We start from the raw sequence: 57,671 nt of genomic DNA on the forward strand, positions 1-57,671 counted from the left end.
ATGATTAGTGGTGGTCCGGGCTATAATCCTGTTTATTATCTTTTGTTTTCATTTTCAATTGGTTGTGTGTCCACTATTTGGGGTTTTTCCATGCTGAATTTTCCGGATATTCCTGTAAATAAGGGAATTTCTTTAATTGTTATGGGATTGATATTGCAGACCTTTGTGCTTTTCCCGGATGTGATAAATTGGATATCTCCTGTGGATATTAGGACTAAAAAAGGAGTGCAATTAATGAGCGGCGCTACAGTTACTATAGTAATCCTTTTAATGTTTTTAAGAGCTATTTAGAGTATTATCTATTAGAGCCATCCAGAATTTTTATAAATTTTAAAATTCAATGTCCAATATTTCCTTAATATTATCTACAACTACGTCTGCAGCATCAAAAACCTTTTGTGGAGTATTTTCTTCCTGTTGCACAGTTAAAACACCAATATCTGCTTCTTTAAGTGCAAAAACGTCATTTACTCCGTTTCCTACCATCATTACTTTATAATTTTTCTTAAGTCCTTTTATAATCTCTTTTTTATTCCAGCTATTGGCAGTATCAAAAACATTTTCTACTGGAATCCCTGTATATTTAGCAAGCTTTTTAAGAGAAGCTTTCCTATCTCCAGATGCTATAAAAAGGTCTATATCTCTTTTTTGAAGTTCTGCAACCACTGAGGGTACTTCAGGGAATACTTTTCCCCCAGAAGTGATAGTAAATTCAATTTTACTTTTATCTATGGCCACAATAAATCCAGATCCGCTGCATATCTGCACGTTGTATTTTTTAGCTACAACTGCTTTAATTGTATCTTGAATATCACTTACTTTGGATTTATCATCTTTAATGGAATTTAATAACTCTTCTTTTTTGATTTCTGTTGAAGAATAGCTTATATCAATATTTATATTATTCCTTTTGATGAATTCGTATATTGTCTGGTGTGATTTAGCATTTATTATACATTTTGCAGGGTCAGTTTGTAGAACTACAAGTGCCCTTTCTGTATTATTATCTACAATGTCAAGAGAGCTGATATCATCACAAATAATTCCTTTTTCGATATCTTTTAAAGCCCTGTATCTTTCTATGAGGGTTCCTGAATTATCAAATACGATTGCTTTCATTTTATCATTTTTTCATTTATTCTTTTTAATTATTAAAGATGATATTGTCTTTAGCTCTACATAATATTGTAAGGAGGATACATATTTTTCTTTTTCAGTATTTTTTATGGAATTTTCATATAATTTTATTCTGTATTTCTCGTTATTTAAGTATTTACGGGATTTTAATTTCTATTTTCTTCTAAATTGGAATATAATGTTCTAATTTGGCTATTTAGGTTCTATTTATACATGTTTTTACATGTGAATTTAATCACTTATGTGTAATACTATTTATTTTATTTTTATGTTACGTATGTGATTTTAATCACATATTTTTCTATTATAGCTGTGATATTAGTCACATAGTTAATACGAATTTAATCATTTTTATAGCAAAATAGTGATAATTCTCACAAAAACATGATAATTAAATTGTTCTTATAATTGCAAAAAAGTGATATTTTTCACAAATTTACAAAAAAATCTTATTGCAACGTGACCACAACTAGTTATATGTAGAAAGAAAAGAAGGAGGTGTTTGAAAATGAAAATGAAAAAACTTGGAGCATTTTTTGCGGCTTTTCTATTAGTTAGTTCCTTTTTCATTCCAGTTTTCGCGCTAAGTTCACCAGCAGCTACACCTGTAGTAGCAGCAACTCCAAACACCCAAAATATAATAAAAATTAGTGGTTCAGACCCCCAGGTTCATGAATATTTCAACCAAATTGCGGCAACAAAATATGATGTGCAGACCAATAACTGCAAAACTAAATCAGAACAATTTGCTAATTATTTAGTTCAAAATGGAGCAACAGATGTTTACACAGTTGAAGTACAACAGGCCAGTGGTAATATAGGACACGAATATATCCAATGGCAAGGAAAAGTGTATGACCCTACATTCCCAGTTTATGGAATGAGCCAAACAGAATATGATAAAATATTAACAAGCCATGGTCTAACAGGTTTAAAATTTATTAAACAGGTTTAAAATTTATTTACTTTTTTTATTTATATATTAAAACATACTCTTTATAGGATATGTAGAAAATTAATTTGAGATATTACAAAATAAAACCCTAATATAACTAAAAAGATTCCACAAATCATTATTACAGTTTTATATGTTGTATTACTCATTATTTTTGATCCTCTGCTTGAAAAAAAGGATACGGTGCTAAACCATGAAAGAACAGCAGACCAATGGCCAATTAAAAATCCTAAAAGGCCTACAACTCCTGCAAGCATTCGAAATCTCCGATTTCGATGCTTCAAAATTCAAGAATTTTGACAGCTCAAAACATTTTAACATGAAAGCAAAACCAATAGTCGCCCACCAAATAAAAAAATAGGGATTAGAAACACTGGTTATAACTCTCCCAATGAAAGGCCCATATTTATCAAAGGAATCATCATGAAATGATATCTGACAGTTTTTCATTTGATCGTGAAATTTCATAACCCATAAAAAGTAAAACACTTCCACCAATTATGCCTATAATAAGCGCTGCGGGTTGAGAGCCTATGATCCAGCCTAAACCTGCTAAAATGACAATAATAAGTGCTAATTCTGTTGTTATATGGCCTAAAACTATTATGGGCCCTGCAATAAATCCTTTTTTTACAGAATCTGAAATTGTAACAGTTAACATAGGCCCGGGAACCACTGCACCAGATAAACCGACCCAAAATGATGATATAACAAATAAAATAGTTTCAATCAACTAAATCACTACATAATAAACTTAAAAATAAGAAAGTAATATGGCAATAGCCATATTCAATCATCTGCATTCGTTTAAAACTTTCATAATCTCTGAAATATGATAATCAATAGTTTCCATTTGATCTTTGTTTAATGTCTTTGTTCTCATTAAAAACCTAAAACGTTCGAAAACATGTCCCATTTTCCCAAGTACTTCGTTTCTATATATTCTTTCTTCGAACATTCCATCACCAGTATTTAATTTAGTTTCAATGCAAATAAATTTAACTATTCTAAGAAATTAATCCTTTGACCAATGCCATTTTCAAGAGCTTTTTCATATACCTTCCATGCTGTAACAATGTCTTGAACAGCAAGCCCTGTTGAATCAAACACAGTGATGTCATTATCAGATGTTCTACCAGGAATTGCACCAATTATAACATCCCCAATTTTACCAATGATGTCACTTCTTCTAACAAGCTTTTCATGAACAGGTATGTTAATTTCACCACTATGGCTGGCTTGATCCCAGCAATCAATAATAATTTTAGCCTTTTGAAGTATATGGCTGTCTAATTCTTGTTTACCTGGCGCATCAGCACCCATGGCGTTTATATGAGTTCCATCGGCCACCCATTTGGATTTAACAACTGCTTCACGTGCAGGAGTGGTAGTTAAAAGAACATCAGCACCTTGAACAGCTTCTTTTATAGTATCTACTGCCTTTACTTCAATTCCGTATTTTTCAGATGCATATTTAGCAAAATTTTCCCTTTTTTCGCAAGTCCTGCATGAAACTCTAACTTCTTTAATATCCATAACTTCATTTATGGCTTCAAGTCCTGTTGCTGCCTGAACTCCTGCTCCAACCATCCCTAATATTTCAGAATTGTCTCTGGCCAGGTATTTGGTGGCAACACCGGCTGCAGCACCGGTTCTCATGTTTGTAATCCATGTTCCATCCATTACAGAAATTGGAAATCCGGTTTCAGGATTAACAAGCTCAATCATGGCCATTACTGTGGGCAAACCAAATTTTCGAGGATTATCAGGATGTACATTAACGCATTTAACTCCAGATTCGTCCATACCTCGAATAAAACAAGGCATGATTCGGAGATCTCCTTTGAACTTTTTGTAAAAAAGGTATTTTTTAGCAGGCATTTGAACTTTACGTTCAGCATGAACTTTATATGCAGTTTCTACACTCTCAATAATCTCTTTCATGTTTGTAAGTTCTTTAATCTGGCTTTGATTTAGAAGAATTGTTTCATGCATTTTATTTACACCTCAATTAATAGTATTGCTTATTTACTTGTTATAATCTCTTAAGTTCCTTAATGATTACGCAATAAACATTTTTTTTTGAAATAATTTTAATATGAATACTAATTTAAATCCATGTTATCTTCAACAAAACCAATAATGCCCCAAACTCTATAATATTTAAACTTAATACTGGTCCTCCCATTCCAGGGCCATGAAATCCTTCTTTTGATAAAAGGAAGAATATAAAAAGAGCATTTTGCATAATAAGTAAAAATGCAAAAAGGATTAATCCAAGGCTAAAACGTGATTTCAGCTTCCTATAACTGGAAATATAGATAAATAGCAGTATAATAAGTAGCAGAATGTTAGCAACACCTACAAGGGCAGCTATTAAAGCTAATCCTGGATCGTCAATGGGTAAATCTCCTTCAAATTCGTTTTCTCTTCCTCTAAATCCATGTTCTTCTACCATTTAATCACCCCACTAATTTTCACTTATTTCCTGCCATATATGCTTGAAAAGCCCATAATTATCTTCCATCTGCGTTGAAAGAAAATACATGTTCCCATATTTCTCGCCAGAAGATACAATAATGTTATTATCCTTTAAAATAGTGATATGATGTCGCACTGTCTTATAATCCATTTCTAATGTTTTAGCAAGCTGGTTAGCATTATAAGGTCTTTTATGCAGTGTGCTTATAATTCTGGCCCTATTTTCTCCTCCTTTGGTACCAGCAATAAGCCACCAGAGCATTCTTTTCATGGACATCACCAAAATTACGGAAACTTTAATGAAAGTTAGCCAATTCTGGTTTTTGAAGTCCCTAAAAAATATACTTATGGGATGATTCTATAAAAATGAAAACAAAAAAGGAATAAATCCTCTATTTAGAGTTATTTGGAGAATTTAAATTATTTTCATTTTCTGAATCTGATTTAAAGCTGAAAAATACATTAAACATTTTTTTAAATGGCTGCTGGTAAATATGAATGTGAATTAAAGTTCCAACAACCATTAAAATGGCTAATTCTGCATGCCAGAATGTTATGCCCTGATTATAAATTGTGGAAATGCCCATATTAATGAAAACTATGAGTAAAATTCCAGTTACTCCAGTACCAAGATAACCACCCATTAATAGAAGATTCCAAAGTCTTTTGTGTTTTTGTGGTTTTAATATACCTTTACGGAAAAGATAATATGTAAAAAGATATGCTCCTATGATTAGCAGAGTTACAGGCAGTACATGGTAATTTGAACCGTCAATATTTGAAGAAGTACCATCTAAACTTCCCGAACTTGGATCTTGAACTGTTGTAGTTGTATTTGCATAATCAGAGCTTCCATTTTGAATATCAGATCCTCCACTACTTCCTGTGGCTGTATTTTGAGAACTATGTGTACTGCTTTGAGAACTGGAATGGGTGGTAGAATTGGTAGGTGTAGCGGCAACTGATTGGGAAAGATCACATATCCCATCACCATTTAAATCAATATAACGGCCGCATTGGCCTGGAAAAGGATCACTAACTAAACCATAGGGACATCCTCCTGCGCATGCTCCTGTCATTGTGGATGCTGCAATAATGGGTACAGTTATGGCAGTTCCTATAATTTTTTCTTTATTATTGGGGATGTAATGCTCCAGAGAAGATTTTAGCTTATTTACATTATCTATTATTTTCTTTTTCATGCATCCACCTTCTTTGAACTTCCAAAGAACATTCTTTTAGTTCCCTTCAAGTAGGTATGATGATGGAATACTGTGACTAAAACCAGGGTAATTCCAAGTTCAACATGCCAGTACATCAGCCCAAAACTGATGGGTAGAGTTATTCCCAGTTCTAATAAAATCAGGAGTAAAAATCCAGCTCCACCAGATACTAAAAACGCGAATCCGATTATAAAGTTCCAGATGTTTACATGAATTGATTTTTTAATTAAATTGCCCTTGTAAAGTGCATAAGTACCTAAATATCCTCCAATGAAAGGTACTGATGGTAATATTATTTCATAAACCATAAATTATCCTCGCTTATTATTATTTTTAAACCTTCAGGATGTTTTTTTATTAGATTAAAATAGCTTTAGTTAATAAAAATAGTTTTTCCAGAATTACTGCCAATTTTATACCTACCATCTACCAAATCTCTACCAATTTGAATAATGATGAATTTAATAAAAACAAAGATTATATTTAAATCCAAATAGTAAAGGAAATATTTATTTTGAGTTTAAAAACTTTAATACATTAAATATAAATCCGATATCCTAGAATATTAACAAATAATGTTTAATTATAATGAAAAGGTATTTCAATGACTTTAAATTTAAAAGAACGTTTTTGGGAAGTAGATTCTCTTCGTGGGCTTGCAATTATAATGATGGTAACATTCCATCTTATATTTGACCTTAATTACTTTGGAGTATACAGTTTTGATTTATATTCTGGATTTTTATTCTGGTTTCAGAAGATAACTGCATTTATCTTTATTTTCCTTGTAGGAGTATCACTAAGCCTTAGTTACTCAAGAACCACTATTTTAAATGATTATAAAGTTCCCAAAAATTTATTTTTAAAGTATTTAAAAAGAGGCCTTAAAATATTTTTTTATGGACTTCTAATCACTTTGATAACATGGATATTTGTAAAACAAGAGTTTATAATTTTTGGAATCCTTCATCTTATTGGAATTGCCATAATTTTAGAGTATCCCTTCTTGAAACATAAATATGTTAATTTATTTGCAGGATTAATATTTATTGCAGCCGGAATTTATCTAACAGGCTTTAGATTTGATTTTTATGGTCTTTTATGGCTGGGATTCATACCTAATAATTGGGGTACACTTGATTATTTTCCATTATTGCCGTGGTTGGGAGTGGTTTCTTTAGGGATATTTGCCGGAAAAATGATTTATAAAGATTACATTCGACAGTTTAAACTTCCTGATTTATCTAATTATCAAATTATAACTCTATTTGAATTTTTAGGGCGAAATTCGCTGGTAATTTATTTGATTCATCAACCAATACTGATTTTATTGCTCTATCTTTTGGGATATTTAAATATCAATTATTTCTTTTAAAACTTAAATGAATAAAGGGACACTCTCTTTATAGCCATTATACTCTGGAAATTCCTTTACCATTTCGTTTTCTTCTGTTTTGCAGACTCTAATGTAATAATAAATTAATATCGGCGCTAAAACTACAGTAATGATAGTTGGCCATCCAAAGAGCCACCCAAGTATAATTAAAATAAATCCAAGATACTGAGGATGCCGTGAATATGCATATATTCCATCTGTAACCAACCCCTCTTTTTTAACACTTTTATAAAGCTTAGTCCAGCCTACAATTATTATAAACATCCCTATTAACATTAAAATGGCCCCATAAGTCATGGCTATGTCCATACCAAATCCAACACCTAAAAAATGAAAACTAATAAGGTTAGGTGGAAGTTGTGTCCCTGGAGTAAAGAAGTATTTTGAAGCAAATAGAACTGTAAGGGGAATTCCATACATCTCTATAAAGAGTGAAATGAAAAATGCACTGACTAAACCATATTCAACCCAATTAGCTTTTCTTCTGTAGGATAAAGGAATTAAAAACGCGATAAAAATAAGGATACATATTATAACAATATGCCATTGTTGGGTTATAACGCCTGTAATAACGTTACTTGAAAGATAGACATAAAAATGATTGTAAAAACCATTAAAATAGATAATGGGAATTAAAAAAAGAGATAGTAGTAGAATTCGAGGTATTAGATTTTTATATGTTCTCATGAAGACACCTATATTGAATATATGATTTTTATTTTTAACTAAAAAATTAAATTTAAATACATATAATAAATAATGGTGGTTTGATTCCCTATCTAATTTGCGATAAATGTAATTCATATTATAAACTTCAAAAGGGAGAATCCATAAAGGATCCTCAAAATCTGCGATTTTGGGACACCGAAAACGAAGTTTTCGAGTGTTTCGACAAGTGTGAATGTGGAAATAAGCTTGAATACTACAAATATATTGGAGACTATACTAAAGGGCTTGAAAACAGGAAAATACGCACTAAAAATGAAGATTTAGCAGAGTTATGGGCTAAAAAAAGCACAGGCATTAAGTTAGTATCTATTTTAGTGTTTTGCTCTCTTGGAATTTTATTAATAGCTGGAATATCAGGGATATCTTCCAACCAAGATAATTCTAATTTAAACACCGTTTCTGGAGGAGATAACGGAAATAAATTAACTATAGTTCTTTTATCTGCATCATGGTGTCCTGCATGCAAGGACCTTGATCAAAAAACACTTTCAGACCCTAAAGTTCAAGAAAAAATAGCTAATAACTATAATTTTAATAAGATAGATGTGGATCAAAATAAGGATGCTGCAATGAAATATGCAACAAATGGAAAAGTCACCCTCCCTACGATTATAATATTAGATGCAAATGGCAATGAAATAAAGAGATATGAAGGTTACATGACAGCAGACGAATTTTTAGGAATTCTTTAGGGAAAAACAAACTTTTTTTAATAATGAATTTAAGTTTTTATACTTGGCAATTTAATATCTATTATATATTGAAAATTTGAAAATATCATGTTTAATATAATTGACTTTTATTAATAAAAAATTAAGGTGTGGCCATGAATCTTTTAAATAAATCGGAATCAATTAAAAATCACGAAATAACAGCATTAGAAAACTTAGAAAAATCATTAAAAACCATAAAAAAGAATAACGATAATATAAACGCGTTTTTAGAGATAAAAGAAGAAGAAGCAATTCAAAAAGCTGAAAAAATTGATTCTAAAATAAAAAAAGGGGAAAAAGTAGGTAAACTTGCAGGATTAACTATTGGAATAAAAAGTAACATTAATATTGAAGACTTTAAAATCACTGCAGCCTCAAAAACCCTTGAAAATTATATTGGAAGTTATGATGCAACAGTAACTCAAAGAATAAAGGATGAAGATGCTATAATTATTGGAACAACCAATATGGATGAATTTGCGGCAGGAAGCTCAACTGAAACATCCTATTTCGGATATACAGAAAATCCTGCAGCTCCTGGAAGAATTCCAGGAGGTTCAAGTGGAGGTAGTGCCGCTGTAATAGCTGCAGAAATGTGTGATTTATCTTTAGGTTCTGATACTGGAGGATCTATAAGAAACCCTGCATCTCACTGTGGAGTGATAGGGTTTAAACCAACTTATGGGGTTGTTTCAAGACAAGGATTGCTTGATCTTGCAATGAGTCTGGAGCAAATTGGTCCTTTTGCTCATGATGCTGGTGGAATTGCTTTAATGCTTGATACAATTTCTGGATATGACCTAAAGGAGTGTACAACACTAAAAGAAACTCCAAATTTTGGGGAAATCACTGAAAAATCATCAGAACTTATGAAAGGAATGAAAGTGGGTGTAGTAAAAGAATTCTTTGATGTATCTGATGAACGGATAGTGGATATAGTTGAAGGAAGGATCGATGAAATGAGGGAGTCGGGTGTTGAAGTAGTAGAATTAAGCTTCGATTATATTGATTTATGCCTTCCAACATATTACCTCATAAACTATGTTGAATTCTTCTCTGCAACCAGAAAATATGATGGCCGAAAATATGGTTACAGAATTGAGGATGTATGTGGAGAGGAAGTTTTAAGAAGAATACACACTGGTTCTTACATAAGTCAGAAAGAATACAGTGGTAAATACTATAAAAAAGCTTTACAGGCAAGATCACTAATTAGAAAGGAAATCACAAAACTTCTTCAAGGAGTAGATGCAATAGTAGGTCCAACCGTCCCAAAACTTCCACATAAACTCGGTGAATCATTGGATCCACTGGAAATGTATGCATATGATGTTTTAACAGTAATAGCAAATCTTGCAGGAATTCCAGCAGGAAGTATGAAGGCAGGAGAAGTGAATGGAATACCGGTAGGGCTTCAAATTCAAGGAAAACCATTAGACGATGATAAAATTATTCAAATGATGGCTGGACTTGAAGATGCTAAATAGATCTTCCTCATTTTTTAATTTTCATATTAATTAGAAATTCAAAGTGAAAATAATGAAAAAAATAGGACTTTTATACGTAAAAGGTGCATTGCCAGTTTTTGAAAATTTTGGGAATTTACCAACCCATATTGTAAAAGAAAACGGATTATTAAATGGCAAAAAAGCACATGAAGCACTTGATGGCTTAATAATTCCTGGTGGAAGTATCATTGAATCACAAAGTGTAAGTGATACTCTAAAATCTGAAATTCGGAAAATGGAAAAGGCAGGAAAGTTTATTTTGGGGATGTGCTCTGGATTTCAGCTTCTTGCAAACAAAATAGACATAGGAAGACGTTCCCCATGCCCAATTGAAAGGGAGGGAATGGGAATTTTAGATGTTTCATTCCAGCCAATGATTGGAACAGACAGAGTTGAAGCAGAAATCCTTGATAACTCCTTTTTAACCGAAGGAATGACTGGAGAGAAAGTTAAAGGGTTCCACTGCCATACCTATGGGTTAATTGAAGGAGATGCACAGCCACTATTTTTATCCAATGTTAAACGAACAGATTATCAAAATAATCCTCGAAAAATATTATCAGGGGTTAAAAATGATGAAGGAAATGTTATAGGCACAATGGTTCACGGTTGCCTGGATGAAAACAAAGCCCTTGTGGATAATATACTTAAATTTATTGATGCAACAGAAGAAGATATTTTAGAAATTAAAGACAAAAATAAAGAACTTTTAGCGAAAATTAAAGGCGAAATGGGTATTGATACAAATATACATGCTGAATATTCTAAAACAGCTTCAGAAACTGAAAATATCCCAAAAACCCTAATGATAGCAAGTACTGGTTCAGATTCTGGAAAAACATTTATTACAACAGGTATCGTAGGAGTTTTAAGAAAAAGGGGCTATAAAGTAGGTGTACTAAAAGTTGGGCCTGATATAAGGGATATTGTGCCTTCACTTTACCTTAATAAGGAAAATATGGAGAAATTTTCATCCATTCAAATTGGAGGGTTGGGTTGGATGGATTTAAAAGAGATCCTTGAAGAATTAAAACATCAAAACTATGGCATTGTTTTTATCGAGGGAGTTATGAGTGCATTTACAGGAATGCTCAATGAAAAAACACCATTTTCATCGGCAGAGATTGCAAAAGCAGCTGATATTCCAGTTATTATGGTTTCATCCTGCAGTAAAGGAGGAATTGAAACAGCAGCTATAGATATTGTAGGTCATATTGAAACAATGAATAAAATTGGAGTTAAAACAAGTGGAGTAATCCTAAACAGAGTATATGACAAGTCCATTTCCAAGGTAGCATCTTCATTTATAACTGAAAAGACTAATGTGAATGTAATTGGAGAGATTCCAAAGATAAAGATGACTGAAAGAGGTAATACTCCTGAAGTAGAAATAAAATTAGAAGAATTCTGTTTAAATGCTATGGAGGCAGTTGAGGAGCACTTAAATGTTACTGAAATCCTTGAAATGGCAAAGATACCTGAGTTTAAAGGTTATTTATCACATGAGGATATTCTTAGATCTTTTAAATAAAAAAAGGATTTAATTTAAACTAATAATATTTTTATTTTAATTAAATTAAAAAAATAGCTCTAAAAAAGAATATTTAAAAGTTATTTTTGCTTATTAAATTCTTTATAAGCTTTTGTAACTTATTCATTTACGAGTAATTTTTGATCAACCTTTTTTTAAAAGGTTGAATTCTTTATAAGCTTTTGTAACTTATTCATTTACGAGTAATTTTTGATCAACCTTTTAAAAGGTTGAATTCTTTATAAGCTTTTATAACTTCTTCACCACTTAAAAATAGTAATCCTTCTTCTTCAGCGTATTTTTCAACTTCTGAAGTGGGAAGAGAGTTACCAGTCTTATCATCCATCATTTCACAGCATACAGCCACAGGAGTTAACCCTGCCATCTCTGTAAGAGCAATACACATTTCTGTATGGCCTTGTCTTTTAAGTACGTGTCCTTCAGCTGCTCGAAGTAGTGTAACGTGTCCTGGTGCCCTGAAATATTTTCCAAAATTATTGTAGGCACCGTTTTTGCATAGAAGAGCAAGTTCTTTTATAGTACATGCCCTGTCGTTATCAGTTATTCCTGTAAATGTTTTCCTGTGATTTACTGTTATTGAAAATGCGGATTTTTCATCGTAAGGTATGTCTGTGGGCGATAGTTCGCCAAGTACGGGATATTTAGGAGCTGCAACGTCCATTATATCAGTCATAAATGGAATTCCAAGTTTATCTGAAACTTCTGATGAAAGTGGAACGCAGACAAGCCCACCAGCATCATTTCTTATTATTCTCATATGTTCAGGGGTCATATGTTCAGCTGCAACTATCATATCTGTTTCTTTTTCCCTGTTATCGCTATCAAATACTAAAATGATTTCTCCATCTTTCAGCGCTTTCAATGCATCGTTTATCATTTGATTGTGACTCCTTTAGGTTATTTAGTAAAAATGTAAATTTTATGAATTCAACAATTAGGTATAATACATTTAAATGTACTTAACTATTTGCATAAAAAATTAAGGATCAAAAATTAATAATTAAGAGCTATTTTAACAAAATCTCCATTTTTAATACCTAATTCTTCTTTAAGATTTTTAGAGGCTATAAATTCAAGAATACTTTCTCCATGAGTTGTTTTTTTTGGAAAAATAATAGCACCATTTATTGTATCATTTACAACTGCTTTTATAAGCAGTACATCCCCAAATTTACCTTCTCCTTTGATGATTTCCATTTTATCTTCCCGAATGGAATGAATGGCATTGATCTCACCCTCACCAATTTTAAGGTTTAAAGTACCTGGAAAAGGAGTGAAATTAAGTTTATCCTTAAACTGAGTTTTATATATGGGTAAAGACATGAAATAAGCTCCTTCCCCTTGTCCTGACGTTACAATTCCTTTAATTTCCATTTAAATCACATTAACTTAATCTTTTTTTTTAATAGTTTTATTTAGACAAATTGTTCAACAATCCTTTTTTTAAACTTATTCCTTAACTACACAGGTTATAGTGCAGAAAACTGGCCCTCTTACATCTATTGCCTTATTTTTACTTGTTATATAATTTAATGCAACATCATCAAGCCTTAAATTTATATCAGAAACAGATCTGGATATGGGAACCCTTACAGTGACTTTATCTTTACCGCTTACAACCATCTCTTCAATTTTATAGGCTGCATATGCTGAAATACCGTCCATATAACTAATTCCGGTTGATATGCCTTTCTCCATAGCTTGAATGGCTTTTTCATCTTCAATATCTTTTAGGGGAACGCCAATTATATCGCCTTTGTTTATATAGATTTTATTCCATGCAGCAGGCCCTAACAGTTTTGTACCCTTTTCAGGTTCTATGGCTTTAACCAGTATATTTTTACCTAAAAAGTTGCCTTCAAAGGCTGTAAATTCACATGGTGATGTTACATCACCATTTTCTTTAAATACATTTGTTATATCGTCCATTAACTGCTTACCTTCACCTGTTGCAGGATAATAATTTATTCTTAGCATCGAAGCAATTTCACGGTCTGAAAGCTTCCATTTACCGTAAGTTTCAGGATAAACCATTTCTCTTATATCTAACTGATTATAGAGGAGCATTGCAATCCTTTCAACACCTACACCAATGTTTAAAACATCTTTTTCAATTCCATACTTTGCAAGGGCAATTGGTGAATACAACCCAAAAGTAGCCACTTCTACCCATTCATTGAGCTTAGGGTGATATCCATAAACTTCTGTTTGAGTGTCAGCGACATAATATTTTGATTTCTTTTCATCTGGGGCAAATTTAAACTGTTCAAAACCAAAATGCTCAAGTAAATTTTCAGATATGACTTTACCCAGATCTAAAGAGACTTCATCACCAACAACAACACAGGAGGCTGAATGGTAAGTCATAAGATGGCTTGCATCCTCACGTTGTTCTCTTCTAAAACATCGGTCAATAGAAAACAGTTTAATGGGTAACGGCCTTTTGTTATGGATATTTTGGAGGGTTATAAACCATCCGGAGGTCATATGTGATCTTAAAGTTGTTTTAGAAGCTATAGGTTTTAATTCACGGATTTCTGGGAAGAATTTTTCAATAACACGAAGCCCTACATCATCTGAAACTTCAAGAGCTTTTGAAACCTCTAAAACTAAATCATCCCCACTTATATCTCCTTTTTTATAGCCTCTAAATACATTCTTTAGATTATTGAGTTTTTCTCCCTTTAGATTAACTCCAATTTTTTCAATTTTCTCAATTTTATCCATTCCAATCCCAATATCTGGTCTTGGAAGTCCTGCAAGATAAAAACATCTGTCTAAGACTGCTGGAGCCTCAGGGCCGAATTGTTTGTAAATATGGTCTTCTTCAATGAAAACAGGGTTTACTGCTTCGCTAAACCCTAAATTTAGATATGCTTGTCTTAACTGGGCCACTGTATCGTATAGCATATGGGTTTTACCAGTTTTAAGAGTTAAACGAGGATATTCCTCATCATGATGGGGTTTTTTTAAAGTTTGTGGAGTCATTGCCCATGCTCCCTCAAAATCCTTTTTTGCAAGCTTAATAATTTTCTTTTTATCCAAATAATACCCCCTATATCATATTTAATGTGTTATAAAATCTTTGTTAACTTGAAATTTGATTTTTTTATATTTTAGGTTAATAATAAGAATTTTGCATTGATCCTTTTTATATTTAGTCCTACCTGTTATCATGTGATCAAAATTTAAATAATATAGCATATAATTTCATACTATGGAAAGTGAAATTTACAAGCACGATGTTTTAGTAATAGGCTCTGGCGGAGCAGGATGTAGAGCAGCAATAGAAGCTTCTAAACAAAATTTAAGCGTTTTAATAATATCAAAAGGGTTATCATTTAAATCAGGATGCACAACCTTGGCGGAAGGAGGATATAACGCATCATTTGCAGCAGTTGACAGTGAAGATGATGCTGATGCTCATTTTGAAGATACAATGAAAGGAGGAGCGTATCTAAACGATCCCCAACTTGCAAGAATTCTTGTAGAAGAATCACCACAAAGACTCATTGAACTTGAAAGTTACGGAGCTCTTTTTGATAGGCAGGAATCTGGAGAAATAAACCAGCGCCCATTTGGGGGGCAACAATTCAGGCGAACATGCTTCCAGGGAGATAGAACAGGCCATGAAATGATGATGGCCCTAAAAGAAGAAGTTCTTAAACGAGATATTGAAACCCTTGATGAAATCATGGTAACATCTCTGATTTTAGATGAATCAGGAAATTCAGTAATAGGAGCTTGTGGGTTGTCACTTAAAGACTCTAAATTCATGGTCTTTAAGGCTAAATCAGTTGTTATGGGTAGTGGAGGGGCAGGATGGCTTTATCCTGTAACTTCAAACACATTGCAGAAAACTGGTGATGGTTATTCTTTAGCATATGATGCTGGAGCAGACCTTTTAGACATGGAACAGGTTCAATTCCACCCAACAGGCATGATATATCCAGAATCAAGAAAAGGAGTCCTGGTCACAGAAGCTGTGCGTGGAGAAGGCGGTAAACTCATCAATGCTGAAGATGAAAGGTTCATGAAAAATTATGACCCTCGAGGAGAACTTGCAACAAGGGATATAGTGGCAAGAGCCATATATAATGAAATAAGAGAAGAAAGAGGCACAAAAATAGGAGGGGTTTATCTGGATGTAACTCACCTTCCAGATGAAATAATTGAAGAGAAACTTGAAACCATGCTTTTACAGTTTCAGGATGTTGGTGTGGACATAAGAAACGAAGCAATGGAAGTTGCACCAACTGCACACCATTTTATGGGCGGCATTAGGATAAATGAACATGGTGAAACCACAATAAAGAATTTATACGCTGCAGGTGAAGCAGCTGGTGGAGTTCATGGTGCAAACAGGCTTGGTGGAAACGCACTTGCAGATACTCAGGTATTTGGTAAGCGTGCAGGTGAAGCTGCAGCTAAAAATGCCATAAATGATGAAATTGAATCTAATGATAAATTTGTTAATGCTGAAAAAGAACGTATCTTAAAACTCTTGAAAAATGGTGATATATATCCATTTGAGATTAAAAAAGAGCTTGAAGAACTCATGTGGAAAAATGTGGCTATAATACGTAATGAAGATGGTTTAAAAGATGCATTAATGAGGATTAATGAACTTAAATCCATGTTAAAAGATATGAAAGTGTCAGACATCACAAGTTACAATAAAGACCTTCTTGATGCACTGGAAATAATTAAAATGCTTGATGTGGCTGAACTTGTCACCAAATCAGCAATTTTACGCAGGGAAAGTAGAGGCGCCCACTACAGGGAAGATTTTCCTGAAACAAAGGATTCGTGGAAGAAGAGCATTGTTTTTAATAAAGCTGGAAGATTAAGTTTTATTGAAAGATAAGCATAGATAAACTTCATTTTCATTTTATCACGTTAGTTTAAGACTAAATGGACGATAATATTTGAATTCTTTCAAATTGACATTAAAAGAGGATTGATTAATGAGATATATTGCTTTGCTTAGAGGAATTAATGTTGGCCGTAAAAATAGAATAAAAATGGCTGATTTAATAAATATTTTTGAATCCATGGGTTTTAAAGATGTAAAAACGTATCTTCAAAGTGGTAATGTAATTTTTAATCATGATTCTATTGACACTGTAAAAACTGCGCGAGATATTGAAAAAAACATAACTCAAACATTTGGATTTGAGGTTAATCTGATTATTAGGAATGAAGATGAACTGGAAAACATCATCAATGGTAACCCATTTATTAAAGAATCAAACATTGAAATTGATAAGTTACATGTGACCTTTTTGCAAGAGCGGCCTGAAACAGAAATTATACAGAATTTAGACATAAATAAAGACATAAATGAGAAATTTGAAGTCATTGATAAAGAAGTGTACCTTTATTGTCCAAATGGATATGCAAGAACAAAATTAACAAATAATGTATTTGAAAAAAAGTTAAAAACCAAAGCTACGACAAGAAATTGGAAAACAACAAATAAGCTGCTTCAAATATCTAAGAATAAATAATTAAAGCTTCAGATGATTAGGTGAGTTTAGTATTTATTTCATACTGTTTACCTTTTCTTGATCTTTTTAATCTCTTTGGCCATTTTTTTTATATCTTTCCATTTCTTTTTTTCTGCAAGTTTAGGGTTTTTTTTCCTTTCAACTGCCTGTATTTCCCTCTGTAATTTTCGGTAACTTTCCAGTCTTTTCTCAGACAGGGATCCATCACTTATGGCATTTTTAACTGCACATCCGGGTTCAGTCTCATGCGAACAATCGGAAAATTTACACTGCATCTCAAGTTCTATAATATCACTGAAAAGATCCAGCATTCCCTCTCCAGCATCCCATAGCTGCAATTCCCTCATTCCAGGATTGTCTATAATTAAACCGCCATTCTCTAACATGATCAATTCTCTTTCAGTTGTAACATGTCTTCCCCTACTATCTTTTTCCCGTATTTTGCCGATATTCTGTCTTTTATAACCTTCAAGAGAGTTGATGAGTGTAGATTTGCCAACACCAGATGAACCCAGCAATGCGACGGTTTTACCATCCTTAAGATAAGGTGATAATTGTTCTATGCCATCATTCTCAGTTGCACTGATAGCAACTACATTTATCCCGGGTGCTATCTCCACAACTTCATTTATTTTATTATTTACATCTTTACAAAGATCTGATTTACTTAGAATCACTACAGGCTCTGCACCTTTTTCATTAGCAATAGCGAGGTATCTTTCTATCCTTCTTAAGTTAAAATCTCTGTTTAGTGAAGTGACTATAAAAATAGTATCAATGTTAGCGACAATTACCTGTTCTTCGGTAACTTTACCTGCTTCTTTCCTTGAAAACTTGCTTTTTCGAGGGAGAATGACATGTATAGTGGCAGAACCTATTTCATCTTTTGATATGGCTACCCAATCACCTACGGCAGGAAGATGTTCCTTTTGGCGCAGATTACCTGAAATTCTTGCACGAATCTCTCCATCTTTGGTGTACACGTTATAACCATTTTTGTACACAGTTGAGACTCTTGCTGGTTCATATAATCCAACATAATCCCTAAAATGTTTCCCGAAAAAGGCATTCCATCCTAATTTCTTTAATAAATTATCCAATTTAAATTCCTCAGTTTAATTAGTACAATATAGTTTAGAATATGAGTATATAAGGTTTATTATTAAAATATAATGGTAAAAATAGAAGTTTAATTGAAACCATGTCCGGATAGGGACTTGAACCCAGTTAATAGATCCAAATCATATGGTATATTGCTTTAATAGAGTATATACCATTATATGTATTTAAAAAATGAATTTTAATAGTTCACTGGAACCATGTCTCTGTTTTTAAACTGTTTAAGTAGGAATGTTCCTATTCTGCCGCAATAGATTGCAAAAACCCCTAAAACCAGTATGAATATAAATATAGTAATATCTCCAATTGAAGATATGTTGTTTAATTTTATTCCAGATATTATGATTCCAAATATGAAAATTGCTATTACAAGGAGCGAACCAGAGATATTTCCAGTTAAGAAACCGTATTTGAAGTCATGAGTGTGGTTTTTAGCCATAAAAACAGTTATAAATCCGCTGAATAAAGTTAATAACGCGATATTATGGAATATAAATGCAATGCTTAGTGATGTTATTACTCCCGCAATTAGGCCTTTTCCATCAATCATCAGCTCTTTAATGGTTTCTCCATGATATTCGACTTCTTCTAATGATTTGGTGTACATGAGGGTGCTGCCACAACTACAATAAACAAAATCGTTAGGAGTTTCGTCTTCCTGGAGTTGGTAATAACCATTACATCCATGACAAGTTAATAGGCCCGTATAAGCGTTTTTATTGATTAAAAGACTCATGTCTGTTCGCATAATCGTAAAAAGGATTTTATAGGCAGATATAATATCAGATGTTGTCATGTTTATTCTTTCTTTGTTTAGGGCGTTGCATGCAGCAAGAAGTTTAGTTATTCTTTTTAGTTCTCTTTTGAATGAAATTTCCCTATCTCCAATTTCATCACAGCATTTTGAAGCCAGTAAATCATGTAATTTATCATGGAATCTTTCAGTATGTTTATCTGTCCATTTAATTTGCCTAATATGGTAAAAAAAATCATTATCATTAAAGCTGGCTGTAGACTGTACAAATTTAAATTTTTCAAGTCCTAAAATGATTTTTTCTAAAATATCACTTGAAAAAACAGCTTTAACATCGTCTTCATGCAAACATCTTCTTAAATTCATGGAATAAATCCAGTTAATGAAACGATAAAGATTATAAAAGGAATAATAGTCAATAGAGCCTGAAAAAACATTAGCTTGTTCCGGATCTAAGTTATTAGATATTGCACGAGTTAGGAAAGGGCTGATAGGTTGTAATTGTTTATTAGCTAGAGTTGTATCAACAGGTTCTCTCCAATTGCTAAAAACATAAAAAAGTTCATAATAAATTCCAGATGATTTTAAATCTTCTAAATCAGAAATAAGGTTTTTAACACCTTGAAAATCAAAACCTGTTCCCAGTATTGATAATTCTCCCTTTAATTTATAACTTTTATTGTCTCTTATAGCCATATTTTCACTTCAAACTAATTTAGTCACCTAAAAGCTCATAAATAGTTTATTAGGGAATATAATCTGAAATATCCATATTTAAACATTTTTTAATGTTTTGAGGCCTATAAATCTTAAAATGAGATTAAAGCCACATAAAACAGGATAAATATGTAACTAATAACTATAAATGTCTATTATTAATAACTAATCATACTGATAGTATATAAATCATTATTGTTAGGAGTAAATAGAAAAGTATATTTATTAAGAGTTTAGGTTACTATTTTAACACATTAATTAAAAGGGCAAATGACTACTACAGGGAGTTAATTCAGCTTTAAAATAATAAATAAGTATGCCCTGACCGGGACTTGAACCCGGGTAATAGGATCCGCAATCCTACGTGATATCCGCTACACTACCAGGGCAAAAAACATTTTAATTTTCAAAATAGAATCTGAATAATTAAATAGAGGCAGTGTTTTTTGAATTTAAATAAATTCTATATTTTCTATTAGTGTTTTTTCATATTTAAATTTTAATGAAGTGGAATAATAAATGAATTAAAAATTATAAATGGATTATTTTTGTAAAATACATAATTTGGATGGCTGTTGATATTAATCCAAGTAATGCGCCACTTATAACTTGTAGAAGCGTGTGTCTTTTAAGGTATAATCGGCTCCACATAACAACAGGGATTATTGTGCTAAATATGACTCCTATTGGGCCGAAAACATAAATTAAAGCAGCTGCAGGTCCTGCAACTCCCATTGAGTGGATGCTGATTTTCCAGTAAAGATTTATGAAGAATACAATCAATGTATTGGAAAAATAGCAGAACATTAATATGGTCGTGATTGTAGGGGCGTTAATCATGTATAATATAACTGCACCTATCAAATAAGATATAATTACCATTAGGAGAGGTACATTTCGGTCTGTTCGCTCGGGTATGTCCAGTTCTATTTGCATACCTCGTGTTTTTTTACTTTTCATCCACCCGTAAACAAGTAAAATTGGTAAAAGACCTGCAAAAACAGTGGTTATACATGTTACTATTAAAAAATCGTGTATATTAAGAAGATAATAGTTGATTATTGCAAATGCAGGAATTGAGATTGTGGGCGCGTATGCTATGATTGAAATAAATTCTGCAAAGCGTTTTTTAACGCCATCGTCCATGATAACATTGTTTTTCATAAGATTACCTGATTTATTCAAATTATTAAACAGAATAAAATATTTAAATCTAATAGATAATAAGTTTTAGCTTTAATTTTTTAGTCCCATATATAAAGCTTAAATGTGTATCCGCCGCAGTTTTTAACCCCAACTGCTATGTTACGGCCATTTTTCATGTCTGCATTAGCTGCAATGGTAGTGTTCAGCTGATTTACTTCTGTAAAATTATATTTCAAACTACCCATAGTTTTATTGAAGTATGAGCCTGCAATCTGCTCTGCTGAATCATAATTTTTAGTTTTCAATGCATCTGTAACACTTTGAAGCGCTGTAAAGTCGGTGGGAGTGCTTTTGTAGGTTGCCATCGTTTCTAATATGTCGTGAGCTTCATTAGATGCACGTATTTGAGGGGCTGGTGCTGAAAAATCACTGCTAATATAAGTTACAGCAGTAAGTATAATAAAAACAGGTATAACGGCCAGCACAGCATCTAATGTGAATATAAATCCTTTATTGTCCATAAAACCTCTTTTGTAACTAGTTTTATTATTATGAATGAATTATTTTTCTTTTATACTTCTAACTACATTATCTTTCTTGGCTATGGAATCTAAAGCAGCTTTTTCAACCTTCTGTTTCATAAGCTCAAAATCTTCAGGTGTTGTATCTCCCACGATCTTTTTAATCTTTGTATAGGCTGCTTCTCTAAATAATGGTTTTAATTCTTCTTCAACACCATTTTTTACAAGTTTGGCTTTTCCAGTTCCATCAACAAATCCAATTTCAGTTATACCTACATTTACGCTGGATATTACTTTTTTAACTTCTTCTGCCACATTTTTTGGTGCTATTATCATTAATGAATCTACTGAAACTCCGAGGGGGTCTATATCTAATTTTTCAAGCATTTCCAGTACTTTTGGGTTTATCACAGCTCTTATTTTATCATCATAAAAGGTTAGTCCCAGGCCTGTTGTGTTTGAAATCTCATGTGCATCGCCACGAAGCCCTCCGTTTGTAACATCAGTCATTGCATGAACTTTTGGAAGTAATCCTGCATTAAATATAGCTTCTGATGCTTTTATGAAGCTTATGTCCATTGTTTCGTTTACAACGTCGAACATTCCATGGTATATGGCTGTTGTGGTTATAGTTCCGCCTCCAGAGCCTTCAGTCAGCAATATAACGTCTCCTACTTCTGCTCTTTTCCTTGCTGTTGGAGGATATTCTGAAATTCCGATTGCACCTACTGCACTTACTAATCGGTCCCCTAAAACCATGTCTCCACCTACTCGAAGCGTGCTTCCAGCTACAAGAGGCACATTTACAAGTTCTGAGACTGCACAAACTCCTGCAGTAAAATCAAATAATTTTCCAACATCCCCGTCATCTGCAAGGTGTAAATCGCTTATAACGGCCACAGGGTCGGCGCCCATGACACACACATCTCTAAGCGCGGCTCTTGCAACGTGAAATCCTCCTAAAAATGGATATTCACTTAATCGTGAGTGTATACCGTCTACTGCAGTTGTTACATAAATATCGTTGGAGTTTACACTTTTTTTGACCACACCACCGTCATCTTGAGCTTCAGGAGTTATAAAAGCGTTTGTATGGCTGCTTGAAACAATTTCTGCTATTTTTCTGTGAACAAAAAAGTCTCCAGCTCCTCTGGAGCCCACACCAATTTGGCCCATGGCCACATCTGCTCGAGGGTATTCTATTAATTCTCTTAGGAAATCATCAGGGTGAGATTCAATTTCTAATGTATGTTTCACTTCTTCAATCACGGCAGATGCCATTTTTAAAGCTTGATTAGAATCTATGTCTTTGTATTCCATTATTTTTTGAGTTAAATTCTCTCTAACAGATTCTTCAGAATCATGCTTTATCGCTTGCCTTACAAAGCCTTCTATATCCACTTGATACACCTTTTTTTGGTATTGATAATCAAATCAATCTTAAAATCATATTATATAATTTTTACAAAATTTTTTAAAATATTTAAGCCTATTTCTCCGCTTTTTTCAGGATGGAACTGTGTAGCATAAACATTATCTCTAAAAACAACTGCAGGAACATCAATTCCATAATCAGTAGTAGCAGCTATTATATCTGGATCATCAGGCTTTATGTAATATGAATGAACAAAATACATGTAATCATTGCTAATTCCATTAAGAATAGGGCATTCACTCACAATTTTTAAGTTATTCCAGCCCATATGTGGTATTTTTAAACCTTCAGGCAGACGTATTACTTCACCTTTGAACACGTCAAGCCCTTTAACTCCTTTACTTTCTTCGCTTTTTGTAAATAGGATTTGCTGCCCCAGACAGACTCCTAAAAAGGGTTTTCCAGAGTTTATATGCTCATGAATTATATTTTTATATTTTTCAAGATGTTTCATGGCGTTTCCAAATGCGCCAACTCCAGGGAGGATTAGTGCATCTGCCTTTTCCATTTCATAAATATCATCGGAAATAATAGCTTCTTCACCAATTCTTGAGAACCCATTTTTGATGCTTTTGAGATTTCCTGTTCCGTAATTGATTATTACTATCATTTGTGCCTCAAAAAATAAAATATGAAAGATTTAAATGGTTTTAGATTTATCGTGGGCTGATCTTGAGTAAAAATCGTCTACACGTATTGTATCATCAAGGTGTGGTGTTGAAACTTCATGAAGTTTTGTATTTTCCATGGCAACAATAGAGTGAGGTTCTCCAGGCTCAATTCGCACTGTATCGTTCTTTCCGAAGTATTCTTTTCGATCTTCAAATTCGATGTAACCTGTACCACTTACAATGTACATTGTTTCATCTTTTTCAGCATGATAATGGAAAGAGGTTTGATAGCCTTCCCTTATGAATAATTCTTTGGTAAGATATTTTTCTGTGTAAATAAGGACCTTTTCATAGCCCCATGGCTTGTCTTCCCTGTTTTTGTATTCTTTTCTTATTTCTTCAAGTTCTTTGGAGGTATCGATTGCCATCCAGAAGAGTCCATCTTCTTTGTAGTATCCAAGCTGGTTATCTTTGGCTAACATTGGAAATACGGTTTTTTCAATATCTCCCACTTCAAAATCACCGAAGTTAATTTCTCCATTTGAAAAATAAACTCCTCCATTTATATAATAATCAAGAAGAGGCTTTTCTTTAAATGAAACCAGTTTATCTCCACTAATTTCAACTATTCCGTATGGAGACATCATTTTGGTTATAAATATGGAAAGGGGGTAATCTGACTTTTCGCCTTGATTAATCATATTTTTAATGTTTAAATCAGCTACAACATCTCCGTTCCTAATTACGCACTGTTCATTATCTCCAATTTGTTCCATACCTAATTTTATGGCGTTTAATGTTCCAAGAGGTTCATCTTCTATTACATATTCAATTTTCATCCCGTTGTAATTATCTCCAAATCGTTCCTCGATTTTATCACTTAAAAAACCGGTTAATAGAAGCACACGGTCAACGCCAGCGTTTTTAAAATCGAAGATTTGCTTATCAAGGATAGTGTAATTGGCTTGATTTTCTAAAATTGAGTAATTATCTTTAATTTCAATTAATGGCTTGGGAATACGTTCTGTAAGTGGTCTTAACCGTTTTCCAAATCCTCCGCAAAGTATCATCCCTGCTGTTCTGCTCATTTTATCACCAATTTCAATTAATATAACTTTTTTTTGTATTTTATGGAATATTAAATTTTATAGATTCATCCTATAATTAGTTGTTATTTATTTATATCCAGAATCAACCTTAAAAACTCGCCGAAATCAGATGCCACAATTTTATCAGTGCCCAGCGTTTTAGAATGTGCATCGAGTTCAGTAACAACAAACTTATATCCTATTTCTTTTAGAGGTTCTACAAGTCTTGGGCCGTCAGTTATGGCTAAAGCATCTACATTTAATTTTTCTATAGGTACAGCATGGGGAACTCCAGCTACAATCAAAAAATCAATTTCGTGATCTTTTAAAATATCTGCAGCCACATTTCCAGTTATAGGATATTCATCAAGACCTCCAGTTATCATATCAATGTCTGCGCCTTCTTTTTGGAGCTCTTTTTTGATATTTACGGCGTGCTGTCTTATTCTTGGAAGTCCTACGTTTTCATCAAGATTTGCAATTATAAATGGTTTATTATTCTCATTTATTTTGTTAAGGGGCACTTTTAAGATGTCTGCAAAAATATATGATGTTTCTTTTTTAGCGTTTAGTATAATAGCGATTTTTTCACCATCTTCAAACTTTTTAATTAACATTTTGGCGATTTCTTTTTTATCATCACCATAAGATGGAGCTATATATTCACCTTTTGCCATGCCTCTAGTTTTTTCTATTTCTGTAGCTAATTTAAGCATTTTTGTTTGTCTCTGGGCTTCATCAGACGATATTACTCCTTCTTTACTTGCAGATTCTAAAACTGCAATTGCACCTTCTGTATTGTCTCCTTCACTTAAACCGCCGTGAGATTCAACAGCAAGAACCGTAGCACTTATATTTGCATTTATAATGGATTCTTTGAGGTCTTCACCGATAATCATGCTTGCACAGGTACCTACAATTCCTACAAGCTCTGGAGAAAACATTGAATCTGCTTTTTTAAGTGTTTCTTCTAATTTGGCTGATGCACCGAATATAAAATCATTTTCAGACATGGCAGTGGTTAAAACTCTCACGCCATCATTTTCAAGGAGTCGCCCTGTTCTAAAACAGCAGCCATGAGGGCCGTGAAGTATGATAACGTCAGTGTTCATATCTCTTAATGTGTATAATGATGCGGCGATGGGGCTTGGTCTTGGATGCAAATTTTCACCTCTAAAAGTATGTAATTTGTTAAATATGAAATATTAATGTTTTATTGGTTTTAATAAGTCTAAAAATATGTTTAATCTCTTAATAAATTCTTTATTTAATTTATTTTTAATACATATTCTACTTTTAAGATTATATAAACTTCCTACATTTATATAGATTTAATGTATTTAGATGATAAAAATACATATTGTGAAAAATTATATTTTATAATTTAGTTTAACTAATCGTGATAAAATGGACAGAATCAATTATTTAATATTAATAAGTATAGTTATGATATCATTGGTAGGATTATTTGCTCCCAATCAGCTTAATAACCAAAATATTGGGAAAAATACATTCTCAAGCTCTTTAAAACCCTTTGAAATTAATGTTTTAGGCAGTAATAGTAATGGGACAGTAATTAAAAGCGGACCATACGGAAACCTCAATTCTACCTGTAAAATTGCATTTATAATTGGAGTACATCCTCTTGAACAAAATTCTCATAAAGCTATTTTTGAATCAATTTTAAACCTTTCAAAATATCTTAACAGTACTTATTATATTTATAGCGTCGATGTTACTAAAGATAGACTCTATTATGATAATGGAAGGATGAATGGGCAGATACTGGCTAATGAATATGCTGTACCAGATATAGAAAAGAATAACTTCAATTTAGCAGTAGATGTGCACTCTAATAAAGGCGGAAATTATCAAAAAACAAAATTTCTATTTGTTCCATGGGGAAACTATAAAGCAATGGCAATAGCTTCCAGTTTAATCAGTAACATGCCATGGCTCGAATATTACGTTCCTCCTAAAGAAACAGGTCCAGTAAGTTCAAATTATGTTACAATTCCATTAATTAAATCAGGAACACCGGCTATAATTTATGAAACCTATAGATATGAACCATATTATGTTACAGCAAATCATGCAGACGAATTTGTTTTAACTGTGGACAAATTGAAATTAAATTAAAAAGGGCTTCATACATGATAATAAAAAACATATTTCAAGGAAATTTCGTTTATAGGCCAAATAGATTCACAGTAACTTTTAAACACAATAATAAAACTGAAAATGGTCATTTAAGAGATCCAGGACGTCTTAAAGAACTTTTAACTCCTGATGCGGATTTACTTTTAAGGCCGGCCTTAAATACTACAGGTAGAAAGACTAAATTTGATGTAATCGCTGTTTTAAAGGATGATCTATGGGTTCTTATAAATTCAGGGTTTCACAGTGATATTGCAGCTGATTTAATAGATTCTGGATTGATAGATGAATTTAAGGGTTATTCTGTTAAAAAAAGGGAATATACATATGGTAAAAGCAGAATTGACTTCTTGCTATCCAATAAAAACGAGGAGGAGATGCTTTTGGAAGTTAAAGGCTGTACATTAGTTGAGGAGGGCCATGCGTTATTTCCAGATGCACCTACAGTCCGGGGAAAAAAGCATGTTGATGAGCTTACTTGTGCTAAAAAAGAAGGTTTAAATGCGTCTATTCTTTTTTTAATATTGTGTGAAGATGCTGAAAGATTTTCTCCAAACCAGGTGATGGATCATGAATTTTCAAATGCACTGGAGAATGCATATAACTTGGGAGTTAATATTATTGTTTATTCATTTAAAAATAAGTATAAAAAAGGAAATTTGGAGATAAAACCATTTAAAAGAGTTGGAATTAAATTTAAAATGAAAAAATTGGTTGTTTAAACACAACCGTGTTTTTCAAGTTTTTCAAATTCATTAGGTGATCCAATTCCTAAAATTACGTCCCCTGCTCTTATTAGATAGCTTCTTGGAGGATCTATGGTTAATTTACCTTCTTCACCAATTCCTACAAGTACAACACCAGTTTTATGGTGCATATCTGCTTCTTCTACGGTTTTTCCATCGAAAAAGCTGTTGGGGGATACTTTAACTTCTTTCATTTCTCTGTTTTTATGTTCTGCTAAAACTTCCTGTACAAACATGGCTTCATATCCGCCTTCTATACTTTTGTACATGAGCCTTCCAGATATAACAAAGGGAGATATCACTTGACTTGCACCTGCAAGCTTTATTTGTTCTATGTTTTCATAACGCTGGGCTTCAGCAATGATTCTCACATTTTTATCTATTTCGCGAATTCCAAGAATACAGTGTATTGTTTGTGAATCAGATTCCATATCAACAATAACAGCTTTAGCTCCCTTTACATTAGCCTTTTCCAGGTCTTTTATCCGTGTTGGATCTCCATGTACAAAATTAATATCATTTTTCAATGCTTTTTTGCGCACATTTTCGTCTTCATCAATAGCATATATTTTTTCATCTTTCCCGATTTCTTTAATGCATTCCACTGTGCTTTCGGTCCACCCGCATATAACCACATGCTCTGACTTTTTCACCTTAACCAACCCCATTAATTTCATTTGCTGCCTTTGCACCAGAAACTCTACTATTGTTTCAACTGCCAATGCGAAAGTTCCAATACCTACAATTAGCAGTGATACTGTAAAAAACATTCCAAGAGAAGTTTTAGGACTATAATCTCCATATCCTACCGTTCCAATAGTTATAAACGTCCAGTAAAATGATACAATCCATGGTTGTCCTTCAAGTAAATGGAATCCAATGGTTCCGTATGCAATTACTCCCGTAATCATCATAAAAATACGGACCATGCGGTCTCTAATCAGCCGAGGTAAATGTTTTCTTAAAAGTCTGAATAATACAAACGCCATTAAAATAACCTTCTTTTTGATTTTAAAAGGAAATAAGTTATTTCCTCATCATGAAATACCATACTGCAGCGCCTATAACTCCTAAAATTATTAGTATGATAATTATGCTTGTCCAGCCCCATCCAGAGCCGTCATCAGTTGAATTATCATCACTGTCACCATCTTTAACTTTTTTGGAGCTACTGGATTTAGAACCGCTTGAACCTCCACCGCGGCCTCCACCGCCGCCCCCACCTTTAACTTCTGGGTTTAAACTGTTTAGCTGCATTGCAGCTGGTGAGCTGCTTTGTAGAACACTATTTGATGTTGTGTCCTGATATTCTTGTGCAAAAATACAATTTGGAACTCCTAAAAGTCCAATAACTAAAGATATTATTAAAATCCCTGCTTTCAGATTCATTTTTTTTATACCTCCATTGATCCTATAATTAATTAAAAAACATTTAGATACACTTATTTTTTTGAAAGGAAATGAATTATTTTTTTATACCGAAAAACCACACTAAAACACATATAATTCCAAACACACTTATTATTATGATATTTACGATCGTCCCGATAAATCCGGGGCTGTTGTCAGTTGAATTATCATCACTATCAGTTTTTGCTTTTTTGGAGCTGCTTGAACTGCTTCCGTGGCCACCTCTGCCGCCTCCTTTAATTTCGGGGTTTAAAATGTTTAATTGCATTACAGCAGGGGAACTGCTTTGTAAAACAGTATTTGATGATGTGTCTTGATATTCTTGTGCAAAAATACAATTTGGAACTCCTAAAAGTCCAATAACTAAAGATATTATTAAAATCCCTGTTTTCAGATTCATTGTAACATTCCAAGATTCTTTAATTGATTATTATTAATTATTATAATTATAAATCTTTCATGATTATACCTATATAACTTTTATTATTTCCGTATTCAGGGAAATCGAGTTTTAAAAATAATCTTTAACAAATCTTAGGATGAAAAAAGTGTTTTCTTTGAGGATTCTTTTAAGTTAGAGAAAGATGGAGATTAGATTAAAATACTGAATGGAATAAGTTTTGGGAATAAGCTAACCAGATAATAATAAATAACGTTATAATCGAACCAATAATGGGTGCACCATATCTAATTAAAGGTCTTTGATCATTTATTTGTATTTTAGAGAGCTTATAATCATGAGTATAATCATATGTGACTATAATGATTCCAAATGTTAAAAATATTGTGAATACAGTTTCTATTAGGTTGTTTACAGTATATAATGGCGATGATAATTGAATAAAAGTTATAATTAATGATGTTACTAAAATTACTCCGGTTATTGCAAGATAAAGTTTGTTATTATGGTAATTTTTCATTTCAAATATTCCAGTTGTAATGCAGTAAATCCCTACTCCTGCCATAAAGAACACGTGATTACCCAATAAAGACAAAAATATTAAATAAATACCTACTAAAATTGCCCATATCGGTGAATTTAGTTTCATTTTTATCAATCACAATTTAATTATTCCTTAAAATAAATAGCTTAATTTGTCTTCATTAGCTTTAAAAGATCTCTTTTTTTGGATTTAATTAGAATGTTTTTCTTCCTTAATTTCCTGTTCTGGTTCTTTGCCTTTTATTAGTCTGTATGTTATTGTTGTTGCAAAAAACACTAATCCTAATAATATTAACCGTTCTAAGGGATGCTTACTAAAACTGTAGCCTGGCCAAATCGCTGGAACACCAATAGCTATACCACTAAACAGTAAAATAAAAACTAAAACAGCCACAACAATTGCAATAACATTTCTAACATTCACCATTAAACACGTCCATCTAAGATATAACTTTTAATTCACATTAACTTACTAATATCCGTATTAATTAACTTTAAATATGTTTTATGTGCCTTAATAATATCAAAAGTGTTTATTTTATCTCTACTCTCAACCACAGCACTACAACCAGACAAAAGCTTCAAAAAAGCTTTTTCAGTGACTGAAAATGTTGTTGATACTCTTTCAGTCCCTTTCCAGTTATTAAACTCCTGGACAAACAAAATTTCACGCACACTATTAAAAAGTTTTTTTGCTTTTTTATCACCCCATTTAACTTTTCCCAACCGTTTAAAGAACTCAACAGTAGGTTCAGGAGTTTCTTGACTTGAATCAAAATCTTCAAGCATTAATGTTATTCTTGTGGCCATTTCTCCTTTTTCTGCTTTGTATAAATCTTCTTGATAGATTTTATGGCCAATTCTAATGCTGTAAAGGTCTGTGATGAAAGTATAAATCACCCAAAAATCTTTTACTGTTATTAATGGTGCAAATGGTATGTTTAAAGGAAAATTACTTAAATATTTAGTTGATAAAAGCTCTAAATCCGTGTATTCCTTATTTTTAACAGCATAACTCTTATCAACACTCGAATCGATGGGATTACCCAAATGAACCAATTTCTCATAAACCCATGAATCAGTTAAACTTAATATACCTTCCACTACTTCTTTCAGTCCTTCAATATCACTGAAGTCTTTTAGTACTTTTTCTGCTACTTTTTCTGTTGGTTCTGCGTGTAATAATCCCATAAATAATTACCTCCCTCATATTACCATGGCCATACTTTGCCTTTTATCCAGTTGACTGTGTTGTTTACCGTGTTTATAACATTATTCGCCACTGTTTTAACAGTTTTTACAGCATTACTTATTGCTGTTTTAACTTTGGTAACTACTTTGTTTACTGCTGTTTTAACTTGGGTGATAGTTTTATTTACAACTGTTTTAATTGCTGCTGCTGTTTTAACTACAGCGGTTTTAGCGTTTGAAATAGCGGCACTTGCTAGTTGTGCTGTATACGTAATATTATCATTTAAAAGTTTCCCTGTTTTAAAATAAGCATCTTTTAGTTTTCCTATAGGATCTGAAATAAACCCTCCAAGGTCACCTATGCCTCGTTTAAGCTGGAAATCATTTAAATATTTCGCAGCACTAATCAAATTTTCATTTTTAGTTAATTTAGCCCCAAACTCAAGCGTACTAGTAAACCAACCCACAGGATTAGGGAAAATCACATTACTAACTCCTGAAACAAGATTCTTCAAATTTTCAGGGTTGTCTAATTTAAGTTTTTTACCTAAATCTCCTGTAAAATCTCCAATTTTTCTTATTAGCCAGTTGTCTCCTAGGTTTATGTTTAGTCCTAGTTTTTCTAGTATTCCTGCACCTTTTAGGGCTTTACCTCCCCAGGATGCTACTCTTGCAATTGGGATTAGTGATACAAGGTTAATTAAGGTGTTTCCCATGGACATGTCGCCGTTTTCATCTATTCCTAGTCCAAAGTCTAGTAAAGCTTTGATGTTTCCTACGCCCCATCCATCCCAATTTTTGTAGCCAGGAATAGTTAGGAAAGTATAATTAAAGTAATCCCAAGGATTACCAGTTTGAATCGCTTTTTGAGTAGCCTCCATACTTTTTATCGCAGCATAACTACATGGATCATACGGATTAAATAAACCCGTATACACCGCCCCAAACAAGTTCTCCATTTCAGCAGTACTTAGTGGTGTTCCTCGCCCATCAGGATTCATGGTCAACGCATTTCCAGTATAATACTTGTTGAATTGTTCTGTGGTCATGATTACTGTTCCCAGGAACGGATCCTGTATGATATAATTATCGCCAAGTTTGCCGAGTATTATGGCATAATGATTGTTTCCTGTGTTAAACCATACATACTGATGCCTTGGTCGGTTAATCCACCAATCTGTGATATAAGATTAGCATCTGCACGTGCTCCTAAACTGTTTAAAAGATTACCTAAAGCCATAGCTCCACAAAGATTATTATTCGGTGCTGGATCAGCAGGTTTACGAGGAATTCTATGAGGTGTAACCGGTTGGCTGTTCACCGGAGTGCTTAATGTGCTTGTTAGTGTTTGTTGGTCAATTGTGGTGGTTAGTGTGTAGCTTCCCGGGTTGAAGACTTGTAGTTGTGTCCAGGCACTGTTATTAATTAGGGGTGCTGTTTCTGGGTAGACATCACCACCGTTGTTTATAAAGAATTGCACCAGAAATGAGGGAATCTCCATTTTCAATTCTTCTCCTGTGCTGCTACGGAGAGTTACAGTGATATCATATATTTGCCCTGGATTTATAGTGCCTGATGGTACGTTTAAAACCGCAACAGCCTGGTTGTTGGTGTTTATATTCATTCCTGTGATGCAGATAGGGTTTTTTTGTCCCCACCAATTATATTGGGCATCGACTGTTCCATGACCATTGTTGTGAAGGTTATGAGTGTTACCCGCGATACGATTGTAGTTTAATGTGTTGTTAGTGCCATTTTCAACAAGTATAGCATTTGGGTTTCCTGTGATATTGTTTTGAATGAATGTATTGTTGCTGCCGTTTATTATTAAACCGTTTTCTGTGTTATTATGAACATTATTACCTGTTAAATTGTTATTGTCCCCGTTTATAGTGCTTCCATTAGTACTATTAAAGATTAATGTACTGTTAACATGGTTTTCACTTCCATTCACTATCAAACCATTAGTATTATTCTGCAACAAACTACTATCCAACGTGTTATTGTTTCCATTAAATATGATCCCAGTTTGGTTGTTAAAACGACTGGTAATATTAGAAAAAGTGTTATTATCGCCAATAACCTGTAAACCATTCCTATTCAATGTTAAAATAGTATTGTTCATCTGATTATTATTTCCAGTGATGGTTAAACTGTAACCATTATCTAGGAGGATGTTAAAGAGTGTTAGAATGTTGTTTATATTGTTATTATTTCCCTGGATGTTTATTCCTTGGCCGTTACGGATTATGGTGTTTCCCAACATATTCAAAAAATCAACAACATCATTATCACCACGGATCAGGAGTCCTGTGCCATTATTATCAGTTAAACCATTCCCAGTAACAATGTTATTTCCATTGATGTACATTGCAGTGTTGTTTTGATTGCTAACACTATTATTAGCCACAACATTACCCTTACCAGTTATAAAGAAACCATTGGTTCCGTTAAGCACACCTGAACCATTTACCAGGTTATTGTTTTCGTTTAAAGTTAAAGCATTAGTGTTATTTAATAAAAATATATTATTAATGTTATTTAAATTTCCGTTTAAGATTAATCCATTGGTATTGTTTAAAAAGTAACTGTCATTTAAACGGTTTCCATTACCATCAATCAAAACGCCGTTCAATGTGTTATAAACCACAGTTAGATTGGTTAAAACATTACCATCACCACTTAAGTGTAGTCCGTTGGTGTTTCCGAATAGTTGTGTTCCGTTTAGTAGGTTGTTGTTTCCTGTGAATTCTAGTGCGTAGTTGTTGGCTAGGACACTGTTGTTTAGGAATAAAAGTGTTCCTAGAATATTATTATTTCCTGTGAGTTTTATTCCTATACCATTTCTGTATATTTGGGTGTCGGTAATGGTGGGATTGTTTAAATTATTTCCATAGGTATCCATACTTATACCCCATCCACTATTATCCATTATAAGGTTATTAGAAACAGGATTACTGTAAGGAGTGGTGATACCATACACATTATTAGTCACAGTGTTAAAAGAAAACTGATTACCGTTACTATTGGTGAATGCTGCTCCGTAGGGATTGTATTGGAATGTGTTACCTATTATGGGTGTTGAATCGGTACTTGTAAGCCATAAACCTGCAATATGATTACTATTAGCGTTGTTTGTGACAACAGCACTACTACCACTACTTTCTAGATTAATACCAGTCCACCCATTACCATTTGCAACATTATTTTGAATCCAACTATAAGGGCTTAATCGTAAAAAGATACCATGACCACCATTACCATTAACCACATTACCACTTAAACTAGAACCAGGAGAATTATAAAGATAAATACCAGTATAAACAGAACCAACCACCGTATTACCTGTTAATGTTGATGTAGAACTGTCCAATAACCCTATTCCTACCTCACCATTATTTGCCACGTAATTATTAGAAAACACAGAATTAGTATTAGTTAAAAGAACACCAAACCGTTTATTATTAATAATAGTGTTACCATTGAAGTTTCCGTTGATTGCGTAGTGTCCTTCATAATTACCGTGTATTCCATAATTTGAAAGACCATTACCATCCAAAACCAAACCAGAAACAACAACATCACTACTCCACACATCAACCAAAGTATGAATACTCTCAGTAGCCCTTAAAACCGCACCACCAGGATTAGCAGCAAACAATTTCCAAGACTTTAAAACCTCAATAGGCTCATCCACACTATAAACACCATTATTAAATATAATGGTGTCACTGTAGCCCGCAGCACCCAAAACAGATTTATAATTACCAGGATTAGCATAATGAGTATCAGCAAAAACAGTGCCTAAACTAAATGAAGATGCTATAAATAAAAACAACACTGATGCAATAAAAAACCTAAAATTCATAATACAATAATAATAAATTATTCAATAAATACTTAACGGTAACAACTTCACCATTCCCACAAAAAACAAATATAATTTTCTCCTCAATATGATCAAAAAAAATAACCTAAACTGAACCCTTCAACTCCCTTAACTCCCTTTTCATCTCCAGCACCGTGTCAAATAACCGGTTATTCGGTCTTTGTAATGTCCAGAATACCATCAAGGGAAAAATTAACTGGGGAACTTTTCACATTTATGTATTCGATATACCTCAGGTAACTTTTTCTTAAATTTTTTAAAAAAAAATTTAACTAATAGTCCCCTAAAAATAACATTGGGAGACATTTTTTTGGAAAATAATTCTAAACCTTCTGAAATTAGTTGGACCGCTATTATAATTGTTTCATTATCTTCATTTATCATAGCACTTGATTCTACTTTTATGAACGTAGCTATAGGCAATTTAATAGTAGATCTGAACACCACTATACCTACTATACAGATAATAATCAGTGTTTATGCACTGACCATGGCTTCATTAATGCTTCTAGGGGGTAAGATGCAAGATGTAGTGGGTAGGAAAAATGCATACATTGCTGGTGCCGTTATTTTTGGATTTGGAACAGCTATAGCTGCTTTGAGTGTTAATTCAACCATGTTATTGATTGGATGGTCAGTTTTTGAAGGTATTGGTGCGGCCCTGATGACACCGGCCACAGCTTCAATCATTGTTGGAATGTATAGTGGAAAAAACCGTGAATTCGCCCTGGGGATTCGAACATCCCTAGCTACTGCAGGTGCAGGAGTCGGACCACTCGTAGGAGGATTTTTAGCCACATTCTTTAGTTGGAGATGGGGTTTTGGACTTGAACTGATTATTATAATAATTATCCTGGCATTATCACGAAAGCTGAATTACTTCCCGCCATCAATGAAACTTAGAGATTTAGACAAATGGGGGGTGCTTTTATCTTCATTAGGACTTTTATTATTTGTTATAGGAATTTTAAGAATTAATTCTAACGAAAACTTTGAGATATCTGCATTTATAATAGGAATGGGGATATTACTATTAATATTATTCTATTTAAGAGAAAAAAGAGTTATTAGTAGAGATGAACGACCGCTTACTGATATCAGACTGTTTAAAAATAGAAACTTTGCTCTGGGAACACTTTCCAGACTGGTACTGAATCTGGCCCTTGCTGGGGCTGTATTCATATTGCCTGTTTTTTTCCAGCAAGAAACAGGTGCCGACGCATTCACAACAGGCCTTACTCTTTTACCATTAACTATTGGGGTTTTGATCTTTTCAATAGCATCATCTAAACTATCAAACCGAATTGCACCCCACCATCTCATTTCCATAGGATTTTTAATTGCATTATTATCCAGTTATTATCTCAGCTATCAGTTCAACTTGAATACCCACGTATTTGATATTATTCCTGGAACCTTATTTCTGGGAATGGGATTAGGTTTAGCCCTGCCATTAACTGCAAACCTAATTTTATCCTCGGCAAGTTCAGATAAGCAAGCGGATGCTTCAGGTATTATGTCCACCAGTGCAAATCTGGGATCATCCATGGGAACTGCAGTTATAGGGATTATCCTCATAATTGGAACAATCAACGGATTATATGCAGCGTATGATCAGATCTATCCCAACCAATTTACGAAAAGTGAAATCGATCAAAAACTGGCATTATATCAAGAGAAAAAAAATGCAACTACAACATTTAATGTCTTAAAAGGGAATGAAAACTTTACTTTATACACAATTGTTAATAAAACCATCAGAAATGCAATGAAAACTGCATTTGACTTTATATTTATCATATTCTTAATAAGCTTCATAATTTCGCTATTCATAAAGCCATTGAAACTTAAGTAGCCTATTATTCTATTTATGAAATCTAAAAAAACTAATATAATCTTTTTAAAGCACTTTCAGTAACTTCATCTAATTTTTTCCTCAAATAAAATCAAAAAAAATAACTTAAACTGAACCCTTTAATTCCATTAATTCCTGTTGCATCGCCGATACTGTATCATATAACCGGTTATTTTGATCCTTTAATTCCCGGTAGTTTATTTTTAATTCTTTGTAGTCAGATATACTGACCGGTGGCTTCATGTCGTTTATTGTGACATGTTCCATATACTTGGAGTAAACCTGTTTTAAAGTGTCTTCACTGGCTAGGAAGTAGGCGTCTCTTACCCGATCTTTGTATTTGGCCCATCATGTGTTCACGGATTTCCTCAGGCATAATCGCATTAATCAATTGTGTATTGAAAAATTTACGCATCATATGACTCGTAACACGACGGAATTCTCCTTTCTCTTCCTGTTCCCAGCCGAGATATTTATTTAAACGCCTGTACTGTTTGGAACGGCAATAGTTGCCATAAAACCTTTACCAGACTTATAACTTGAAAATAAAGCTTCCTCTGGTTTAGGGTCTATTCTCTCAATCTTTAAATAAGTTTCTACGGCTTTAACTGTTTCTTCACTTAGAAATGTTGTGAATTTAACAAGGCAAATATTTATAGAAAAAAAGTAACTTAGAGTGACTTCCTGTTAATGGTAATTTATATAACTGATATTTTCACTTTTTTTAAACTTATGATGGTTAGATATGAGATAACAATTTCGTAAATGATATTTTCATGACTTTAGAAACTGGTGAAAAAATATGATTGTATTAATTTCATTAATAGCAGTTCTAGTAATTTCGTTATTGATTGTAATAAAGGCGGCAGATTTATTTGTTGATAATCTGGTAGAGGTGGGTGAAGTGGTTGGGATCTCTCAAATAATTTTAGGGGTTACTGCTTCAGCTATTGGAACTTCTCTTCCTGAATTTGGTTCTGCAATGATTGCTACTTTATCAGGTAGTCCGGATATTGGTGTTGGAGTTGTTATAGGTTCGAATATATGGAATATTGCAGGAATACTTGGTATTTCCGCAACATTTGCTGGAGTTATTAAGACTAGTCCTAAAGGATTATCCCGAGATGGAGCAGTAACACTTGCTACAGCATTAATTCTTATATTTTTCATGTTCTTTGGAGATATTGGTAAAATAGCAGCTATTGTTTTTATAGCAGTCTATGCAATTTATCTAAGAAGTCTAATAAAAGCTCAAAAAGAAGAAACTGCTGAAAATAATGAAAAACAAATTGAAAATGAGTCTGAAATTAAAGAAGGTTCAGTTCTATCTAAACTTAAAACTATTAGCCCCAAAACGATAATATGGATAGTAGTAGGCCTTGCAGGGTTAATTGTAGGATGTAGACTATTGGTGTATAGTGGAGTAGAAATTGGAAAAATTTTAGGTATTCCTGAAATGATTATGGGGCTTTTTACACTGGCAATAGGAACAAGCATACCCGAACTTGTAGTTACTTTCTCATCTGCTATGAAAGGACTGCATGATTTATCAATAGGAACTGTACTTGGAAGTAACACATTTAATATCATGATAGGTATTGGAGTACCTGCCCTTATTCTAAATGTACCTGTAGAACCTCTTTCACTTACCTTTGATGCTCCGGCAATGATTTTTGTCACTATATTGGTCCTGCTAATGATAAAAAGAGGCATGAAACTAACTAGAGTTGATGGAATCATATTAATGGCAGTTTATATTACTTATGCAGTTGTAAGAATAGGATTTTTAGGGTGATTAAATGTATAAAAAAATATTAATAACAAGTACTGGCGAATATCTGGATGAAATAATGGAACATACTATTGATTTGGTAGATGGAAGAACAATGAAAGTCATTGGACTATATGTTGCAGAAACGTCTGCGCCTTTCCTAACTCCAAGTAAAGTAAAAGAATTGATGGTTAAAGAGTTAAAAGAGAGAGGAAAAGAAGTTTTAAGAGGTATAGAACAAGAATTCAAAAAACCAGATTGTGAAAAAATCAAGTTTATTCCTATGCTTGTTGAGGGGGATCCAGCATCGGAGATTGTTAAAATTGCTGAAAAAGAAAACGTAGACGTTATAGTCATGGGTACTGGTAAAAATAAAATAGATAAGCATTTGCTTGGAAGCGTCTCCGAAAAGGTTGTTCACTCTGCTCCGTGCACTATATTACTTGTAAGGATAGTATAATAAATTAATTTATTTTTTTTAGAAGTATTATACAATTTAAATAATACTTTTTCAATGTTTTATATATAAAACTATGATGGTTAAATATGAAGTAATATTTACTACTAATGAAAAAATATATAAAATGACAATTATTTCTTTAATTCGGTGTTTTCATGATTAACAAAGTAACTGCAATAAAATATTGTAACTGGTGCGGTGATCCTTTTGAAGTTAAATCACCCAATCAAAAGTATTGTTCGCCCTCAAAAAAGAACTGTAGTAAAGAAGCTAAACGTGAAAGTTGGCGTAAAGCTGCAGGTAAATACAGGAAGAAATATAAAAATGTTTTACAAATATCACAAGTTTATAAAACAGGAACAGGATTTTTAAGCAGTACACCATATGATGATTTTGATAAAGAATATGCAGCTTTAGTTAAAGAAAGAAAAAGGCTAAAATTAAATGGATTGTTAATAGGTTTAAGTCCATTGCTTCAATTTACTTGCAGGCCTTTTATGGAAACTCCTTTAAACCGTAATTTTTTCTCAATTTTTGAATTATATCCATATTTATTAGTTTTAGCTTTATTATTAGTTGGGACCATCGTTTTTGGAATATATCATGATTAATAATTATTTCTAATTTTTTATGTAAAATTATGATGGTTAACTATGAAAGGAAATAACTTAAATTTTCTTTTTATTTTTCTTAATGCATTTCCCTGAAAACCAAATTTAGTGGATTTCATTATTTTGCAGAGGATTCTGATAGTTATGGCAAAGAAAAAACAAAAACCTAAAAAAACACCTAAAAACAATAAAAAAACTGAAGTAACCAAAATTATGAATGATTCAGAATATAAGAATTTGAAATACATGTTTATAGCTTTACTTATAGCAAGTATTCTGTTCCTGGCTGTATATCTCGTTGGATTTATTAATATTTTATTAAAATAGCTTTATAATATTAAATATGCCATTTTATTCACGATAAAAGAATTATTTCATGATTATCCATTTATATTGGAAATCAAGTTTAAAAAAATAATCTTTAACTAGTTTTAGGATAAAAAATGAGTTTTCTTTGAAAACACAATTCATAACCAATTTTATCTCCTTCTTCTAACAAAATATTTCCTTAATTCATCTGCAAAAAACATTATAGGTATAAATGTAATTACATAAAGCCAGTCAGTGATTCCAAGAGCGGTTGTGTTAAATATGATTTGTAGATAGGGTATATATACTATTGAAAGCATGACTACAACTTCAAAAGCAATTCCCATAGGTACCCATCTATTTTTAAACAACCCTACCTCAAATGTAGATGTTCTGGTGGTTTGACAGCCTATTAGGTTTCCTATCTGTGCAGCGACAATACCTACAAATACCATGGTGGTTGCTTTAATGTATAGTGGGTCAGAAAATGGAAGGGCTTGTCCTAACTGCCATCCTCCATTATGGAGTGTCCAAAAGTATCCTGACATCACAAGAGCTGCTTCTATTAATCCGAGAAATATATATCCTCTAAATACAACTCCAAAATTTAAAAGCCGTTCTTTCCGGGATCTTGGGGGCCGGTTCATCACATCAGATTCTGAAGGACCCACACCCAGTGCAAGTGCAGGGACTGTGTCTGTTCCCAGGTCAATTGCAAGTATTTGCATTACAGTAATTGGAAGCGGAATTTTAAATAGAACCATTAATACAAATGGAATGATTTCTGCGGTTTCGTGGGCAAAAATATAGGTTATAAACTTTCTTATGTTTTCATAGATGGTTCTACCTTCCCTAATGGCCTCTACAATTGATGCAAAATTATCGTCAGTTAAAACCATGTCAGAAGCTTCTTTTGCAACGTCTGTACCGGTTATTCCCATTGCAATTCCTATATCTGCCTTTCTAAGTGCTGGAGCGTCATTTACACCATCTCCAGTCATAGCAACGATTTCATCTTCATCTTCAAGTATGGAGGCAATTCTCATTTTATGCTCGGGAACAGCCCTTGCAAATATTACATTTTGTTTTGATTTTAAAATATTGCCTACTTCTTCATCAGACATCTCTGTAAGTTCTTTCCCTTTTATTATTTGGCATTTACCACTTACAATTCCAATTTCTTCTGCTATGGCGTTTGCTGTAAGTCCATAGTCGCCTGTTATCATTATTATTCTAATTCCTGCCTGATGACATTGTGCTACAGCATCTTTAACTTCTGGACGGGGCGGATCTTGCATAGCCATCATGCCCACTAATATCATATCTTTTTCAACGGTTTCAGGCCGGTAATCATCAAAATCGTTTGGAAGATTTCTGTAAGCTACTCCAAGTATTCTAAGTCCCTGTTTTGCAAGATTATCATGTATTTTAATAATTTTTTCCTTTTCATCCTCTTTTAATGGTCTTATTTTCCCATTTTCTGAGATATAATTGCTGAGGGAAATTATTTTTTTAGGAGCTCCTTTGATATAAGCGACTTTTTTATCTTCTTTCTGGTGGATAGAACTCATAGATTTCCTTTTAGAGTCAAAAGGAAGTTCTGTTATTCGTGGAATTCGTTCAAGTTCTTCTTCCAGGTTAAATCCACTTTTATATGCAGCTACAATTAGTGATGCTTCTGTGGGGTCTCCTAAGATTTTCCATTTGCCTGTTTTGTCTTGAGGGGGAATGAGTTTGGCATCATTACAAAATGCAGATGTTCGCATGAGTAATTTAAGCTCTTTCATTTCATCATAACTAATTTCTGAACCTTTATGCAGAAATTCACCTTCGGGGGAGTATCCTGATCCGGTTACATCAATTAATTCGCAAGGTATCCATATTTTACGGACGGTCATCTCATTTTTAGTTAGAGTACCTGTTTTATCGGTGCAGATAATTGTTGTAGACCCTAATGTTTCTACACTGGACAATCTTTTTATAAGAGCATTTTTAGTGACCATTTTTTTTGCTGCAGCAGCAAGTGAAAGGGTAACTGTGGGTAAAAGTCCTTCTGGAACATTTGCAACGGTTAATCCAATGGCAAAAAGGAAAGCAAGCTCTAAAGGAAAACCTACAACAAAAATATTAACGGCAAACAATGTAAAACCCATTAAAATAGCAATGATTGCAATTATTTGGGCTAATCTACCTATTTCTTTTTGAAGAGGGCTTGGAACTTCTTTTACAGTTTGAGTAAGTGTTGCAATCTTACTAAATTCTGTTTGTGTTCCTGTTGCAAAAACAACAGCTTTTCCTGAGCCTGATGAAACATTTGTACCTGCAAAAATAAGATTATGCATCTCTACGAAATTATCATTTTCAACGCTTATTTCTTCAGCTTCTTTACGTACTGGCCGTGATTCTCCTGTAAGCGTGGAATTATCTATTTTAAGTTGAAAAGCCTCAGTAAGTCTTGAATCAGCAGAAATGTTGTCTCCTTCTCCAAGTACGATTAAATCTCCAGGAACAAGTTCTGCTGCAAGTATTTCTCTTTTTTCACCCTCTCTTATGACTTTTGCAGTGGATGGGAGTATTTTTTTAAGGGCTTCAGTAGCTTTCTCTGCTTCATACTCCTGCCAGAAGCTGAAAAGAGCGTTAATTACAATTACGGCAATAATTGCAAATCCAAGTTGTGGAGTTCCAGAAATAAAAGCCAGAATGCTTGCAGCCCATAAAAGGAGGGCCAGTATATTATAGAAATTTTCTAAGAATTTAAAAATTAAAGGTTTTTGTTTTATTTCTTCTATTTGGTTCGGTCCATATTTTTCAAGCCTTTGTTTAGCTTCTTCTTCACTTAAACCATGTTTAGATGTACTAAGTAGGGAATATACCTCAGAAGGCGGTGATTTATAAATACTTAACTCTTTTAAATAGAGTTCATCTTGATCCATAGTTACACGGACTTGAATTTTTTTTGATATTAAGTCATTTCAAACGGGCATTTTTTATTTACACTTGAAATTTACCTCTTGTAATAAAATAATAGACTACGTTATTCTTTATAATGTTTAAAATATAAATAATAATGGGGTATTTCATGGAATGCGATGTTGTGATAATTGGAGCAGGACCTGCAGGGCTATTTGCAGCAGATAAATTGGCTGATCACTTTAAAATTATTGTAGTTGATAAAGGAAGAGGAATAGACACCAGAAAATGTGTTGCTCTTAAAAATAGGAATTGTGGAAAATGTTTACCATGTAATATAACTGGAGGACTTGGTGGAGCAGGTGGACTATCAGATGGTAAGCTTAACTTAAGACCAGATATTGGTGGTAACCTTGAAGAATTTGTAAGCAAAGAAGAAGCATGGAATATAATAAATGAAATCGATGAATTCTTCTTAAAACATGGGGCACCTGAGGAACTATATAAACCTTCAAAAAAGGATATATCCACTATTTTGAAAAAATCTGCCGCTACTGGAATTAAATTTATCCCTATTATTCAAAGACATATAGGTTCAGATAAAACGCCCGATGTTATAAACTCTATTAAAGAAAGTATTGAAGATAAAGGTGTTTCATTTTTACTTGAAACAGAAGTTAAAGATATTAAAGCAGATAAAACAGTGAAAGGAGTAACTTTGAAAGATAAAACTGGAAATGAGTTTGAAATAAAATCTAATTATATAGTCGCTGCTCCGGGGCGCGTGGGGGCTTACTGGTTTTCTGACCAACTAAAAAAGCTTAAAATCCCTGTAAATTATAATCCTGTGGATATTGGGGTTAGGGTTGAAGTTCCACATATTGTGATGGATTTTATAACAAAAATAAATTGGGATCCTAAATTTCATATAACAACAAAGACATATGATGACTTTGTAAGAACATTCTGTACATGTCCTAAAGGATTTGTTGTTGAAGAAGTTTATGATGGATTTGTAGGTGTAAATGGACATTCTATGCGTGAAAAAGTTTCTGAAAATACTAATTTTGCATTTTTAGTTAGGGTGGAGCTTACAGAACCAATAGAAAACACTTCTGCATATTTATTTGCAATTGCAAGTATGGCCAATACTCTTGGGGGAGGAAAACCAATTATTCAAAGGCTTGGAGACCTTAAAAGAGGGAGAAGATCAACATGGAACCGTATTGAAAAGAGTAATATTTCCCCAACATTTAAAAATGTAGTTCCGGGCGATATTGCAATGGCCCTCCCTCATAGAATGGTTGTTGATATTTTAGAGGGTCTTGAAGCCTTAAATGAAGTTATTCCTGGAGTAGCGTCAGATTCAACTATTCTTTATGCTCCAGAAATAAAATTATATGCAATGAGGGCTAAAGTAAATCAGGGAATGGAAACTCCTGTTAAAGGGCTTTATGTTGCAGGGGATGGTGCTGGAGTTTCAAGGGGAATTGTTGGAGCTGCAGCAACAGGGATAATAGCTGCGAATGATATTTTAAAAAAAATTTAATTAATAAAGTGCTGATATAAATGAAAAATCAGATTAAGGATTTAAAAATTACAAAAATATTAATTATTATTTTTATTTGCACTATAATTGCAGAAGCATCCATTATTTATATTTATAACCCATATAAAGATGTTAAATGCCCTAATTGTAATTCAACAAACACTAAGTACTGGATGGACGATGAACCAGACATAATATTTGAATGTCTTAACTGTGGGGCGTATTTTTATCAAAATGGCTATATTGTCATGTATAACATGGATATGAATAAAAAATACAATGAAAGCCTTAAAAAAACAAATAACACGAAAATAATTAAAAATAATTCGATTAATTAGTATTTATCCTAATTTGAGGGCTTAAAATGGAAAAAATAAATCCTTACTTGAAATATTTAAATATCACATTGGTTGTGACCATTGTATCCACAATGATCATGTTATACATGTTCGTTAATAGAATAAACATCATTTACAGCAATAATTTTGAAATTTTACTTGTAATTTTGCCTTGTGTTCTTGGTGGAACTGCAGCGGCACTTTTATCCAATGGAATCCGTGGAATTATAGTTTCAATGGTTGTTGGAGCTTTATCATTTTGTATATGGTCAAGTATATACGTTTCACTGTTAACTATTATTACAAGCACAGATCCATGGGGTATTGTAATGTTAGTAGTCTGGATACCTGGAACATTGGTAATTGGAGGGATAATGGGTCTGATTGGAGGAGTTATCGGAATATTCATCAAGAAATTATATGAATACATAAGAAAATAACTTATTTCTCTCTTACAATTACAGCGGTTCCATATGCTAAAATTTCTTGCATTACATTGGAAATTTCATTAGAATCGTAACGAACACTTATTACGGCATTGGCACCCATTTGCTGCGCATGATCAATCATTCTGTATACTGCGTCGTCTCTTGATTCTTCCATCATTTTGACGTATTCTTTTATTTCTCCACCAACTATGGAACGTAATCCTGCACCAATTTGACCTCCAACACCCCTACTACGGACAGTTAATCCATAACAAAAACCCTTGGTTTCGACAATTTCATATCCTGGGGCATTATTGGAGCTTACTACAATAAAGCTTTGTTGTAACCCGTCCAGTTCATTATCTTCAGATATTTCGTTTTCAGGGAGAGTAATTCCTTCTCGTTTTGCTTCAAGTTTTCTTTGTATTTCTTCGTGTGATGCCATGTAATCACCAATTATTTAATTTTATTTATTATCGACAAATAATACTTATAATATCTCCGCTTTTAAGTTCATAATCACTGCTAACCCTTCTACCACTCCGGGCATCCATAGCATGCATAAAACTCTCACCAATATCAGTATGAATTACAAATGCTAAATCTCTTGGTTTAGAGTTAGTTTTAATTAAAACCGCATCTGGAAGCACGTTTCCCTTCCCATCACATAATTTATGTTCATCCTCAACGGGATAAACAACAAGCATATCCAGAAGCTCAAAAATCACATTATTTAAAGCTTCCTGCACTCCAGTACTACCATATTTATCCATTACATGTTCTTTAATGTAATTTAATGCATTTTTCTGTGCATCACTTAACTTTTCAGGTTCTACTACTTCAAAGCTGCTTTCTCCAGGAATATAGTTTATTAAGCCAACTTCGGCAGCTTTTACAAGTGCTAACTCTGATTCGGCAGAAGCAGGAATCACATTTTCATATTTTTCCTTTAACCGTTTGATATTTTCTTCAGCATGAGGTAAATCGGCCTTATTAGCCACTATGATCATTGGTTTGGCTATGCGCAGTAGGACACCTAGGAATTCTTTGATGTCATCATCTTCCCATTTAAAATACTCTCCAGGAACTGCTCTTTTTGCTTCAATAATATCTTCTAATGATATTCCAATTCCGCTGAATTGTTCGTGTATTATTCTAGAAAAATCAAGCTTTTCAGAGAGATATTTTCGTATTAACTTGTTCCAGTTCTTCTTTAATATACTAAAAAGCCACATCACTATTTCATATTCTAAAAATTCCACATCATCAAGGGGATCATGTGATCCTGCATCCACAGGCCTTCCTTCTTCATCTGTAGATCCTGATGCGTCAATTATATGTATAAATGCTCTGGATTGCCTTAAATTATCTAAAAATCTGTTTCCAAGTCCACGTCCTTCATGTGCACCGGGAACAAGCCCTGCAACATCAATTAGTTCTACAGGTATCATTCTACGGCCTTCAACACACTTTGAATTTTGGGGATTGCATGTAATTTCCAGTTGGGTGCATGGACACTCTGCTATCACATAGGCAACGGCTTTATTTGCATCTATGGTTGTAAAGGGGTAACTTGCAACTTCTACTTGACTTAAAGTTGCTGAATTAAAAAATGATGATTTTCCAACGTTTGGTTTTCCGGTTACTGCAATTTCTAGCATTTTATCACATTCAATTTTTTATTATCTATTATTATAGTTATTATAATAGCACATAATGGTTTTGGAGATAAACTAAAAAACCTGATAATTAATTCAAATATGTTTAGTGTTGAAATTCACGTTTATATTAATTAAAATAATAAAATTAGAAATAGAACAATATTTAATTAGATAAGTGCATAAGCCTGGTTGTAGCGGGTTTCAGCCCTGTAATACCAGTATCTAACCCATTTATATCTCCATTTATACCTTATTTTTCCTTTATATTTGTATTTTGCCAGATAACGTACTTTATATTTCTTTTTGCTCATTTTCCATGGAACCAGAACCTGATAACTGTAGGTAACGAGACCGTAAATGAAATATGATTCTGCATAAACAGGTGAAAACATACCAGGAGTATCCATTGCCCTAAATTTCAGAATTTTTGAAGTATAAAATGCAATAGGGGAGGTATAAACATAGCTGCTGGTTGTAGGTGTTGTTCCATCCAGAGTATAATATATATGGCCTGCTTTACTTGCTGTTAAGCTTACAATTACTGGAGAGTAATAATATGAACCTCCTCTTAGGTCAGCACTTGCTATTGGGGTGATGGTGTCTGTTATTATGTTTGTAAGAGCTTTAACAGCATTAATCCTGCCGCCTGTAAAGGTTTTCCCAGATAATGAAGCTATATAATCTACATTGCCCATAATGGTATATTTTATCTGTAAACTGTTAAGACCAGGGTTTAATGATTTAATAAGTCCTGCAAGTCCTGAAACATAAGGTGTAGCCATTGAAGTACCGCTTTTATACCCGTAACTGCCAGGTATTGTGCTATATATGCTAAGGCCGGGAGCTGCAACATCCACTGAATTTAAACCATAATTTGAAAAAGAAGCAAGATTGTCAGCTTGTTCTGTTGCTGCAACTGCAATTATATTTGAGCTGGTATAACTTGCAGGATACATTGGAGATACGTCCACATCCATGCCATAATTATTTCCTGCTGCACATACTACAAGGGCAGAGGAAGCATCAATTATGTCTTTAAGCGCCTGAGAATATCCAGTTCCGCCCCATGAGCAGTTTATGATGTGTGCTCCCATGCGGGTTGCATAACTTATGGCAGATACAGCATCTTCTACGTATCCGTGGCCGGTACTGTCAAGGAATTTAAGGGGCATTATTTTTGCATTCCATATGACTCCTGTAACGCCTTGAGCATTGTTACTAACAGCAGCGATAATTCCGGCTACATGGGTCCCATGACTGTTGTCATCGGAAACATCATTAGTGTTTGCAAGGAAATTCCATCCATAAACATCGTCAATGTAACCATTATGGTCATCGTCGATTCCATTTCCAGGGATTTCACCTGTGTTTACCCATAAATTACCGCTGAGGTCTGGATGAAGAAGATTAATTCCTGTATCAACTACTGCAATTATTACATTACTTGATCCGGTTGTAATGTCCCATGCTGCCGGGGCGTTGATTTTAGGAAGTCCCCATAGATAATTAGCAGTATAAGCAGGGTCATTTGGAATTAATTCATTTTTATAGACATAGTTAGGTTCAGCGTAAATTACATAGGGATTTTGTTTGTAAATTGCAACTGCATCTTGTAATGATATACTGGTAGGTATTTTAACCAGCTGTAAACCTTTAACTTCATTATACTCTTTTAGTACAGTAGCGCCTGTCTGTAAATGTGCATTTTGGGATATTTCATCAATATTATCTGTGCTGGAATTAAATCTGATAAATAGTTCACTTGCACTGTAATTTGTGGAAGTAGATGATTCATCTGCAGAAACTGAAGATGAGGAGCCTGTTTGAGTTGAACATCCAGAATAAGAGTTTAAACTTTGATCATAGTTAATAGTGGTTCCTCCATTGCTGTTGGAGTCATCTGCAGCATTAACTGTACTTAAGGAAATAGATACTAAAATAAAAATCAACAGTACTAATATGAAACTTTTTTTCATCTTAATCTCACGTCACTATATTGTTTCACTATATATTAATGGGTGTCACATGGATATATTTTTTATCTAACTTCACTGTGAATTCAATTATATAATTAAAAATAAAAAACATAAAATTTTTAGCAAGGATATGAAATAGTTTAATATAACTAAAAATATCTAATTATAGTTATATCTATTAAAAAAAATAGACTATTACGGACAAAAACGTTAATCTATGATTTAAAATTTGTTTAATTCATCATTAAATGATATATTATCTGAAAAATGAGGTTTGCAATGTCGAAATTGTATATTGTAGGAATAGGGCCAGGATCAAATGATTATTTAACAGAAGCTTCTAGGAAAGCAGTTAAATTATCAGATGTTGTTATTGGAAGTAAAAGGGCACTGGATCTTTTCCAAAAAGATGAAAAAATTGAACTTAACGCCCAAAACATGAAAGACATCATGAAACAAGCAATAAACATGGTAAAAGATGGTAAAAATGTTTCAATCCTTTCAACTGGCGACCCTGGATTTTCAGGAATTTTAAAGCCAATTTTAAAGTTAAATAGCAATATGGATATTGAAGTTATCCCTGGAGTCAGTTCAGTTCAATTATGTGCTGCAAAACTTAAAATATCGTGGGATGAAGCTAATATAATAACATTACATGGAAAAGGAACATCTAAACATGTTTTAGATGTGATAGGCAATGGAAAGCCCACAATGATACTTCCAGATTTTAAACCTGCTGAATTAGCCCAATTTTTAATCGAAAATGATGTTGATCCAGATAGAAAAGTTACAATTTGCGAGAAACTCAGCTACGATGACGAAAAAGTAGTAGAAACATTATTAAAGAATGTTTTAGAAATGGAATTCAGTTATATGGGTATTATGGTGCTTTACTAGGGTTTTACAACATATTTCATTTTTTTACTAATTCTTCATCTTCCTCGCGCCACATGGGAGAAACAATGCATAAAAACTTTAATTCTTTATTTCCAGTATTTTCTATGTATTGGTTTGAATTTGCAGGAATATAAATTACCTGTCCTGGCTGAACATCTTCAGAATCGTCATCAATATGCATAGTTCCGTTGCCTTCAAGAATATAGTAAATTTCCACTGAGTTTTTGATTTTATGAGCAATTGAAGATTCATCAACATTTAAAATAGCATGAGCAATACTAAAATCAATTTTTAGATCTTCATTGTCACGATCTGGATGCAGTAACTCACAAATGGATGTTTTATCCAGAGCTTGAAAATAATTACAATTTTTAATGTCTCTTATAATCATAAAACCATCTATAATTTTTTATTCCTTCAAAGTTCCAGTTATAACCACGATTTCTTCAAAAAATGCTTTTTGCCTTGCTGTAATTTCAGCTTCAAATCCTAATTCCTCTAATTTAGCAATAGTTTTATCATTATTTGATAATGATGACTGCACCAGCTGAACACGGCCATTTTCTTTTAAATGTTCCTTAACGCCTTCAAGAAATTGATCTATAGTTGCTCTGCCGTTAGTGCCGCCATCCCATGCATCATTTAATTCTTCATCAATCTTTTCTTCTTCATCTGTTGGAAGATAAGGAGTATTAAATAAAATAAGATCGAATTTTTCACCTTCAACTGGTTTGAAAAGATTTCCTTCCCTTAATTCAACATTGTAGGTTCGATTGCTAATGGTATTTTTTAAGGCGCATTTAACTGCATATTTGTTTATATCTGTTGCAACTACCTTTCTTGACTTTTGAGCGCATGTAATTGCTATAAGTCCTGTTCCTGTTCCTATTTCAAGTACTTCATCTCTTCTTTTAATATTAAGATTTTCTGCAAGTAAAAATGTGTCTTCTGCAGGTTCATAGACTTTTGGATGAGTGTAAAATACGTTTCCATTGTGTTTTATCATTTAAATTACCTCTAAATCAGTATATTGGTTCAATCATTTTTGAATCGTTAAATTATATTTACCTTTATTTTCAGAGTCTGCCACGATTTTAATTTTATCTCCAGCTTCTAATCCTTCCCAACGGATAAAATAATGTTCATGGGGGCGATCAGGACCTCTGCATGTGCATGGATATGAATCTACCATAACTTCTTTGGATAATTTTCCATCAATTAGTTCAAAATTATCATTTAAATCTGGAAAAAATGAAAGTTTACCTTTTAGGATAAATATGAAGCCTTCATCAGCTTCTTTTGAAGATATTTTTCTTGAATATGTATTTGAACTCATTAATACCACAATTTTACATTTTACCTTCAAATCCATCGATAGCTGCTGGAAGACAATCAAGAATTGAAGCAAGGCCAGAATGATGTAAATTTAATACTACAGCTCCCACTATTTCTTCACGAGTTGCCCCTTCATTTTTAGCCATCATTGCATGCATCTGTACGCCTTTTACATTCCTATTTGCTGTTTGAATGGCAATATTAATCAGCTGCTTTGTTTTAGCATCCAAACCTTCCAAAGCTTTCTGAGCTTCAACTAGATCATTGAATCTGGCTGCAACTTCCGGACATTCTTTTTGAAATAATTCAAATGGATTTTGGTTCATAATTTCATCTCCAGTTTAAAGAATATATTTTCTTTATTTAAATAGGATAGCAAAATATTTATATAATCATTGTATATTATATACTATGATTATAATCTACTAATGTTATTATTAGAGATTTGAAATAGGAGATATTATAATGGAAAAAAACTTTTATGAATGGTTAGAAGAGCCTGAAGAAATGATAGGATTTTTATTTTGGAAAATTACCTATCTTTGGCAGCGTAAAATGAACAAATCTCTTAAAAAAGCTGATTTAACTCATACACACTTTGCTTTATTATCCGGTGCTGCATGGCTTCAAAAAGAAGGAGAAATAATAACACAGACTAAATTAGCTAATTTTACTCAAACAAATGTCATGGTAACTTCAAAAATCATAAAAATACTGGAAAACAAAAATTTTATTGAAAGAAGAAATGAAGGCGATGATACAAGAGCTAAATATGTATATATAACTGAAAAAGGACTTGAAACTTTAGGTAAAGCTTCAAAAATAACTGAAGAAGTAAATCAAGAATTTTTTGAACCATTGGGTGATGAAAAAGAACATTTTACTCATAACATGTGGACACTTCTGTATTCAAAATTTGATGGAGATGATTTTAAATGAAAAATATATTTGTATTTATTGGCAGTCCACTGAAGGAAAGATCAAATACTTACACTTTGACAAAAATGATGATAGATAAACTTCTAAAGTTGGATAATAGTATTAAATTTGACTTAATAACTGCTAGAGATGTGAATATTCAAGCATGCAAAGGCTGTTGGTCTTGCATGAATCAGGGAACATGCCCATTAGATAAAATAGACGATATGGCATTTTTAAAGCGAAAAATGCTCGATTCTGATTTTATAATTTGGGGATCTCCTGTTTATGCTATGCAAGTATCAGGGCAGATGAAAGTATTTCTAGATAGGCTTGCAAGCTGGTATCATACATTCAGGCTTGCTGGAAAGCCAGGTATAACGGTTTCAACAACTGCAGGCGCTGGTTTAGAGGAAGTACATGAATATTTAAAATTAGTGCTTAATATGGCTGGAGTTAAAGTAGTATCTTCATTGGAAACCTATGGGACACTTCCAGAAACGCTTATTGATCCTGAAAATGCTTTAAAATCAGCCCATAAAATGGTTTATGAAATATATCCTTATTTAACAGGTGAAAAAACTGTTGAAACTGATAAAGGCCTTGAATATTCATTTCAAGTAAATAAAAATAAGGTTATTTATGGTGCTGAAGTACTGAAAGCTGATCATAGGTACTGGAAAGAGAATAAAATGCTGGAAATGAACTCATTTGAAGAACTTTTGAACGAAATTAATTAAAAATGCTTAAATAAAACTTTAATTCCTTAGAAATTTTCATAACATCATCAGGATTTAGCTTTACAACCCTTTCACTCACCATTTTAGGATCTAACTTTGAAACTATCTCTTTTGCAGTCTTTTTATCCACATCAGCAATTTCATGGAAGGAATCAAGCAATGCATTCCTTACTTTTTTCTTTTTATGCTGAAAAAGCGCCCTTGAAGTATGTTTAAAAAATTCATCTACATCTTCTTTTTTATTGGGCACTAATTTAATTACTGCCGATGATATTTTGGGATTAGGGAAGAAAGCGTGCTTTGAAACTTCAAAAAGAATTTCAATATCTGCATAAAAATGTAACATCAATGATAATCTTGAATAATTAGATTCTCCCGGTTTTGCAACCATTCTTTGGGCAAATTCAAGTTGATACATAAGAATTGCATAATCAAAGTTATATTCAAGCAATTTAAAAGTAATAGGGGATGAAATCTTATAGGGGAGATTAGATATAACCTTGTTAAATTCTGGAAAATCCATTTTTACAGCATCAGCAGCTATAACTTCTACATTGGAAATAGCAAGTTCTGTGAGTCTTTTTTCTAAAATAGCTGCTATTTTTGCATCCTGTTCAATTGCAATTACTTTTCCTGCATGTTCTGCAAGAGGAATTGTGAGGGTGCCTATCCCTGCCCCTATTTCTAAAATAGTGTCATTTTTTGATAAATCAGCAGAAGCAGTGATTTTTTGGAGGATATTGGAATCTATCAAGTAATTCTGGCCTTTTCGCTTATTAAGACGTATATCATTCTCTTTTAATATTTTTAGAGTTTCTTTAACCAACATTTAATTACCAAAAATATGAAGTTTTCAAATGAAAATAAAAAAAAATAAGTGTTAGGAAAACTGAAAATAAAATTTTAGTTAGTGTTTTTTTGTAGGAGGCCTTGTAAAGAGCACATATTTACGTTTTCCTGTTTTATCTCCCGTAATTTCAAGTTCTAAGAGTATTCTTTTTGAAATAAGTTTTACAGGGTCTGCAAGCATGGGAACTCTTTGTTTAATATCGTCAAAGCTATCAAATGCTTTTTCTTTCCTTACTTTAATTATATCCCACATATGTTTTTTCCCAATTCCGGGTAAGAGTTCCAGTTGGTGTAATCGGGTTGATATGGGGCCTGCGTCGTTGAAAAATTCTACGAATTTGTCTTCTTTCGCTTTAATGATCTCTTCAATAACATAATTTAGTTCAATTTTAGCTGTTGCTGTAAGATCATCGTAGTTAAGTCTCCTGTTTACACGAGCTATCTCATCTCGCTTGCCTGAACCTATATAAACCTTTTGATGTATCTCTAAAGATACATCCTCTTTGGGAATAAGTTCAAGTAAGGTGAATTCTTCTTTACCTACTGCCTGCGCAACAGGCTTTCTTTTATATGAGGGCATACCTTCTTTAATATAACCTAAAGGAAGATAATCCAAAATGATTGCGTAGTCTTCCATTTAATCACATCTTCGATGCTGTTTTTAATTAATATATTCAATATTGATTCAGGAGAATCTTTTAACTTAATTTTTTTGAGTTCTATACTTTAGATAGTTTGAATTATTATCTATACTTTTCTAGTATTTCTAATATCTTCTCCATATCTTCTTTTTTTTGTGTTCCCCTTTCTTTTGCAAATATCAGCCTTAAATCAGCCATATCTTCAGGCATAACATCTGCAAGTTTAATAGCTTGAGTTTTTTTAAGAGTTTCTGCAAGTTTCTCAACCAGTTTCTTTGCAGACTCTTCATCCATTTTTGAAAACTTTGTAACATGGTCAAAAGCAAGATTTTGCTCGTATGTAAGCTCATGCTGCTCTTGAAGCTCTTCAAGCATCTGTTTAACTTCTGCGATAGTGATAGGGTCGGTATCAATAACTTTTTTCCCAATCATCATTATCACTCTTGCATTTTAAGGTGTTCAGGTCTTATAATCAATTTTTTAGCTTTATTGCCATCGTTAATATCTACTATGTATGCTCTTCCCCTTTTTTCATCGACTTTTCCTGTTTTTCCATGGAAACGAGGATGTGGCTGGCCTTTGTGGACACTAGGATCAATTATAATATGGACTAAATCATTTTCATCGAAAGTTTGTATTTTTTTGGTAATTGGATTTGCTCTACTTACCCTTATGCTCTTTTTAAGTTTATATCGTGTCTTACTTCTAAAACCTCTGGATCTTCTCATTCTTAAACCTCCAAAATCCTCAAAAATCTTTGATTTTTGGGAGTGTTAGAAAAATACTTCGTATTTTTCTCAAATTTTGATTTTTGGGTTCAGGAAATCCCTCAATTTCTTGTGGCATGGATTTCCTTCAACTCCACAATTCAACTTTAAGTTATTAAAATGACTTAAATATTAATTTTTGAATTTAAAATATTTTTTTAGGTATTGAAACCTCATAATTTTGATTTAAAAGATGATTCAAAGGAAATATGGAAAAATTCGCAAATTTTAATTAGTTATCTCCTTGAATCATAAATTTATTTATATTAATGTGTAACTTCTAAAATATTATTTATGCTAACTTGCTTATTTTAATTTTTATTAAATTTAAACCTTATGAATATATGGTTAATATACTTTTTAAATATTGACCCTAATATAATTCATTTTGATTAATTATATCATAAATTGGATTTTATTAAAGATTTACTTCTAATACATCTAATTGAGTACAAAGTGCTTTAATTCCCAAAATTTCGGATATACTGGGCTTTGATCTGCCTTTATCACCAGATATAAGCTCTTTAATGTATAATCCTCCTTCACAATTCACGATCATTTCAAATTTGCGGGAATTAATCCATTTTGTAGATATTTGCTTTACATTCCGTGTTCTTATTTTATCGGCACGTCTATGGGCCACCCTTATAGGGGTGCGCTGCTCTATTGTCCCCAAGGAGTTTAATAAATCTAATTTTTCCTCTTTAATATCATCTTCAAGCTCAACAATTGCTTTGTAAACTTTGTATGTATCGGTAGATGAGCATTTTATCTGGCCTTTCCTCTCTCTTCCTGTAAACTTTAAATCATTGACTTCTACTTTTTTATCTGCAAATTTATTGATTTTTTCAGCGAGATGCTTTAAATCAAGATTTCTTATGTGGGGTTCTTTAATTTCAAGGACAAATGGCCGTCCAGTTCCGAGCATTTTAACATCAATATCTTCTCTGCCAGCCCCATGGAATTTAGAATCGCTACCGTTTGCAATTTTAACAGCTTCAGGTGAAATTAGCTCTTCAACTGTTTCGAGGTACTGTTTCCCTGTGTAATCGCAGCTTGGACAGCCTTTTCCTCTACATTTTCTGCAAGGCCATTTAGTTTGAGGAATTCCCCTAACAAGCTTTCTGTAACGTCCTTCAATAAAAAGAGGGTTTATTTGAATATCTATATTGTCCTCAACGAAATCTACCATTATCACGATGTTAGGACTGTCAAAATCAACTTCTTTATTAAAATTTGATTCTAATTTTTTCCCAATTTCTCTATTTATCTCTTTTTTAATGTTTTCAACGTCTAATTCAAGAAGTTCATGCATGTTTTCTTCTTTTTGGAGGACTTCAGGTAAAACACTACATCCCACAAGAAATGTTTCAAATTCAATTTTTTCTTGATTAATTTTATCCATTATCCTATCTATAATGTTATTTTCTACAATATCAAATATATTACTGCAGATATAACATGAATCTGTATTTAACTTATTATTATGATCTTTATTTACTATTTTCCTTACATATTCTCCCCGATATTTGTTATCGGGGCCTTTTACGATTTTGGAGAAATTTCGACCTAAACAATGGTCGCATAGTTTCCATTGGGCAATTTCCATAACTTGAACTGCTTTTTTGGTAATTTTTGATTCCATCTTATATCATCCTTAATAATAGTGAATTAAATTTTAATTAAATAAAATGATGCTGTATTTAATGCAAAAATAGTGAAATTAAACAACTGATTTCATCGCATCATCTGTTTCATCATCTGCCCTAAAGGACCGCCCATTTTACGTTTTCCAAATCCTTTCATGGCCTTTTTAGTAACATTATAATATTTTAAAAGTTCTTTAACATCTTCATTACGCATACCTGCTCCTCTTGCAATTCTTTTTACACGGGATTGCTTTATCACTTCAGGATGTGTTAATTCATGCTCAGTCATGGAGTCCATCAGGATTTTATATTTAGTTAGCTTTTCTTCTGTCATTTGGGAAGCGTTTTTAGGGAGTTTTCCTCCCATTCCTGGAATCATATTCATAACCTGCTGCATTGGTCCCATTTTATTCATCATTTCAAACTGGGAATACATTTCTTTAAGGGTGAATTTCCCGCTTAACATGGCATCCATGCTTTCTGTGTCTAGATCTTCTTCAGCTATCTCTTCTGCCTTTTCAAGGAGTGATTTAATGTCTCCCATTCCCAAAAGTCTTGAAATAAACCTTTCAGGGTCAAATGCTTCAAAGTCATCGACTCTTTCACCAGTACCTATGAATTTTATTGGTGCTCCAATCTCTGAAACTGCTGAAAGCGCGCCACCACCCTTTGCAGAACCATCAAGCTTAGTTATAACAATGGATCCCACATCTGTGGCTTTATTAAATGCAAGAGCCTGTTCACGGGCTTGCTGACCAATAGTACCATCAATAACAAGCATCACTTCGTTTGGTTTTACAATGGCTGATAATTGTACCATTTCGTCAAGAAGGTCTTTTTCTTCTTTGTGACGTCCTGCAGTATCTATAATTATAATGTCTTGCTTTTTAAACTCTTCAAGACCTTTTTTTGCAAGGTCAAGGGCGTCCTTATTTTCGGGGTCGCCATAAAGCGGGACATTCATGTTTTCAGTGAGTTGGCGGAGTTGCTCAAATGCTGCAGGTCTCCATGTGTCTGTACTTACAACTGCAGGGTTAAATCCTTTTTTCTGCAGGTATTTTGCAAGTTTTCCAATT

General features: G+C 33.0%; 63 protein-coding genes, 1 tRNA gene and 1 pseudogene (2 of these 65 cut by a window edge). 21 read left to right on the forward strand and 44 right to left on the reverse strand.

Translation table 11 applies throughout. The annotated features are described in order from the left end of the window. Positions 1–291 carry the final stretch of a hypothetical protein gene (locus HZC47_01120; GenBank protein MBI5679490.1) on the forward strand. It extends 363 nt beyond the left edge of the window, so the window shows 291 of its 654 coding nt (coding positions 364–654); its start codon lies beyond the left edge, outside the window; it ends in the stop codon at positions 289–291. Between the two features lie 39 nt (positions 292–330). Here the strand turns inward: HZC47_01120 and HZC47_01125 are convergent, their stop codons facing one another. Beyond that, positions 331–1,119, reverse strand: coding sequence for an HAD family hydrolase (locus HZC47_01125; protein ID MBI5679491.1), 789 nt, complete (start codon positions 1,117–1,119; stop codon positions 331–333). Between the two features lie 526 nt (positions 1,120–1,645). On the opposite strand from HZC47_01125, the gene HZC47_01130 reads away from it, so the two are divergent. Beyond that, a complete protein-coding gene (locus HZC47_01130) occupies positions 1,646–2,092 on the forward strand; it encodes a hypothetical protein (GenBank protein MBI5679492.1) in 447 nt (148 codons plus the stop codon). Positions 2,093–2,133: 41 nt separating this feature from the next. Here HZC47_01130 and HZC47_01135 read toward each other — a convergent pair. From HZC47_01135 to HZC47_01165, 7 genes and pseudogenes are all read right to left on the reverse strand, one after another. Beyond that, positions 2,134–2,753, reverse strand: a pseudogene (locus tag HZC47_01135) (LysE family transporter). Between the two features lie 132 nt (positions 2,754–2,885). Continuing rightward, the gene (locus HZC47_01140; protein ID MBI5679493.1) at positions 2,886–3,050 is read right to left on the reverse strand and encodes a hypothetical protein; all 165 of its coding nucleotides are present in this window, start codon (positions 3,048–3,050) and stop codon (positions 2,886–2,888) included. Between the two features lie 44 nt (positions 3,051–3,094). Then, the gene (locus tag HZC47_01145; GenBank protein ID MBI5679494.1) at positions 3,095–4,087 is read right to left on the reverse strand and encodes an alanine dehydrogenase; all 993 of its coding nucleotides are present in this window, start codon (positions 4,085–4,087) and stop codon (positions 3,095–3,097) included. Positions 4,088–4,202: 115 nt separating this feature from the next. Next, on the reverse strand, positions 4,203–4,550 hold the full coding sequence (locus HZC47_01150) for a hypothetical protein (protein MBI5679495.1): 348 nt from the start codon (positions 4,548–4,550) through the stop codon (positions 4,203–4,205). Positions 4,551–4,562: 12 nt separating this feature from the next. Beyond that, positions 4,563–4,844, reverse strand: a complete 282-nt coding sequence (locus tag HZC47_01155; GenBank protein MBI5679496.1) for a winged helix-turn-helix transcriptional regulator — start codon at positions 4,842–4,844, stop codon at positions 4,563–4,565. 121 nt (positions 4,845–4,965) lie between these two features. Beyond that, positions 4,966–5,718, reverse strand: coding sequence for a hypothetical protein (locus HZC47_01160; protein ID MBI5679497.1), 753 nt, complete (start codon positions 5,716–5,718; stop codon positions 4,966–4,968). Between the two features lie 53 nt (positions 5,719–5,771). Further along, complete coding sequence (locus HZC47_01165) at positions 5,772–6,104, reverse strand: hypothetical protein (protein MBI5679498.1); 333 nt, start codon at positions 6,102–6,104, stop codon at positions 5,772–5,774. Between the two features lie 296 nt (positions 6,105–6,400). Here HZC47_01165 and HZC47_01170 point away from each other — a divergent pair, with 296 nt between their 5' ends. Then, positions 6,401–7,171, forward strand: a complete 771-nt coding sequence (locus HZC47_01170; GenBank protein MBI5679499.1) for a DUF1624 domain-containing protein — start codon at positions 6,401–6,403, stop codon at positions 7,169–7,171. A gap of 3 nt (positions 7,172–7,174) precedes the next feature. Here the strand turns inward: HZC47_01170 and HZC47_01175 are convergent, their stop codons facing one another. Continuing rightward, positions 7,175–7,879, reverse strand: a complete 705-nt coding sequence (locus HZC47_01175; protein ID MBI5679500.1) for an isoprenylcysteine carboxylmethyltransferase family protein — start codon at positions 7,877–7,879, stop codon at positions 7,175–7,177. Positions 7,880–7,959: 80 nt separating this feature from the next. Here HZC47_01175 and HZC47_01180 point away from each other — a divergent pair, with 80 nt between their 5' ends. The 3 genes from HZC47_01180 to HZC47_01190 all read left to right on the forward strand — a co-directional run bounded on the left by HZC47_01180 (position 7,960) and on the right by HZC47_01190 (position 11,673). Then, complete coding sequence (locus tag HZC47_01180; GenBank protein MBI5679501.1) at positions 7,960–8,613, forward strand: thioredoxin family protein; 654 nt, start codon at positions 7,960–7,962, stop codon at positions 8,611–8,613. Between the two features lie 134 nt (positions 8,614–8,747). Beyond that, the gene (gene gatA, locus HZC47_01185) at positions 8,748–10,121 is read left to right on the forward strand and encodes an Asp-tRNA(Asn)/Glu-tRNA(Gln) amidotransferase subunit GatA (GenBank protein MBI5679502.1); all 1,374 of its coding nucleotides are present in this window, start codon (positions 8,748–8,750) and stop codon (positions 10,119–10,121) included. 52 nt (positions 10,122–10,173) lie between these two features. Further along, a complete protein-coding gene (locus HZC47_01190; protein ID MBI5679503.1) occupies positions 10,174–11,673 on the forward strand; it encodes an AAA family ATPase in 1,500 nt (499 codons plus the stop codon). Positions 11,674–11,887: 214 nt separating this feature from the next. Here the strand turns inward: HZC47_01190 and ribB are convergent, their stop codons facing one another. From ribB to sepS, 3 genes are all read right to left on the reverse strand, one after another. Then, positions 11,888–12,571 carry a 3,4-dihydroxy-2-butanone-4-phosphate synthase gene (ribB, locus tag HZC47_01195; protein MBI5679504.1) on the reverse strand — a complete coding sequence of 228 codons (684 nt, stop codon included), beginning with the start codon at positions 12,569–12,571 and terminating at the stop codon, positions 11,888–11,890. 116 nt (positions 12,572–12,687) lie between these two features. Then, positions 12,688–13,068, reverse strand: coding sequence for a CTP-dependent riboflavin kinase (locus tag HZC47_01200; protein MBI5679505.1), 381 nt, complete (start codon positions 13,066–13,068; stop codon positions 12,688–12,690). Between the two features lie 75 nt (positions 13,069–13,143). After that, positions 13,144–14,739: an O-phosphoserine--tRNA ligase gene (gene sepS, locus HZC47_01205; GenBank protein MBI5679506.1), complete on the reverse strand. Its 1,596-nt coding sequence runs from the start codon at positions 14,737–14,739 to the stop codon at positions 13,144–13,146. A gap of 172 nt (positions 14,740–14,911) precedes the next feature. Here sepS and HZC47_01210 point away from each other — a divergent pair, with 172 nt between their 5' ends. Continuing rightward, on the forward strand, positions 14,912–16,561 hold the full coding sequence (locus tag HZC47_01210) for a fumarate reductase subunit A (protein ID MBI5679507.1): 1,650 nt from the start codon (positions 14,912–14,914) through the stop codon (positions 16,559–16,561). A 100-nt stretch (positions 16,562–16,661) separates the two neighbouring features. Further along, the gene (locus HZC47_01215; GenBank protein MBI5679508.1) at positions 16,662–17,204 is read left to right on the forward strand and encodes a DUF1697 domain-containing protein; all 543 of its coding nucleotides are present in this window, start codon (positions 16,662–16,664) and stop codon (positions 17,202–17,204) included. A gap of 47 nt (positions 17,205–17,251) precedes the next feature. Here HZC47_01215 and rsgA read toward each other — a convergent pair whose 3' ends face one another. The 9 genes from rsgA to cfbD all read right to left on the reverse strand — a co-directional run bounded on the left by rsgA (position 17,252) and on the right by cfbD (position 25,758). Next, on the reverse strand, positions 17,252–18,304 hold the full coding sequence (gene rsgA / locus HZC47_01220; protein ID MBI5679509.1) for a ribosome small subunit-dependent GTPase A: 1,053 nt from the start codon (positions 18,302–18,304) through the stop codon (positions 17,252–17,254). A 200-nt stretch (positions 18,305–18,504) separates the two neighbouring features. After that, entirely contained in the window at positions 18,505–19,773 is a 1,269-nt protein-coding gene (locus HZC47_01225; protein MBI5679510.1) for a hypothetical protein, read from the reverse strand. A gap of 338 nt (positions 19,774–20,111) precedes the next feature. After that, positions 20,112–20,183: transfer RNA gene (locus tag HZC47_01230), tRNA-Arg, on the reverse strand. Between the two features lie 142 nt (positions 20,184–20,325). Further along, positions 20,326–20,958, reverse strand: coding sequence for a phosphatase PAP2 family protein (locus tag HZC47_01235; GenBank protein ID MBI5679511.1), 633 nt, complete (start codon positions 20,956–20,958; stop codon positions 20,326–20,328). Positions 20,959–21,038: 80 nt separating this feature from the next. Further along, complete coding sequence (locus HZC47_01240) at positions 21,039–21,461, reverse strand: hypothetical protein (protein ID MBI5679512.1); 423 nt, start codon at positions 21,459–21,461, stop codon at positions 21,039–21,041. 39 nt (positions 21,462–21,500) lie between these two features. Continuing rightward, the gene (locus tag HZC47_01245) at positions 21,501–22,862 is read right to left on the reverse strand and encodes a hypothetical protein (protein ID MBI5679513.1); all 1,362 of its coding nucleotides are present in this window, start codon (positions 22,860–22,862) and stop codon (positions 21,501–21,503) included. Positions 22,863–22,912: 50 nt separating this feature from the next. After that, entirely contained in the window at positions 22,913–23,506 is a 594-nt protein-coding gene (gene hisH / locus HZC47_01250; protein MBI5679514.1) for an imidazole glycerol phosphate synthase subunit HisH, read from the reverse strand. A gap of 30 nt (positions 23,507–23,536) precedes the next feature. Then, on the reverse strand, positions 23,537–24,595 hold the full coding sequence (locus tag HZC47_01255; GenBank protein MBI5679515.1) for a cupin domain-containing protein: 1,059 nt from the start codon (positions 24,593–24,595) through the stop codon (positions 23,537–23,539). 83 nt (positions 24,596–24,678) lie between these two features. Further along, entirely contained in the window at positions 24,679–25,758 is a 1,080-nt protein-coding gene (gene cfbD / locus HZC47_01260; protein ID MBI5679516.1) for a Ni-sirohydrochlorin a,c-diamide reductive cyclase catalytic subunit, read from the reverse strand. 244 nt (positions 25,759–26,002) lie between these two features. Between cfbD and HZC47_01265 the strand changes: the two genes are divergently transcribed. Next, a complete protein-coding gene (locus tag HZC47_01265; GenBank protein ID MBI5679517.1) occupies positions 26,003–26,734 on the forward strand; it encodes a hypothetical protein in 732 nt (243 codons plus the stop codon). A 14-nt stretch (positions 26,735–26,748) separates the two neighbouring features. Beyond that, positions 26,749–27,474: a DNA/RNA nuclease SfsA gene (gene sfsA / locus HZC47_01270; protein ID MBI5679518.1), complete on the forward strand. Its 726-nt coding sequence runs from the start codon at positions 26,749–26,751 to the stop codon at positions 27,472–27,474. Here sfsA and HZC47_01275 read toward each other — a convergent pair. From HZC47_01275 to HZC47_01310, 8 genes are all read right to left on the reverse strand, one after another. Beyond that, positions 27,471–28,487, reverse strand: a complete 1,017-nt coding sequence (locus HZC47_01275) for a potassium channel protein (GenBank protein ID MBI5679519.1) — start codon at positions 28,485–28,487, stop codon at positions 27,471–27,473. The genes sfsA and HZC47_01275 overlap by 4 nt on opposite strands. A gap of 37 nt (positions 28,488–28,524) precedes the next feature. Beyond that, positions 28,525–28,887 (reverse strand): hypothetical protein, encoded by a 363-nt coding sequence (locus tag HZC47_01280; GenBank protein ID MBI5679520.1) that lies wholly within the window; start codon positions 28,885–28,887, stop codon positions 28,525–28,527. A gap of 76 nt (positions 28,888–28,963) precedes the next feature. Continuing rightward, positions 28,964–29,308 carry a hypothetical protein gene (locus tag HZC47_01285; protein MBI5679521.1) on the reverse strand — a complete coding sequence of 115 codons (345 nt, stop codon included), beginning with the start codon at positions 29,306–29,308 and terminating at the stop codon, positions 28,964–28,966. A gap of 196 nt (positions 29,309–29,504) precedes the next feature. Next, positions 29,505–29,957, reverse strand: a complete 453-nt coding sequence (locus tag HZC47_01290; protein ID MBI5679522.1) for a hypothetical protein — start codon at positions 29,955–29,957, stop codon at positions 29,505–29,507. An 84-nt stretch (positions 29,958–30,041) separates the two neighbouring features. Then, entirely contained in the window at positions 30,042–30,278 is a 237-nt protein-coding gene (locus HZC47_01295; GenBank protein MBI5679523.1) for a hypothetical protein, read from the reverse strand. Positions 30,279–30,310: 32 nt separating this feature from the next. Continuing rightward, complete coding sequence (locus HZC47_01300; GenBank protein ID MBI5679524.1) at positions 30,311–31,042, reverse strand: hypothetical protein; 732 nt, start codon at positions 31,040–31,042, stop codon at positions 30,311–30,313. A gap of 20 nt (positions 31,043–31,062) precedes the next feature. Continuing rightward, entirely contained in the window at positions 31,063–32,226 is a 1,164-nt protein-coding gene (locus HZC47_01305; GenBank protein MBI5679525.1) for a hypothetical protein, read from the reverse strand. Then, positions 32,151–34,910: a right-handed parallel beta-helix repeat-containing protein gene (locus tag HZC47_01310; protein MBI5679526.1), complete on the reverse strand. Its 2,760-nt coding sequence runs from the start codon at positions 34,908–34,910 to the stop codon at positions 32,151–32,153. The genes HZC47_01305 and HZC47_01310 overlap by 76 nt, the downstream gene beginning before the upstream one ends. A 331-nt stretch (positions 34,911–35,241) precedes the next feature. On the opposite strand from HZC47_01310, the gene HZC47_01315 reads away from it, so the two are divergent. Continuing rightward, positions 35,242–36,786, forward strand: coding sequence for an MFS transporter (locus tag HZC47_01315; protein ID MBI5679527.1), 1,545 nt, complete (start codon positions 35,242–35,244; stop codon positions 36,784–36,786). Between the two features lie 105 nt (positions 36,787–36,891). Here HZC47_01315 and HZC47_01320 read toward each other — a convergent pair whose 3' ends face one another. Further along, positions 36,892–37,053 (reverse strand): hypothetical protein, encoded by a 162-nt coding sequence (locus HZC47_01320; protein ID MBI5679528.1) that lies wholly within the window; start codon positions 37,051–37,053, stop codon positions 36,892–36,894. Positions 37,054–37,588: 535 nt separating this feature from the next. Between HZC47_01320 and HZC47_01325 the strand changes: the two genes are divergently transcribed. The 4 genes from HZC47_01325 (at position 37,589) to HZC47_01340 (ending at position 39,955) form a co-directional block, all read left to right on the forward strand. Beyond that, complete coding sequence (locus tag HZC47_01325; GenBank protein ID MBI5679529.1) at positions 37,589–38,581, forward strand: calcium/sodium antiporter; 993 nt, start codon at positions 37,589–37,591, stop codon at positions 38,579–38,581. A gap of 4 nt (positions 38,582–38,585) precedes the next feature. Then, positions 38,586–39,017 carry a universal stress protein gene (locus tag HZC47_01330; GenBank protein ID MBI5679530.1) on the forward strand — a complete coding sequence of 144 codons (432 nt, stop codon included), beginning with the start codon at positions 38,586–38,588 and terminating at the stop codon, positions 39,015–39,017. Positions 39,018–39,172: 155 nt separating this feature from the next. Further along, positions 39,173–39,628, forward strand: a complete 456-nt coding sequence (locus tag HZC47_01335) for a hypothetical protein (GenBank protein ID MBI5679531.1) — start codon at positions 39,173–39,175, stop codon at positions 39,626–39,628. A gap of 144 nt (positions 39,629–39,772) precedes the next feature. Next, positions 39,773–39,955: a hypothetical protein gene (locus HZC47_01340; protein MBI5679532.1), complete on the forward strand. Its 183-nt coding sequence runs from the start codon at positions 39,773–39,775 to the stop codon at positions 39,953–39,955. A 152-nt stretch (positions 39,956–40,107) separates the two neighbouring features. Here the strand turns inward: HZC47_01340 and HZC47_01345 are convergent, their stop codons facing one another. Beyond that, positions 40,108–42,870 carry a cation-transporting P-type ATPase gene (locus HZC47_01345; GenBank protein ID MBI5679533.1) on the reverse strand — a complete coding sequence of 921 codons (2,763 nt, stop codon included), beginning with the start codon at positions 42,868–42,870 and terminating at the stop codon, positions 40,108–40,110. A gap of 146 nt (positions 42,871–43,016) precedes the next feature. On the opposite strand from HZC47_01345, the gene HZC47_01350 reads away from it, so the two are divergent. Genes HZC47_01350 through HZC47_01360 form a run of 3 tightly spaced genes read left to right on the forward strand, consistent with a single transcriptional unit; the run spans position 43,017 to position 45,174 of the window. After that, positions 43,017–44,396, forward strand: coding sequence for an NAD(P)/FAD-dependent oxidoreductase (locus HZC47_01350; GenBank protein ID MBI5679534.1), 1,380 nt, complete (start codon positions 43,017–43,019; stop codon positions 44,394–44,396). A gap of 20 nt (positions 44,397–44,416) precedes the next feature. Next, the gene (locus tag HZC47_01355; protein ID MBI5679535.1) at positions 44,417–44,734 is read left to right on the forward strand and encodes a hypothetical protein; all 318 of its coding nucleotides are present in this window, start codon (positions 44,417–44,419) and stop codon (positions 44,732–44,734) included. A gap of 26 nt (positions 44,735–44,760) precedes the next feature. After that, positions 44,761–45,174, forward strand: coding sequence for a hypothetical protein (locus HZC47_01360; protein MBI5679536.1), 414 nt, complete (start codon positions 44,761–44,763; stop codon positions 45,172–45,174). 1 nt (position 45,175) lies between these two features. Here the strand turns inward: HZC47_01360 and HZC47_01365 are convergent, their stop codons facing one another. The 3 genes from HZC47_01365 to HZC47_01375 form a co-directional block, all read right to left on the reverse strand. Then, positions 45,176–45,607, reverse strand: a complete 432-nt coding sequence (locus HZC47_01365) for a heavy metal-binding domain-containing protein (GenBank protein ID MBI5679537.1) — start codon at positions 45,605–45,607, stop codon at positions 45,176–45,178. A 28-nt stretch (positions 45,608–45,635) separates the two neighbouring features. Further along, complete coding sequence (locus HZC47_01370; protein MBI5679538.1) at positions 45,636–46,823, reverse strand: redox-regulated ATPase YchF; 1,188 nt, start codon at positions 46,821–46,823, stop codon at positions 45,636–45,638. Positions 46,824–46,990: 167 nt separating this feature from the next. Next, positions 46,991–48,799 carry a S8 family serine peptidase gene (locus HZC47_01375; protein MBI5679539.1) on the reverse strand — a complete coding sequence of 603 codons (1,809 nt, stop codon included), beginning with the start codon at positions 48,797–48,799 and terminating at the stop codon, positions 46,991–46,993. Between the two features lie 279 nt (positions 48,800–49,078). On the opposite strand from HZC47_01375, the gene cbiE reads away from it, so the two are divergent. After that, positions 49,079–49,696, forward strand: coding sequence for a precorrin-6y C5,15-methyltransferase (decarboxylating) subunit CbiE (cbiE, locus tag HZC47_01380; GenBank protein MBI5679540.1), 618 nt, complete (start codon positions 49,079–49,081; stop codon positions 49,694–49,696). A 16-nt stretch (positions 49,697–49,712) separates the two neighbouring features. Here the strand turns inward: cbiE and HZC47_01385 are convergent, their stop codons facing one another. From HZC47_01385 to HZC47_01400, 4 genes are read right to left on the reverse strand one after another with little or no spacing between them, the layout of a single operon-like run. Continuing rightward, positions 49,713–50,087 carry a cupin domain-containing protein gene (locus tag HZC47_01385; protein MBI5679541.1) on the reverse strand — a complete coding sequence of 125 codons (375 nt, stop codon included), beginning with the start codon at positions 50,085–50,087 and terminating at the stop codon, positions 49,713–49,715. An 18-nt stretch (positions 50,088–50,105) separates the two neighbouring features. Continuing rightward, entirely contained in the window at positions 50,106–50,702 is a 597-nt protein-coding gene (locus tag HZC47_01390; protein MBI5679542.1) for a methyltransferase, read from the reverse strand. A 33-nt stretch (positions 50,703–50,735) separates the two neighbouring features. Beyond that, positions 50,736–51,032, reverse strand: coding sequence for a hypothetical protein (locus HZC47_01395; GenBank protein ID MBI5679543.1), 297 nt, complete (start codon positions 51,030–51,032; stop codon positions 50,736–50,738). Between the two features lie 13 nt (positions 51,033–51,045). Then, the gene (locus tag HZC47_01400) at positions 51,046–51,357 is read right to left on the reverse strand and encodes a carboxymuconolactone decarboxylase family protein (GenBank protein ID MBI5679544.1); all 312 of its coding nucleotides are present in this window, start codon (positions 51,355–51,357) and stop codon (positions 51,046–51,048) included. Between the two features lie 139 nt (positions 51,358–51,496). Here HZC47_01400 and HZC47_01405 point away from each other — a divergent pair, with 139 nt between their 5' ends. Then, positions 51,497–51,970 (forward strand): winged helix-turn-helix transcriptional regulator, encoded by a 474-nt coding sequence (locus HZC47_01405; protein ID MBI5679545.1) that lies wholly within the window; start codon positions 51,497–51,499, stop codon positions 51,968–51,970. After that, complete coding sequence (locus HZC47_01410; protein MBI5679546.1) at positions 51,967–52,689, forward strand: NAD(P)H-dependent oxidoreductase; 723 nt, start codon at positions 51,967–51,969, stop codon at positions 52,687–52,689. Before HZC47_01405 ends, HZC47_01410 begins: the two co-directional genes overlap by 4 nt. Here the strand turns inward: HZC47_01410 and HZC47_01415 are convergent. The 6 genes from HZC47_01415 to ffh form a co-directional block, all read right to left on the reverse strand. Further along, positions 52,682–53,518, reverse strand: coding sequence for a 16S ribosomal RNA methyltransferase A (locus HZC47_01415; protein ID MBI5679547.1), 837 nt, complete (start codon positions 53,516–53,518; stop codon positions 52,682–52,684). The genes HZC47_01410 and HZC47_01415 overlap by 8 nt on opposite strands. A gap of 78 nt (positions 53,519–53,596) precedes the next feature. Further along, complete coding sequence (locus HZC47_01420; protein ID MBI5679548.1) at positions 53,597–54,175, reverse strand: DUF655 domain-containing protein; 579 nt, start codon at positions 54,173–54,175, stop codon at positions 53,597–53,599. Positions 54,176–54,281: 106 nt separating this feature from the next. Beyond that, a complete protein-coding gene (locus tag HZC47_01425) occupies positions 54,282–54,611 on the reverse strand; it encodes a DNA-directed RNA polymerase subunit F (GenBank protein ID MBI5679549.1) in 330 nt (109 codons plus the stop codon). A 5-nt stretch (positions 54,612–54,616) separates the two neighbouring features. Next, the gene (locus HZC47_01430; GenBank protein ID MBI5679550.1) at positions 54,617–54,907 is read right to left on the reverse strand and encodes a 50S ribosomal protein L21e; all 291 of its coding nucleotides are present in this window, start codon (positions 54,905–54,907) and stop codon (positions 54,617–54,619) included. Positions 54,908–55,364: 457 nt separating this feature from the next. Next, the gene (locus HZC47_01435; GenBank protein MBI5679551.1) at positions 55,365–56,591 is read right to left on the reverse strand and encodes a tRNA pseudouridine(54/55) synthase Pus10; all 1,227 of its coding nucleotides are present in this window, start codon (positions 56,589–56,591) and stop codon (positions 55,365–55,367) included. A gap of 92 nt (positions 56,592–56,683) precedes the next feature. Beyond that, positions 56,684–57,671 carry the 3' portion of a signal recognition particle protein gene (gene ffh / locus HZC47_01440; GenBank protein MBI5679552.1) on the reverse strand. It continues 344 nt past the right edge of the window, so 988 of the gene's 1,332 nt are visible here — the last part of the coding sequence; its start codon lies beyond the right edge, outside the window — the gene reads right to left on this strand; it ends in the stop codon at positions 56,684–56,686.

The organism is Methanobacterium sp. (assembly GCA_016222945.1).
Classification (GTDB): Archaea; Methanobacteriota; Methanobacteria; order Methanobacteriales; family Methanobacteriaceae; genus Methanobacterium_D.

What these genes read in the sequence shown, in the direction of transcription:
- HZC47_01125 (MBI5679491.1), bottom strand. Translation starts at nt 1,119, where the DNA reads ATGAAAGCAATCGTATTTGATAATTCAGGAACCCTCATAGAAAGATAC.
- HZC47_01130 (MBI5679492.1), top strand. Translation starts at nt 1,646, where the DNA reads ATGAAAATGAAAAAACTTGGAGCATTTTTTGCGGCTTTTCTATTAGTT.
- HZC47_01140 (MBI5679493.1), bottom strand. Translation starts at nt 3,050, where the DNA reads ATGTTCGAAGAAAGAATATATAGAAACGAAGTACTTGGGAAAATGGGA.
- HZC47_01145 (MBI5679494.1), bottom strand. Translation starts at nt 4,087, where the DNA reads ATGCATGAAACAATTCTTCTAAATCAAAGCCAGATTAAAGAACTTACA.
- HZC47_01150 (MBI5679495.1), bottom strand. Translation starts at nt 4,550, where the DNA reads ATGGTAGAAGAACATGGATTTAGAGGAAGAGAAAACGAATTTGAAGGA.
- HZC47_01155 (MBI5679496.1), bottom strand. Translation starts at nt 4,844, where the DNA reads ATGAAAAGAATGCTCTGGTGGCTTATTGCTGGTACCAAAGGAGGAGAA.
- HZC47_01165 (MBI5679498.1), bottom strand. Translation starts at nt 6,104, where the DNA reads ATGGTTTATGAAATAATATTACCATCAGTACCTTTCATTGGAGGATAT.
- HZC47_01170 (MBI5679499.1), top strand. Translation starts at nt 6,401, where the DNA reads ATGACTTTAAATTTAAAAGAACGTTTTTGGGAAGTAGATTCTCTTCGT.
- HZC47_01175 (MBI5679500.1), bottom strand. Translation starts at nt 7,879, where the DNA reads ATGAGAACATATAAAAATCTAATACCTCGAATTCTACTACTATCTCTT.
- gatA (MBI5679502.1), top strand. Translation starts at nt 8,748, where the DNA reads ATGAATCTTTTAAATAAATCGGAATCAATTAAAAATCACGAAATAACA.
- HZC47_01190 (MBI5679503.1), top strand. Translation starts at nt 10,174, where the DNA reads ATGAAAAAAATAGGACTTTTATACGTAAAAGGTGCATTGCCAGTTTTT.
- ribB (MBI5679504.1), bottom strand. Translation starts at nt 12,571, where the DNA reads ATGATAAACGATGCATTGAAAGCGCTGAAAGATGGAGAAATCATTTTA.
- HZC47_01200 (MBI5679505.1), bottom strand. Translation starts at nt 13,068, where the DNA reads ATGGAAATTAAAGGAATTGTAACGTCAGGACAAGGGGAAGGAGCTTAT.
- HZC47_01210 (MBI5679507.1), top strand. Translation starts at nt 14,912, where the DNA reads ATGGAAAGTGAAATTTACAAGCACGATGTTTTAGTAATAGGCTCTGGC.
- HZC47_01215 (MBI5679508.1), top strand. Translation starts at nt 16,662, where the DNA reads ATGAGATATATTGCTTTGCTTAGAGGAATTAATGTTGGCCGTAAAAAT.
- HZC47_01225 (MBI5679510.1), bottom strand. Translation starts at nt 19,773, where the DNA reads ATGGCTATAAGAGACAATAAAAGTTATAAATTAAAGGGAGAATTATCA.
- HZC47_01235 (MBI5679511.1), bottom strand. Translation starts at nt 20,958, where the DNA reads ATGAAAAACAATGTTATCATGGACGATGGCGTTAAAAAACGCTTTGCA.
- HZC47_01240 (MBI5679512.1), bottom strand. Translation starts at nt 21,461, where the DNA reads ATGGACAATAAAGGATTTATATTCACATTAGATGCTGTGCTGGCCGTT.
- hisH (MBI5679514.1), bottom strand. Translation starts at nt 23,506, where the DNA reads ATGATAGTAATAATCAATTACGGAACAGGAAATCTCAAAAGCATCAAA.
- HZC47_01255 (MBI5679515.1), bottom strand. Translation starts at nt 24,595, where the DNA reads ATGAGCAGAACAGCAGGGATGATACTTTGCGGAGGATTTGGAAAACGG.
- HZC47_01265 (MBI5679517.1), top strand. Translation starts at nt 26,003, where the DNA reads ATGGACAGAATCAATTATTTAATATTAATAAGTATAGTTATGATATCA.
- sfsA (MBI5679518.1), top strand. Translation starts at nt 26,749, where the DNA reads ATGATAATAAAAAACATATTTCAAGGAAATTTCGTTTATAGGCCAAAT.
- HZC47_01275 (MBI5679519.1), bottom strand. Translation starts at nt 28,487, where the DNA reads ATGGCGTTTGTATTATTCAGACTTTTAAGAAAACATTTACCTCGGCTG.
- HZC47_01280 (MBI5679520.1), bottom strand. Translation starts at nt 28,887, where the DNA reads ATGAATCTGAAAGCAGGGATTTTAATAATATCTTTAGTTATTGGACTT.
- HZC47_01285 (MBI5679521.1), bottom strand. Translation starts at nt 29,308, where the DNA reads ATGAATCTGAAAACAGGGATTTTAATAATATCTTTAGTTATTGGACTT.
- HZC47_01290 (MBI5679522.1), bottom strand. Translation starts at nt 29,957, where the DNA reads ATGAAACTAAATTCACCGATATGGGCAATTTTAGTAGGTATTTATTTA.
- HZC47_01295 (MBI5679523.1), bottom strand. Translation starts at nt 30,278, where the DNA reads ATGGTGAATGTTAGAAATGTTATTGCAATTGTTGTGGCTGTTTTAGTT.
- HZC47_01300 (MBI5679524.1), bottom strand. Translation starts at nt 31,042, where the DNA reads ATGGGATTATTACACGCAGAACCAACAGAAAAAGTAGCAGAAAAAGTA.
- HZC47_01310 (MBI5679526.1), bottom strand. Translation starts at nt 34,910, where the DNA reads ATGAATTTTAGGTTTTTTATTGCATCAGTGTTGTTTTTATTTATAGCA.
- HZC47_01320 (MBI5679528.1), bottom strand. Translation starts at nt 37,053, where the DNA reads ATGGAACATGTCACAATAAACGACATGAAGCCACCGGTCAGTATATCT.
- HZC47_01325 (MBI5679529.1), top strand. Translation starts at nt 37,589, where the DNA reads ATGATTGTATTAATTTCATTAATAGCAGTTCTAGTAATTTCGTTATTG.
- HZC47_01330 (MBI5679530.1), top strand. Translation starts at nt 38,586, where the DNA reads ATGTATAAAAAAATATTAATAACAAGTACTGGCGAATATCTGGATGAA.
- HZC47_01335 (MBI5679531.1), top strand. Translation starts at nt 39,173, where the DNA reads ATGATTAACAAAGTAACTGCAATAAAATATTGTAACTGGTGCGGTGAT.
- HZC47_01340 (MBI5679532.1), top strand. Translation starts at nt 39,773, where the DNA reads ATGGCAAAGAAAAAACAAAAACCTAAAAAAACACCTAAAAACAATAAA.
- HZC47_01345 (MBI5679533.1), bottom strand. Translation starts at nt 42,870, where the DNA reads ATGGATCAAGATGAACTCTATTTAAAAGAGTTAAGTATTTATAAATCA.
- HZC47_01350 (MBI5679534.1), top strand. Translation starts at nt 43,017, where the DNA reads ATGGAATGCGATGTTGTGATAATTGGAGCAGGACCTGCAGGGCTATTT.
- HZC47_01355 (MBI5679535.1), top strand. Translation starts at nt 44,417, where the DNA reads ATGAAAAATCAGATTAAGGATTTAAAAATTACAAAAATATTAATTATT.
- HZC47_01360 (MBI5679536.1), top strand. Translation starts at nt 44,761, where the DNA reads ATGGAAAAAATAAATCCTTACTTGAAATATTTAAATATCACATTGGTT.
- HZC47_01365 (MBI5679537.1), bottom strand. Translation starts at nt 45,607, where the DNA reads ATGGCATCACACGAAGAAATACAAAGAAAACTTGAAGCAAAACGAGAA.
- HZC47_01370 (MBI5679538.1), bottom strand. Translation starts at nt 46,823, where the DNA reads ATGCTAGAAATTGCAGTAACCGGAAAACCAAACGTTGGAAAATCATCA.
- HZC47_01375 (MBI5679539.1), bottom strand. Translation starts at nt 48,799, where the DNA reads ATGAAAAAAAGTTTCATATTAGTACTGTTGATTTTTATTTTAGTATCT.
- cbiE (MBI5679540.1), top strand. Translation starts at nt 49,079, where the DNA reads ATGTCGAAATTGTATATTGTAGGAATAGGGCCAGGATCAAATGATTAT.
- HZC47_01385 (MBI5679541.1), bottom strand. Translation starts at nt 50,087, where the DNA reads ATGATTATAAGAGACATTAAAAATTGTAATTATTTTCAAGCTCTGGAT.
- HZC47_01390 (MBI5679542.1), bottom strand. Translation starts at nt 50,702, where the DNA reads ATGATAAAACACAATGGAAACGTATTTTACACTCATCCAAAAGTCTAT.
- HZC47_01395 (MBI5679543.1), bottom strand. Translation starts at nt 51,032, where the DNA reads ATGAGTTCAAATACATATTCAAGAAAAATATCTTCAAAAGAAGCTGAT.
- HZC47_01400 (MBI5679544.1), bottom strand. Translation starts at nt 51,357, where the DNA reads ATGAACCAAAATCCATTTGAATTATTTCAAAAAGAATGTCCGGAAGTT.
- HZC47_01405 (MBI5679545.1), top strand. Translation starts at nt 51,497, where the DNA reads ATGGAAAAAAACTTTTATGAATGGTTAGAAGAGCCTGAAGAAATGATA.
- HZC47_01410 (MBI5679546.1), top strand. Translation starts at nt 51,967, where the DNA reads ATGAAAAATATATTTGTATTTATTGGCAGTCCACTGAAGGAAAGATCA.
- HZC47_01415 (MBI5679547.1), bottom strand. Translation starts at nt 53,518, where the DNA reads ATGTTGGTTAAAGAAACTCTAAAAATATTAAAAGAGAATGATATACGT.
- HZC47_01420 (MBI5679548.1), bottom strand. Translation starts at nt 54,175, where the DNA reads ATGGAAGACTACGCAATCATTTTGGATTATCTTCCTTTAGGTTATATT.
- HZC47_01425 (MBI5679549.1), bottom strand. Translation starts at nt 54,611, where the DNA reads ATGATTGGGAAAAAAGTTATTGATACCGACCCTATCACTATCGCAGAA.
- HZC47_01430 (MBI5679550.1), bottom strand. Translation starts at nt 54,907, where the DNA reads ATGAGAAGATCCAGAGGTTTTAGAAGTAAGACACGATATAAACTTAAA.
- HZC47_01435 (MBI5679551.1), bottom strand. Translation starts at nt 56,591, where the DNA reads ATGGAATCAAAAATTACCAAAAAAGCAGTTCAAGTTATGGAAATTGCC.